General features: G+C 59.9%; 55 protein-coding genes, 1 tRNA gene and 1 pseudogene (1 of these 57 only partly in view). 33 read left to right on the plus strand and 24 right to left on the minus strand.

Features of this window, described 5'->3' with window-relative positions; genetic code table 11:
• Window positions 1–108 precede the first annotated feature (108 nt).
• From B5525_RS22705 to B5525_RS22715, 3 genes are all read right to left on the minus strand, one after another.
• The gene (locus B5525_RS22705; protein ID WP_079568003.1) at window positions 109–1,092 is read right to left on the minus strand and encodes an NAD-dependent epimerase/dehydratase family protein; all 984 of its coding nucleotides are present in this window, start codon (window positions 1,090–1,092) and stop codon (window positions 109–111) included.
• A gap of 39 nt (window positions 1,093–1,131) precedes the next feature.
• Entirely contained in the window at window positions 1,132–1,911 is a 780-nt protein-coding gene (locus B5525_RS22710) for a class II aldolase/adducin family protein (protein WP_079568004.1), read from the minus strand.
• A gap of 113 nt (window positions 1,912–2,024) precedes the next feature.
• Window positions 2,025–3,674, minus strand: a complete 1,650-nt coding sequence (locus tag B5525_RS22715) for a glycosyltransferase family 39 protein (RefSeq protein ID WP_079568005.1) — start codon at window positions 3,672–3,674, stop codon at window positions 2,025–2,027.
• A gap of 313 nt (window positions 3,675–3,987) precedes the next feature.
• On the opposite strand from B5525_RS22715, the gene B5525_RS22720 reads away from it, so the two are divergent.
• Both B5525_RS22720 and B5525_RS22725 read left to right on the plus strand, forming a co-directional pair.
• Window positions 3,988–4,821 (plus strand): hypothetical protein, encoded by an 834-nt coding sequence (locus B5525_RS22720; RefSeq protein WP_079568006.1) that lies wholly within the window; start codon window positions 3,988–3,990, stop codon window positions 4,819–4,821.
• A 185-nt stretch (window positions 4,822–5,006) separates the two neighbouring features.
• Window positions 5,007–5,420, plus strand: coding sequence for a MucR family transcriptional regulator (locus B5525_RS22725; RefSeq protein ID WP_079568007.1), 414 nt, complete (start codon window positions 5,007–5,009; stop codon window positions 5,418–5,420).
• Window positions 5,421–5,430: 10 nt separating this feature from the next.
• On the opposite strand, the gene B5525_RS22730 is transcribed toward B5525_RS22725, so the two are convergent.
• From B5525_RS22730 to B5525_RS22740, 3 genes are all read right to left on the minus strand, one after another.
• Complete coding sequence (locus tag B5525_RS22730) at window positions 5,431–7,836, minus strand: EAL domain-containing protein (RefSeq protein ID WP_079568008.1); 2,406 nt, start codon at window positions 7,834–7,836, stop codon at window positions 5,431–5,433.
• Window positions 7,837–7,989: 153 nt separating this feature from the next.
• Complete coding sequence (locus B5525_RS22735; RefSeq protein WP_079568009.1) at window positions 7,990–8,418, minus strand: SufE family protein; 429 nt, start codon at window positions 8,416–8,418, stop codon at window positions 7,990–7,992.
• A gap of 105 nt (window positions 8,419–8,523) precedes the next feature.
• Complete coding sequence (locus B5525_RS22740) at window positions 8,524–8,895, minus strand: DUF5330 domain-containing protein (RefSeq protein WP_079568010.1); 372 nt, start codon at window positions 8,893–8,895, stop codon at window positions 8,524–8,526.
• 419 nt (window positions 8,896–9,314) lie between these two features.
• Between B5525_RS22740 and B5525_RS22745 the strand changes: the two genes are divergently transcribed.
• The 5 genes from B5525_RS22745 (at window position 9,315) to B5525_RS22765 (ending at window position 14,789) form a co-directional block, all read left to right on the plus strand.
• Window positions 9,315–11,150 carry a PAS domain-containing sensor histidine kinase gene (locus B5525_RS22745; protein ID WP_079568011.1) on the plus strand — a complete coding sequence of 612 codons (1,836 nt, stop codon included), beginning with the start codon at window positions 9,315–9,317 and terminating at the stop codon, window positions 11,148–11,150.
• Complete coding sequence (locus B5525_RS22750; RefSeq protein ID WP_079568012.1) at window positions 11,143–11,877, plus strand: peptidoglycan-binding domain-containing protein; 735 nt, start codon at window positions 11,143–11,145, stop codon at window positions 11,875–11,877. The genes B5525_RS22745 and B5525_RS22750 overlap by 8 nt, the downstream gene beginning before the upstream one ends.
• A 536-nt stretch (window positions 11,878–12,413) precedes the next feature.
• Window positions 12,414–12,812 (plus strand): hypothetical protein, encoded by a 399-nt coding sequence (locus B5525_RS22755; protein WP_079568013.1) that lies wholly within the window; start codon window positions 12,414–12,416, stop codon window positions 12,810–12,812.
• A gap of 210 nt (window positions 12,813–13,022) precedes the next feature.
• Window positions 13,023–14,393, plus strand: a complete 1,371-nt coding sequence (hflX, locus tag B5525_RS22760; RefSeq protein WP_079568014.1) for a GTPase HflX — start codon at window positions 13,023–13,025, stop codon at window positions 14,391–14,393.
• A 51-nt stretch (window positions 14,394–14,444) separates the two neighbouring features.
• A complete protein-coding gene (locus tag B5525_RS22765; protein WP_079568015.1) occupies window positions 14,445–14,789 on the plus strand; it encodes a DUF1491 family protein in 345 nt (114 codons plus the stop codon).
• Here B5525_RS22765 and B5525_RS22770 read toward each other — a convergent pair.
• From B5525_RS22770 to B5525_RS22780, 3 genes are all read right to left on the minus strand, one after another.
• Complete coding sequence (locus B5525_RS22770; RefSeq protein WP_079568016.1) at window positions 14,786–15,757, minus strand: DUF2336 domain-containing protein; 972 nt, start codon at window positions 15,755–15,757, stop codon at window positions 14,786–14,788. The genes B5525_RS22765 and B5525_RS22770 overlap by 4 nt on opposite strands.
• 159 nt (window positions 15,758–15,916) lie before the next feature.
• Window positions 15,917–17,068, minus strand: a complete 1,152-nt coding sequence (locus B5525_RS22775) for a hypothetical protein (protein ID WP_079568017.1) — start codon at window positions 17,066–17,068, stop codon at window positions 15,917–15,919.
• Entirely contained in the window at window positions 17,049–17,408 is a 360-nt protein-coding gene (locus tag B5525_RS22780) for a hypothetical protein (protein WP_079568018.1), read from the minus strand. The genes B5525_RS22775 and B5525_RS22780 overlap by 20 nt, the downstream gene beginning before the upstream one ends.
• A 612-nt stretch (window positions 17,409–18,020) precedes the next feature.
• Here B5525_RS22780 and B5525_RS44215 point away from each other — a divergent pair.
• The 7 genes from B5525_RS44215 to B5525_RS47880 all read left to right on the plus strand — a co-directional run bounded on the left by B5525_RS44215 (window position 18,021) and on the right by B5525_RS47880 (window position 23,660).
• Window positions 18,021–18,090 (plus strand) — tRNA-Glu (locus tag B5525_RS44215).
• Window positions 18,091–18,732: 642 nt separating this feature from the next.
• Window positions 18,733–18,918 carry an NERD domain-containing protein gene (locus B5525_RS22785; protein WP_079568019.1) on the plus strand — a complete coding sequence of 62 codons (186 nt, stop codon included), beginning with the start codon at window positions 18,733–18,735 and terminating at the stop codon, window positions 18,916–18,918.
• A 561-nt stretch (window positions 18,919–19,479) separates the two neighbouring features.
• Window positions 19,480–19,740, plus strand: a complete 261-nt coding sequence (locus tag B5525_RS22790) for a tautomerase family protein (protein WP_079568020.1) — start codon at window positions 19,480–19,482, stop codon at window positions 19,738–19,740.
• Window positions 19,741–19,771: 31 nt separating this feature from the next.
• Complete coding sequence (locus B5525_RS22795) at window positions 19,772–19,981, plus strand: tautomerase family protein (RefSeq protein WP_079568021.1); 210 nt, start codon at window positions 19,772–19,774, stop codon at window positions 19,979–19,981.
• A gap of 355 nt (window positions 19,982–20,336) precedes the next feature.
• Complete coding sequence (locus B5525_RS22800) at window positions 20,337–21,104, plus strand: DUF899 family protein (RefSeq protein WP_244567538.1); 768 nt, start codon at window positions 20,337–20,339, stop codon at window positions 21,102–21,104.
• A 93-nt stretch (window positions 21,105–21,197) separates the two neighbouring features.
• Window positions 21,198–22,397 (plus strand): adenylate/guanylate cyclase domain-containing protein, encoded by a 1,200-nt coding sequence (locus B5525_RS22805; RefSeq protein WP_079568022.1) that lies wholly within the window; start codon window positions 21,198–21,200, stop codon window positions 22,395–22,397.
• A gap of 939 nt (window positions 22,398–23,336) precedes the next feature.
• Window positions 23,337–23,660, plus strand: coding sequence for a DUF3551 domain-containing protein (locus tag B5525_RS47880; protein ID WP_079568024.1), 324 nt, complete (start codon window positions 23,337–23,339; stop codon window positions 23,658–23,660).
• Between the two features lie 606 nt (window positions 23,661–24,266).
• Here the strand turns inward: B5525_RS47880 and B5525_RS22820 are convergent.
• A pseudogene (locus tag B5525_RS22820) lies at window positions 24,267–25,456 on the minus strand (thiolase family protein).
• 365 nt (window positions 25,457–25,821) lie between these two features.
• Between B5525_RS22820 and B5525_RS22825 the strand changes: the two are divergent.
• Window positions 25,822–26,304, plus strand: a complete 483-nt coding sequence (locus B5525_RS22825) for a MarR family winged helix-turn-helix transcriptional regulator (protein ID WP_079568025.1) — start codon at window positions 25,822–25,824, stop codon at window positions 26,302–26,304.
• A gap of 257 nt (window positions 26,305–26,561) precedes the next feature.
• Here the strand turns inward: B5525_RS22825 and B5525_RS22830 are convergent, their stop codons facing one another.
• Together B5525_RS22830 and B5525_RS22835 are read right to left on the minus strand one after the other, a co-directional pair.
• Window positions 26,562–28,046: an MFS transporter gene (locus tag B5525_RS22830; protein ID WP_197687829.1), complete on the minus strand. Its 1,485-nt coding sequence runs from the start codon at window positions 28,044–28,046 to the stop codon at window positions 26,562–26,564.
• Between the two features lie 489 nt (window positions 28,047–28,535).
• On the minus strand, window positions 28,536–28,877 hold the full coding sequence (locus tag B5525_RS22835; RefSeq protein ID WP_244567539.1) for a hypothetical protein: 342 nt from the start codon (window positions 28,875–28,877) through the stop codon (window positions 28,536–28,538).
• A 612-nt stretch (window positions 28,878–29,489) separates the two neighbouring features.
• Here B5525_RS22835 and B5525_RS22840 point away from each other — a divergent pair.
• The 3 genes from B5525_RS22840 to B5525_RS22850 all read left to right on the plus strand — a co-directional run bounded on the left by B5525_RS22840 (window position 29,490) and on the right by B5525_RS22850 (window position 31,180).
• Window positions 29,490–29,891: a tautomerase family protein gene (locus B5525_RS22840; RefSeq protein ID WP_079568028.1), complete on the plus strand. Its 402-nt coding sequence runs from the start codon at window positions 29,490–29,492 to the stop codon at window positions 29,889–29,891.
• A 22-nt stretch (window positions 29,892–29,913) separates the two neighbouring features.
• Window positions 29,914–30,318, plus strand: coding sequence for a tautomerase family protein (locus B5525_RS22845; protein WP_079568029.1), 405 nt, complete (start codon window positions 29,914–29,916; stop codon window positions 30,316–30,318).
• A gap of 88 nt (window positions 30,319–30,406) precedes the next feature.
• Window positions 30,407–31,180: an IclR family transcriptional regulator gene (locus B5525_RS22850; protein WP_154073371.1), complete on the plus strand. Its 774-nt coding sequence runs from the start codon at window positions 30,407–30,409 to the stop codon at window positions 31,178–31,180.
• 18 nt (window positions 31,181–31,198) lie between these two features.
• Here B5525_RS22850 and B5525_RS22855 read toward each other — a convergent pair whose 3' ends face one another.
• The 9 genes from B5525_RS22855 to B5525_RS22895 form a co-directional block, all read right to left on the minus strand.
• On the minus strand, window positions 31,199–32,155 hold the full coding sequence (locus B5525_RS22855; RefSeq protein ID WP_079568031.1) for a C-terminal binding protein: 957 nt from the start codon (window positions 32,153–32,155) through the stop codon (window positions 31,199–31,201).
• The gene (locus B5525_RS22860; RefSeq protein WP_079568032.1) at window positions 32,152–33,006 is read right to left on the minus strand and encodes a fumarylacetoacetate hydrolase family protein; all 855 of its coding nucleotides are present in this window, start codon (window positions 33,004–33,006) and stop codon (window positions 32,152–32,154) included. The genes B5525_RS22855 and B5525_RS22860 overlap by 4 nt, the downstream gene beginning before the upstream one ends.
• 4 nt (window positions 33,007–33,010) lie before the next feature.
• Entirely contained in the window at window positions 33,011–33,889 is an 879-nt protein-coding gene (locus B5525_RS22865; protein ID WP_244567540.1) for an alpha/beta fold hydrolase, read from the minus strand.
• 74 nt (window positions 33,890–33,963) lie between these two features.
• Entirely contained in the window at window positions 33,964–34,752 is a 789-nt protein-coding gene (locus B5525_RS22870) for an N-acyl homoserine lactonase family protein (protein ID WP_079568033.1), read from the minus strand.
• 367 nt (window positions 34,753–35,119) lie between these two features.
• Window positions 35,120–36,067 (minus strand): LysR family transcriptional regulator, encoded by a 948-nt coding sequence (locus B5525_RS22875; RefSeq protein WP_079568034.1) that lies wholly within the window; start codon window positions 36,065–36,067, stop codon window positions 35,120–35,122.
• Between the two features lie 113 nt (window positions 36,068–36,180).
• Window positions 36,181–37,125 (minus strand): efflux RND transporter periplasmic adaptor subunit, encoded by a 945-nt coding sequence (locus B5525_RS22880; RefSeq protein ID WP_079568035.1) that lies wholly within the window; start codon window positions 37,123–37,125, stop codon window positions 36,181–36,183.
• Window positions 37,126–37,131: 6 nt separating this feature from the next.
• Window positions 37,132–37,290: a DUF1656 domain-containing protein gene (locus tag B5525_RS22885; protein WP_425305321.1), complete on the minus strand. Its 159-nt coding sequence runs from the start codon at window positions 37,288–37,290 to the stop codon at window positions 37,132–37,134.
• Between the two features lie 41 nt (window positions 37,291–37,331).
• A complete protein-coding gene (locus B5525_RS22890) occupies window positions 37,332–39,407 on the minus strand; it encodes an FUSC family protein (RefSeq protein ID WP_079568037.1) in 2,076 nt (691 codons plus the stop codon).
• A 432-nt stretch (window positions 39,408–39,839) separates the two neighbouring features.
• Window positions 39,840–40,082, minus strand: a complete 243-nt coding sequence (locus B5525_RS22895) for a hypothetical protein (RefSeq protein WP_154073372.1) — start codon at window positions 40,080–40,082, stop codon at window positions 39,840–39,842.
• Window positions 40,083–40,416: 334 nt separating this feature from the next.
• Here B5525_RS22895 and B5525_RS46460 point away from each other — a divergent pair, with 334 nt between their 5' ends.
• The 14 genes from B5525_RS46460 (at window position 40,417) to B5525_RS45860 (ending at window position 53,830) form a co-directional block, all read left to right on the plus strand.
• Window positions 40,417–41,145, plus strand: coding sequence for a hypothetical protein (locus B5525_RS46460; RefSeq protein WP_244567541.1), 729 nt, complete (start codon window positions 40,417–40,419; stop codon window positions 41,143–41,145).
• A 3-nt stretch (window positions 41,146–41,148) separates the two neighbouring features.
• Window positions 41,149–41,739 carry a sensor histidine kinase gene (locus tag B5525_RS46465; protein ID WP_244567542.1) on the plus strand — a complete coding sequence of 197 codons (591 nt, stop codon included), beginning with the start codon at window positions 41,149–41,151 and terminating at the stop codon, window positions 41,737–41,739.
• Window positions 41,740–41,833: 94 nt separating this feature from the next.
• Entirely contained in the window at window positions 41,834–42,343 is a 510-nt protein-coding gene (locus tag B5525_RS22905; RefSeq protein ID WP_079568039.1) for a cupin domain-containing protein, read from the plus strand.
• A 592-nt stretch (window positions 42,344–42,935) separates the two neighbouring features.
• On the plus strand, window positions 42,936–44,159 hold the full coding sequence (locus B5525_RS22915) for an enoyl-CoA hydratase-related protein (protein WP_244567543.1): 1,224 nt from the start codon (window positions 42,936–42,938) through the stop codon (window positions 44,157–44,159).
• Between the two features lie 32 nt (window positions 44,160–44,191).
• Complete coding sequence (locus tag B5525_RS22920; protein ID WP_079568040.1) at window positions 44,192–44,941, plus strand: hypothetical protein; 750 nt, start codon at window positions 44,192–44,194, stop codon at window positions 44,939–44,941.
• A 166-nt stretch (window positions 44,942–45,107) separates the two neighbouring features.
• The gene (locus tag B5525_RS22925) at window positions 45,108–45,701 is read left to right on the plus strand and encodes a sensor histidine kinase (RefSeq protein WP_079568041.1); all 594 of its coding nucleotides are present in this window, start codon (window positions 45,108–45,110) and stop codon (window positions 45,699–45,701) included.
• 473 nt (window positions 45,702–46,174) lie between these two features.
• Window positions 46,175–47,377, plus strand: a complete 1,203-nt coding sequence (locus tag B5525_RS22935; protein WP_197687830.1) for a patatin-like phospholipase family protein — start codon at window positions 46,175–46,177, stop codon at window positions 47,375–47,377.
• A 545-nt stretch (window positions 47,378–47,922) separates the two neighbouring features.
• A complete protein-coding gene (locus B5525_RS22940) occupies window positions 47,923–48,702 on the plus strand; it encodes an SDR family NAD(P)-dependent oxidoreductase (RefSeq protein WP_079568042.1) in 780 nt (259 codons plus the stop codon).
• Window positions 48,703–48,806: 104 nt separating this feature from the next.
• Entirely contained in the window at window positions 48,807–49,244 is a 438-nt protein-coding gene (locus B5525_RS22945; RefSeq protein WP_079568043.1) for a tautomerase family protein, read from the plus strand.
• A gap of 250 nt (window positions 49,245–49,494) precedes the next feature.
• Window positions 49,495–50,820, plus strand: a complete 1,326-nt coding sequence (gene hisD, locus B5525_RS22950; protein ID WP_079568044.1) for a histidinol dehydrogenase — start codon at window positions 49,495–49,497, stop codon at window positions 50,818–50,820.
• A 31-nt stretch (window positions 50,821–50,851) separates the two neighbouring features.
• A complete protein-coding gene (locus tag B5525_RS22955) occupies window positions 50,852–51,526 on the plus strand; it encodes an SDR family NAD(P)-dependent oxidoreductase (protein WP_079568045.1) in 675 nt (224 codons plus the stop codon).
• A 44-nt stretch (window positions 51,527–51,570) separates the two neighbouring features.
• On the plus strand, window positions 51,571–52,422 hold the full coding sequence (locus tag B5525_RS22960; RefSeq protein WP_244567544.1) for an alpha/beta fold hydrolase: 852 nt from the start codon (window positions 51,571–51,573) through the stop codon (window positions 52,420–52,422).
• A gap of 321 nt (window positions 52,423–52,743) precedes the next feature.
• Window positions 52,744–53,463: an enoyl-CoA hydratase/isomerase family protein gene (locus tag B5525_RS22965; protein WP_244567545.1), complete on the plus strand. Its 720-nt coding sequence runs from the start codon at window positions 52,744–52,746 to the stop codon at window positions 53,461–53,463.
• A gap of 19 nt (window positions 53,464–53,482) precedes the next feature.
• Window positions 53,483–53,830, plus strand: coding sequence for a CoA transferase (locus tag B5525_RS45860; RefSeq protein ID WP_079573686.1), 348 nt, complete (start codon window positions 53,483–53,485; stop codon window positions 53,828–53,830).
• Window positions 53,831–54,104: 274 nt separating this feature from the next.
• On the opposite strand, the gene B5525_RS22975 is transcribed toward B5525_RS45860, so the two are convergent.
• Both B5525_RS22975 and B5525_RS22980 read right to left on the minus strand, forming a co-directional pair.
• On the minus strand, window positions 54,105–54,293 hold the full coding sequence (locus tag B5525_RS22975) for a hypothetical protein (RefSeq protein ID WP_079568048.1): 189 nt from the start codon (window positions 54,291–54,293) through the stop codon (window positions 54,105–54,107).
• Between the two features lie 588 nt (window positions 54,294–54,881).
• Window positions 54,882–55,331 (minus strand): DUF305 domain-containing protein, encoded by a 450-nt coding sequence (locus tag B5525_RS22980; RefSeq protein WP_244567546.1) that lies wholly within the window; start codon window positions 55,329–55,331, stop codon window positions 54,882–54,884.
• Window positions 55,332–55,381: 50 nt separating this feature from the next.
• Between B5525_RS22980 and B5525_RS22985 the strand changes: the two genes are divergently transcribed.
• Window positions 55,382–55,684 carry a hypothetical protein gene (locus B5525_RS22985; protein ID WP_079568049.1) on the plus strand — a complete coding sequence of 101 codons (303 nt, stop codon included), beginning with the start codon at window positions 55,382–55,384 and terminating at the stop codon, window positions 55,682–55,684.
• A gap of 821 nt (window positions 55,685–56,505) precedes the next feature.
• On the opposite strand, the gene B5525_RS22990 is transcribed toward B5525_RS22985, so the two are convergent.
• Window positions 56,506–56,996, minus strand: the 3' portion of a protein-coding gene (locus tag B5525_RS22990) for an SDR family NAD(P)-dependent oxidoreductase (RefSeq protein WP_079573689.1). 259 nt of this gene lie beyond the right edge of the window; only the last 491 of its 750 coding nucleotides appear in the window; the start codon falls outside the window, past its right edge; it ends in the stop codon at window positions 56,506–56,508.

Consider the following 56,996-nt stretch of genomic DNA (forward strand, 5'->3'; position numbering starts at 1 on the left):
ACGCCGCCCGGGATTGGGCGGCGTTTTAATGTGAACGTGTAGAGGGTGTGTAAGAAGCTATTTAGCGCATTTATCCGGATGCGTCCATCGTGGCTTCTCGGGGGAGCCTCACTCCACCGGATAAGGCCCGGTGCCGAAGACGCGATCGTGATAGCCCTTGCTGCCGATCTCGCGCGCGAGTGGGCTGCGGATGTCTTCGTCCGCCCTGAGCCGCGCAACCAGGGTGCGAAAATCGTGGCGCGGTTGCCAGCCGAGGTCGGCGCGCGCCTTGTCGTTGACGTAAACCCGATCGATGCTGGGGGTCATCGTCCAGCCGCGCCGTACGTATTCTGCGCCGTACTCCGGCACATAGCGACGGACCACCTGCGGCGCGTCGCGGCGCAACTCCGCCGTGTCATCGCGCGAGAACGGCGTGGTGGCGCTGATGATGTATTTGGCGAAAGGCGCCGATGGCGCGTGACGGGCCGCCAGCAGATGGGCGCTGACGACGTCCTCGATATCGACGCGGCGATGCAGAAACTCGTTGGCCTTGGCGTTGGCGTCGGCATATGCCGCACGGACCGCGCGGTCGTCGTCCTCTTCAGGAAAGAAGCGCGAGGTGCGCAGCACGACCGCGCGAAGCGAATGGTTGCGTGCGAATAGTTGGCACAGATCCTCTGCAGCCGCCTTGGTGACGCCATAGATGTTTTTCGGCGCCTCCGGGACGTCTTCCGTCACCCAGGCCGCCGGTTCGCCGGGCGGCGGCACCAGTGCGTCGCCGAACACGCTGGTTGTGCTGGTGTAGACAAAGGCTGTGGCACCCGCCGCGGCGGCTTCCTCGAGCAAATTGAGCGTGCCGGTGATGTTGACGTCGATGAAATCCTGGCGGCTGTGGGTAGCCACGTGCGGCTTGTGCAGAGCCGCTGTGTGCAGGACGGTGCCGACGCCCTTCATGCAGCCGCGCACGAATGCGCGGTCGGTGAAGGTACCCACCCGATGCGTAAACGCGCCGGCCAGAATGTCGATGCCCACGGCCTCGCGACGCTGCGCCAGCAAGGTACGAACCAGCGCCTCGCCGAGATGCCCGGAACTGCCGGTCACCAGAACTCTCACGTCGCCGCAGCCTTCGTGCTATTCGCCCGCTCCGGAGCGTCAATTCTTGTAGCTGGGATCGAGGCGATCGAGCTTGCGCAGCAGCGCCGGCCACACCAGCGTGGTCGAACGCAATTCCTGCCGGTCCGGATTGTTGAGCAAAAGGGTATTCTTGTCGACCACGGCAGCGTCGACCGGATAGGCCACGGGCCCAAGCATGCGGGTGCGCACCTGCATGGTGCAGGCCCGCTCCAGGTGGAACATGCGCTCGAAGGCGGAAGCGACGGAGCGACCGACCGTCAAGGTGCCGTGATTACGCAGCAGCATGTGGTTCCTGGCGCCGAGGTCCTTCTGCAGGCGCGGGCGTTCCTCATGATCGAGCGCGATGCCTTCATAGTCGTGATAGGCGAGATCGAAGGTGACGAGCTGTGCGGTCTGGTTCAGCGGCAGCAGTCCTTCGGTGCAGCTCGCCACCGCCGTGCCGTCGGGCGTGTGCAGATGAAGCACGCAGCCGGCGTCCTCGCGGACTTCGTGGATCGCGGAATGGATGGTGAAGCCCGCCGGGTTGATGCTGTATTGGCTCTTGGTGAGCTGGTTGCCGTCGAGGTCGACCTTCACCAGGCTGGAAGCCGTGATCTCGTCGAACATCAGGCCGTAGGGATTGATCAGAAAATGATGCTCCGGTCCCGGCACGCGCGCGGAGATGTGGGTGTCGACCAGGTCATCCCAGCCGTAATGCGCGATCAGGCGATAGCAGGCGGCCAGGTTGATGCGTTGGCTCCATTCGGCCTCGGTCATATCCGACGGCACTTCCTTCAGGCGGGCTTCCGCTGGCGACATGACTGGGTTCTCCCGTTTGGATTGTCGATTTCGACGTCAGCCTAGCGCTGCGAATGGTGTGGAGCAAGACGGGGGACTTGCGCGGCAGTCATGCTTTGCCGGGCCAATGCGGCTTAAGGCGCTGGAATCGCCAGCAGGCTGGAAATGCTGCGCCCGCGGATGTCGTAGACCCGCGCGAACACCACGTCATCGCGCTTGATCTCGACCAGCACCGGCGCGGTCAGGCCCTTGCAGTAGAATTCGCCGAGCGTCATCGCGAAGTCGGCGGCGTGGCTGTCCCAGCCGATCGTGAAATCGGGGCCGAGCGCGACCTGCGCCGGGCGTTGCGGGCCGCACACCGCGACCTTCCATTTGCGCCCCCTGGGCGGGACTTCCTGCCGATCGGCGATCTCCTCGCGCAGGCCATCGGAGGCCTGCTTCAGCGCGAGGCCCCAGTAATCCAGCATGAATCGATCGTCGGCTTCGCGCACGGTGCCCGCGATGTAGTTGAAGTGAGTGTATTGGTAGGGGTGCAACCGGATCATTTCGGCGAGCGGCAGCATCAGGCCGAACGCGAAGAGAGCGACCACGGCGGGTTGCCAACTGCGCCGGTTTTCTCCGAGCCAGTTCATGGCCCATGCGAACGCGGTGCCGGCGAGCACCGCCATCGGCGGGATCACGAAAATGAAATGCCTGATACCGTTGTAGAGAGCCGGGCGTTTCACCATCGCGATCAGGAGCGGCAGCGTTGCCGCCGATGTCAGCATCAACAGGATGGTCTTGCGGCGCGCCGCCACGTCGGGGCGCGGCAGCAGCATCAGCGTGCCGACGACGCCGGCGATCAAGAGACCGAGCAGCACTTCGGGAAGCTGCAGCGCAAACAGCGTCGGCAGATAGGACCAGGGCATGTCGGGCACCGACACCAGCGCGCCGTCGAACATTTCCTTCCACGGCTTCTCGAAAAAGTGGGAGAAATAGGTCAGCGCCTGGAACGGATTGTCCGGTTCCATGATCGACCACGGCCAGATCAGTCCCATCACGAGATAGCCGAGGATCAGGCCCGGCATCAGCACGTAGACGACGCGCAGGAAGCGCCAGGCAGCACCGCGCGCGCCGTGTGTTCTGATCTCGTCCACGAACAACGGCGCAAAGCCGGCCACCGCGTAGACCAAAGCGAGCCCGCCGAGGATTCGCGACCCGATCGAGAGCCCGGCGCCAAGTCCGACGATCAGGATGGTGCGCGGCGAAGGCTCCGGATACTCCTCCGCCAGCCGGACCAGGCCCAGCATCAGGATCACCATCGCCACGGCGAACGGCGCATCCTTCGGATTCATGAACATGTGCCCGTAGAAGGTCGGGCACAGCGCCAGCAGCAGCAGCGCCGCGAGACCCGCCAGCGGACCGCCGACGCGCCGGCCAAGCCGCCACGTCACCGCAAGGCCGATCACGCCGACGACGGCGCCGAGCAGGCGGCGGGTTTCAAACAGTTCTAACGGGATGACCTTGTGCAGCAGGGCCGCGGCCATGTCGAAGCCGCCGCCATACATGTAGAGATTGGCGAACGACAGCGCGCCGGTATCCTTGAAGCCGGAACCGTACATGCGCAGCAAGAGATCGGCATATTCGGCGTGGGTGTAGTCGTCCCAGCCCAGCCCGTAGTCGCGGAACGTCAGGCCCGCGATGACGGCGACCACAGCCAGAACCAGGATGGCGAGGTCGTCGCAGGTCCGCTCCACCGACCGCTGCGCAGGCGTATCGATGGCCGAAGTCGTGATGGATGACATGGCTATTGGTGACCCGGCGTCCTCTTGGCCCAGCTATGGCGCGCTTGGGCCTCGTTCCCCGGCATCCATATAGCGCAGTTCCCTTTCCAAGTAATTGGCAATTGTGGCGCAATTTCCCTGCTGCAGCGCAGCAGCCATGGAAAATCAAGGCCTTCGTGCGTCCCGATGAGGTGCAGGGTAATAGGTTAGGGCCAGGATATTGATCCTGTACGGGAACCGCCCCGGCAATTGTCCGTTGGCGATGGGCACAATATGACGGTATCGTGGCATAGGCGGCTTGCCCATATTTCAGGCGTGGCCCAAGGGTGAATTGATGATGCTAGTGGTGTTGATCGCCGGGATTGGCCTGTTGGTGGCTGGCCTCGTGACGGTCGGTCTCGGAATCGAACTGGACCTCAGTTTCGGTAATACCTTGGTCCTCGCTGGCGCGATTGTGGCTTGCACCGGGGTATTGATGCTCGGGCTTTGGGGCGCCGTCCGGGAGTTGAAGGCGATCGCACGGCAGCTTTCCGGTCTGCCTGCGCCGTCACGGTCCGCCGGCTTGAGCGCTGCTCTGGGCGATCAGGTAGCGGAAGACGTCGGGATGCTGTTCAGCCGCGACCAACAGGCCCTGGAACCTGCGCTCCCCGCCGAACCGGCGACGTCGGCCGCGCCGCCATGGCAGGAGGAGGCGGCCTCGCGTGATCGCGGCCGGGGCGAAGTGCCGGCGCCGGCACCGTCCGCGAAACCGCGGCGCAATCTTTTGTTTTCCTCGTCGTCGCGGAGGGAGCGTGAGCCCGCCGAGGCGCGGGAACCATCGATGGCCAATCTGCATCCGGGAGCGCGTGGCCCCGCATCGCCCGCCATACCACCGCCACAGGAATCAAATCCCCCGCCACCGGCGACCTTCGAGGACACCTGGCCAAGACCGGATCGCGCCCGAACCCCCAACGTGCCGCGGCGCGGCGGCCGGGCGCCATCGACCTTTACCGAACCGGTGGCCGGCGCCGAGGATCAGCCGGAGATCACGGTACTCAAATCCGGCGTTGTCGATGGAATGGCCTATTCGCTGTATTCCGACGGTTCGATCGAGGCGCAGATGCCCGAAGGCATGATGCGGTTCGCGTCGATCGACGAACTGCGCGCCCATCTCGACCAGCGTCCTTGAGCGCGAACCGCCTCTCCACTTCACCCGAAGGCGTTTTGGAAAAATAGAGCGCCGTCGTTCTTGTCATATCCGCAGTAATCCGCTCAAATCAGACAGTAGTGGCAAGTTCCGAGAGCGTATTGCCGCCATCGGATACTGTCCGATCCGGAAATTCCGGGGATTTGGGACCTCGAAGGGGTCAGGCCATGACTGACAACGCCGGCAAGAGTTTCATCGACCTGACTGCGAATATCGTGTCGGCCTATCTCAGCAATAATCCGACGCCGGCTTCCGAGATCCCGAACCTGATCAGCCAGATACACGCCGCTTTGCTGCGGGTTTCGTCAGGCCGGGTCGAGACGCCCGCCGAACCGGCCAAGCCGGCCGTGTCCGTGAAGAAATCGATGACCCCCGATTACCTGGTGTGTCTCGAGGACGGCAAGCGCTTCAAATCGCTGAAGCGTCACCTGCGCACGCAATACAACATGACGCCGGAACAATACCGCGACAAATGGGGCCTGCCCGCCGATTATCCGATGGTGGCGCCGAACTACGCGGTGGCGCGTTCGGACCTCGCCAAGAAAATGGGGCTCGGCCAGCAGCGGCAGCGGCGGAAATAGTCCGGAATGTTCAGGCGCTGCGCAGGTTTGCCGCCGGGGTGTCGCTGCGGCCGACGAGCTTCGAATATTCCGAGATCGGATGGGGCCGCCCCAGCAGGTAACCCTGCACTTCATCGCAGGACTCCGTGGCGAGAAAATCGAGCTGGGCCCTTGTTTCGACGCCCTCCGCCAAGACCGGCAGATCGAGACCGTGGGCGAGCCCGATGACGGCGCGCACGATGGCTGCCGACTGCGGCGTGTTCTTCACCTTCGATATGAACGACTGATCGATCTTGATCTTGTCGAACGGGAACGATTGCAGATAGGACAAGGACGAATATCCGGTGCCGAAGTCGTCCATGGCGATGCGAACGCCCAGCGTCTTGAGGCGGCGCAGGATCGAGACGCCGCGGCCGAAATCCTCGACCAGCACGCCCTCGGTGATTTCAAGTTCCAGCCGTGTCGGCGCCAGGCCGGTTTCCAGCAACGTCGAATGGACCAATCCCGCAAGGTCGCCGTGGCGGAACTGGATCGGCGACAGATTGACCGCGATCTGGAGCGGGTTCGGCCACGACGCGGCTTCGCGGCAGGCCTCGCGGAGCACCCATTCGCCGATCTGCATGATGAGACCGCTTTCCTCGGCAACCGGAATGAAGGTTGCCGGTGAAATCATGCCGCGCTGCGGATGGTGCCAGCGGACCAATGCCTCGAACCCGAATACCTCGCCGTCGATCTTCGCCAGCGGCTGATAGTGCAGACGCAGCTCATTGCGCGCGATCGCGGTGGAAAGCTCGTGCTGGATGGCGCGCCGCTCGCGCAGGCGGTTGTCCATCTCGATTTCGAAGAAGCGCGTCTTGCCACGGCCGTCGGCCTTGGCGCGGGTGAGCGCGGCATCGGCGTTGTTGAGAAGCGTCGTGGCGTCAGAGCCGTCGGCCGGAAAGATCGCAATGCCGATGCTGAGGCCGATGTGTGAATGCTGGCCGTTCAGCTCCAGGTCGATGGCGGCCGCGGCATGAAGACCTTCGGCGAGGACTTCGGCGAGCGCCGGATGATCGCCGTTCGGCGTCACGAGGCTGAATTCGTCGCCGCCAAGCCGGGCCAGATAGGCCTCGCCGGCGAGCATGCGCAGTTGTCGCGACAGCTCGCGCAGCGCATCGTCGCCGGCCGCATGGCCGAACATGTCGTTGACCTCCTTGAAGCCATCGAGGTCGATGCTCAGCACCGCGAACGATTCTTTCTCGGTCCTTGCGGCATCGATCCTGCCGGTGAGATGCTCGACGAAGGCGGCGCGATTGGGCAAATCCGTCAATGCATCGTGATTTGCCAGATGCTGAATGCGGGCCTCGGCCTGCTTGCGCTCGGTAATGTCCTCCGAAAGGCTGAGCAGGTAGCGGCGCTCGCCGGTCTCGTCCGGTATCGAAAGATTCCTGGTTGTCAGGACACGATTGCCGTTGTGATGGGTACGAACGACGTGTTCGTCGATGGCTTGCAGCTCGCCCGTGCGCAAGGCCTCGTCGGCGAGCGGGAACAGGTCGTTCACGGTTTCCTTGCCGGAAGGATCTCGATCGGGTTTGCCGATCAGGTCGCCGCGCGCGATGCCGAAGATGGCTTCGGCGGTCCGGTTGATGAGCACATAGCACCGATCGCGGGCGTCCTTGACGGCAACCGACACCGGCATGTTCTCGATGATGCTGTCGAGGAAGTTTTGCGTGCGGCCGAGCTTGGCGGTCGAGGCATCGAGAGCTTCCAACTGCCGGAAATGCATCAGCGAGATCGTCAGGCCGGCCAGCGCCAGCGCAAGGAAAAGACCGACGCCAATACCGGCGCTTTGCCACATCACGGTGCGCAGAAATGGCGAGATCGGGACGTCGATCACGAACGCGCCGATGACGTCGCCGAGACGCCACTGCGTCTTGCCGGGCTGCAGCGCGTTATGACAGTTAACGCAGCTCTGTTCGTGCGCCACGGTCGGATAAACCGTGCGGAAGATCTGTTCGCCGTTGACGTCGAGCAGTTCCGATACCGGCTTCGGGTTCGGCGTCGACGCGAAGGCCTCGATGGTCTGGGCCATCCGGGCGTCTGTCGGGGGCGTCAGGATCTCCCGTCCGGGGCGGCCGACCGACGCCAGGTGGAAATCGGAATTGTCGCCGTTCTGCTTGTTGAAGGCCTCGATGGCGTGGGCGCGGAACGACGCCGGGACCGGCGCGCTTTGCCCGAATTGCGAGCGGATCGCCGAATAGTTGGTGACGAAGGCGTCCACCAGTTGCAGCGCGATGATCTTTTCGCGGCTCTTGTGTTCCTTGAACCAGTCCAAGCTGAAATAATAGAATCCGCAAGCAACCGTCACGGAGAGGACGGCGCATAGGCACAGATGCAGCATAAAGCCGCGACCGGATCGCGACCGCATGAAGCGCCAGACCGGCGGAAGTTCACTCATCCGTCAACTCTCGGTTTGTCGGACGGACAATGCCACAAATGCCTTAAAAACAGATTGACCTGACAGCGTCAGGTTGCGCCCGGTAACAAATGCTAGGGAAAGGTTGCCGATCACGGCGCCGTGAACGCGGGCTGCTGAGGATCGCGTCCGGCCTCAGGAGGCGGCAGCCAGCGCCTCGCGCGCGTCGGACCGGATGCGCTCGACCATGGCGCGCAGGCCGTTGGAACGCTGCGGCGTCAGATGCTCGCGAAATCCGAATTCGTTAAATACCGCCAGCGCATCGATGCCAAGAATTTCCTGCGGCGTGCGGCCGGAATACAGCGTCAGCAGGATCGCGATCAGCCCGCGCACGATATGCGCATCGCTGTCGCCGAAGTATTTCAGCAGCGGCTCGGAGCCACCGTCGCGCTCGACGTGTTTGGAGAGCCAGACCTGGCTGGCGCAGCCCTGCACCTTGTTGGCGGCCGAATGCTCGGCCTCCGGCATGGGATCGAGCGTGCGGCCGAGTTCGATGACGTACCGGTAGCGGTCGTCCCAATCGTCCAGCAGCGCAAAATTATCCCTGATTTCGTCGATCGTCATCGTGTCCCGCGTTCCATCCCGGAGACCTTTATATAGGACGGCGTGGGATCGAAAGCGATGATCGTCAAGTCAAAAAGGCGAATAGTTCCGCCCGCCGGCCGGACGCTAGGGCGCGCCGCGCCATTCAACCTGCAGATCGTCTTGCGTCAGCGTGTCGCGCGGTGCGGCGTCCGTATTGTCGACGCTGCCGATCGAACCGGTATGATCGGGCGCACGCTTGTCGGTGATGATCTGATAGAGCTTGCGCGCGCCTTCCTGGGCGCGGCGGCCGATCACGGTCGCGGCCTGGCCGCCCACTTCGCACGCGGCCGGCTGGCGCTTGCAGAACTGGGTCATGTCCGACACCGCCGCCGTCGCAGCCGACACCGCTTCGGACGCGCCCACCTGCGGCAGCTTTTCCGATTCTGGTGTCTTCTCTCTCGGCAGCAGCACGAGCACCAGCCCGAGCCAGAATGCCATGCGAAGCAGGAAGAACATCTCGCGATCCCGGTCGTCTTTTTGGTTCCGTTGCGGTTGAGCTCGCAATCATTGTCTGACTAACAGCCCTCGATAAATCGCAAGTGTTTGCATTGAAGTTAAATCGCCGAAAATTCGCGCAAAATCCGAATCATTCGATTCGGTGTAAATTTTCGATTGATCGAGATTTCGTGCAAATAGCGGCAGCGCCGGCCCGCTACCATTTCGAAACCATATCGTCTGCGGCCTGGAAACCCCGCGTTCACCATTTACATTGAATGAACGTCATGCGCGTTGCGAAAACCCCGCGAACCGACGGTCTCTGCCGGCGCGCTTGTTGAGCCTTAGCGTTCGCTTAATGTCGGTCTGACACGGTGAGCCAACGATAAAGGGGGCGTTCCGGCCCGTCTTTTTGACGATCCTGCCGAAGCGCGAGAGCCGTGACCGTTTTGAGTATCATCCGCGATTGCCTCGATGCCTTGCTGCATCCCTCCGCGCGCTACGATGCGCTGACGCGTGCCCGCCATCGCGCCTTCATGGCGCCGCGGCTGATGGGAAGCCTGGTGGCGTTCGCGGCATTCCCGGTCTATCTGGCGATGCGCGGCGCGCCGAGCGCGCTCGAGGTCGCGGCCTTCGCGTGGCTCATCGCGCCGATTCTGCTGTCGTGGTTCTTGTCGCGCACCGGCCGCTACGAGGGCGCCCATGTGCTGTCGTCGCTGGCGCTGTCGGGCCTTGTCATGACGCTGGCGACGACCACCGGCGGCATCGAATCCTTTGCCGCGATCTGGCTGGTCGTGGTTCCGCTCGAGGCGGCACTCTCGGCGTCTCGCCGCGCGGTGGCGTTTGCATCCGCGCTGGCGCTGTCCTGCGCCGCGCTGCTGATCGTATCGGGACATTTCGGCCTGTTGCCCACGCCCGAGACCAACCCGCTGCTGCGCGGCATCTTCATGGCGTTCGGCGTCGCATCGGCGACGCTCTATGCAGCCGGCCTGGCGTTCGCCGCCGAATCGCTGGCGCACACCGGCGTCGCGCTGCTCAACGTCGAGGAAGACCGCTACCGCCTGCTGGCGCGCAATATGAGCGACGTCATCTCGCGCCATCGCCGCAACGGCGCCGTGCAGTTCATTTCGCCGGCCGTGGAGACGATGCTGGGCACCCAGGTCGCGCGGCTGCTCGGCCACGGCCTGTTCGACCGCGTCCATGTCGCCGATCGTCCGGCCTATCTCACCGCACTTTCGGACGCGGCGCGCGGCGGCGAGGCGCGCAGCGTCGAATTCCGTCTGCGGCGCGATGCACCGCGCGGCGGCGAGCGGAGCCATCATCATCAGGTGGATTTCATCTGGGTCGAGATGCGGTGCCGGCCGCTCGAGCAGGCGTCGCACGCTCCCGCGGGCTCCGAATCCGAGGTCGTCGCCGTGATGCGCGACGTCACCGACCGAAAGCTGCAGGAGCAGGCGCTGGATATGGCGCGCACCGCCGCCGAGCAGGCGGACGCGGCCAAGACCCGTTTCCTCGCCACCATGAGCCACGAACTGCGCACGCCGCTCAACGCCATCATCGGCTTCTCCGAAATGATCGTGCAGGAGCAGGCGCTGATGCTGGATGCGGCGCGCCGCAGGGAATACGCGCAGCTGATCAACGATTCCGGCCAGCATCTGTTGTCGGTGGTCAACGGCATCCTCGACATGTCGAAGATGGAGTCCGGCAATTTCGAAATCACGCCGGAGCCGTTCGCGCCGCGCGCGGCACTGATCAATTGCTGCAGCCTGCTGGCGCTGAAGGCGCGCGAGAACGACATCGATCTCGTGACCCGAATCCCCGACGATCTGCCGGTCATGACCGGCGATCCGCGCGCCTTCAAGCAGGTCGCGCTCAACCTCGTCTCCAACGCCATCAAGTTCACCGAGCGCGGCGGCAAGGTGACGGTGTCCGCCGGCGTCGAGGGCGCGCGGCTGATGCTTCGCGTCACCGATACCGGCGTCGGCATCGCCGCCGACGACTTAAAGCGGATCGGCGATCCCTTCTTCCAGGCCGGCACGACCTATCAGCGCCGCCACGAAGGTACCGGTCTCGGGCTGTCGATCGTCAAGAGCCTCGTCGCCTTGCACGCCGGCGAGTTGACGGTACAAAGCAAGATCGACGAAGGTACCACCGTGACGGTCGCGCTGCCGCTGACCTTCACAGCGCAGGAGCCATCGAGTAATATCGCGACGCTCACGCCGGTGACGCGACAAGCCACCCCGGACCAAGCCCACCAGGTGAAGAAGAGTGCCTAGGAAAGTTGCGAAAGATGACGACAAGCCGCGCCGCCGTCGCGGGGCGCGCGCAGTAGCGGTCGACGCCGATTCCGAGCGCGGTCTGGCGATGCGAATACTGCTGCACAGCCCGAAAGACACCGTCGCGGCCTTGCTGGCGTTCGCCGCCGTCAGCGCCATCCTCGCCAACGCGCTGTTCCTGCAGACCGGACACCATCCGGCGCCGATGTTCGGCTCGGTTGTCGCGATGCCGCAGCCGGGATCGGCTGCCGCGAACCTGTTGCCGCGTCCGCGTCCGCTCGAAGCCGACGCGGCCATTTCCGACACGAGGGTTGCGGAGCAAAGGGCTTTCGAACCAAGGGCTTTCGAACCAAAGGCTGCTGAACCGCGGGCCGCCGAACCGAAGGCCGTTGAAAAGCCTTTCGAGCTGAAATCCGCGGATCCGCTGGGCAATCTGGTCAAGGCCACCAACGCGGCACCGGCGGCGCCTTCCGCGGCGTTGCGGCCGCCTGCGTCGATCCCGGCGTCCTCGCACCCGGAACTATCGGGCCCGCGCCGCGTCGCGGCGGTACAGCGCGTGCTCACCGAATACGGCTACGGCCAGTTGAAGCCGACCGGCACCGTCGGCACCGACACCCAGGCCGCGATCGCAAAATTCGAGCGCGAGCGCAAGCTGCCGGTGACCGGGCAGGTGAGCGACCGGCTGGTGCGCGAACTCGCCGCCGTGATCGGTCACCCGATCGATTAGCGGAGCGGCGAAGACATTCCCGTCGTCTTCCGCGATCTCGTCGGAAGATATCGGGACCACACCCCACGCTGAGTTTATATTTTCGAAAGCGTGTCGTTTTCGAAGGCTCGTTGCGAGTCCGGGCGGCTGATCTCGCGCGGTTAAATACAACGATCGCGGCTCAGTTCGCTGCGTGTCCCCGGCCAAGTCCATCGCAATCCCGACGGGCCATATGCGATTAATATACGGCGGCTCTTTGCGCCGTCTCGTTTCTTTATGCCGTTTCGCCTATCTGGCAGATGCTGTCGCAAGTCCGGCCTGGAGATAGTCACTGCAGGCAGTGATCGGCCGCCGGCACTTTTTGAACTCAACATGAGTGGGCAGGCCTCGCGACAGCGACCATGCCACGTTCGACACTCAGGCGAGGCTGGCGCGCGGCGCCTGGCCGGTGGCCAGCCGTCCTATCCCGCGTCGGCTCCAGACCATCATCGGACCCGAAGGGTGACACCATGACTTCCACTCATACTACTGCCGCAGGCGATCGGATCATCGAGCCGATGATCGCGCTTGCAGGTTGCTCGAAGCTGCACCGGATCGTCGTCGCCGGCGCAAAGGGCGTTGAGCTGATGCTGGAACTGCAACGCCGCGGCTATGTCCGCACGGCGGCCACGGCAAATTGCGGCCATCCGGCCGGTCAATACGATGTGGCGCTGGTCGACTGGCGGCGGCGCACGTTCAAGAGCCTCGAGGTCGCGCTCGACTGGCTGGTGGATTTCCTCAGCCCCGCCGGCGTGCTGGTGGTCTGGGTGGACCCCCAGAAGGCCGCGGCCAACGAAGCTCTTCGCGCCTCATTGGAGCGGCGGGGTTTTGTCATCGAGGCGGGCACCGTCCACGATTGCGGGTGTGCCGTTTCGGCGCGGTGGCGGGAAACCCCTCCGCTCCGCAAGGCGGCGTGACGCCTCGAATTCTGCAATGGCGCCGTTTCCGCTGACACAGGCTGTTTGTCCGCTTGTATCCTTGCGAAACGTGGTAGAGCGTTTTCAAGCGAAGTGGCGACCGGTTCGCATCAAGAAAACGCGTCAAATCACTGGAGTCCCATTTCGATTTGATCGAAACGGGACTCCAGCACGGGCCACACATCCAAAGGAGCAGGCGGGAGCCGCATCATGGAAACCAAACCGCCCGTTCCGCGCGCGATCCTCGTCGGCGTCCAGACCCCCGACGTCGACGACGTCGCGCATGCCGCGAGCCTCGAAGAGCTCGGCCGTCTGGTGAAGACGCTCGGTTACGAAGTCGTCGGCATGGTATCGCAGAAGCGCGACGAGATCGGTGGCGGAACGGTGCTCGGCAAGGGGCGGCTGGAGGAGCTCGCCGCGTCCACCGGCGGGACCGGCGTGGTCGGATCGAAGGCGATCCCACGTAAATCGAAGGCCCGCGAGCGCTTCGAAGACGCCGGCGGCAAGAAGCCGGACGCGAGGCAGGCCGAGCCCGATCCGCAAGCCGAGCCCGACGCGCCGGCAAAGCCGGAGTTCGTGATCGTCGATCATGAAATCTCGCCGAGCCAGGCCCGCAATCTCGAGCGCGCCACCGGGGCTCAGGTGCTCGACCGGACCGGGGTGATCGTGGAGATTTTCCATCGCCATGCGCACAGCCGCGAGGCGAAGCTGCAGGTCGAGATCGCGCGCCTGAAATACGTCTCGCCGCGTTTACGCGAGTCCTCGGGCGGCGGACGGCAGCAGGGCGTCGGCGCCGGCGAGTCCGATCTCGAACTCGATCGCCGCAAAATCCGCGATCGCCTCGCGGAGCTGAAGGAACAGCTGGAGGTCATCCAGCGCGACAACGACCAGCGCCGGGCGGCACGCCGCGATCAGCTGCGGGTCGCGCTGGTCGGCTACACCAACGCCGGAAAGTCGTCGCTGATGCGGGCGCTCACGGGCAGCGAGGTGCTGGTCGAGGACAAGCTGTTCGCAACGCTGGACACCACGGTGCGCGCGCTGCGGCCCGAAACCAGGCCGCGCGTGCTGGTCTCCGATACGGTCGGCTTCATCAAGAAGTTGCCGCATGATCTCGTCGCGTCGTTCCGCTCCACACTCGCCGAAGCACTCGAGGCGTCGCTGCTGCTGTTCGTGGTCGATGCCTCCGATGCTACTTACGAATCGCAGCTCGAGGTGAGCCGGACCGTGCTGCGCGAAATCGGCGCGGACACCGTTCCGTCGCGGCTGATCCTCAACAAGATCGACCGGGTGAGCGAGGCGGATCGCGCCGCGCTGCGCGAAAAGCATCCCGACGCGATCCTGCTCTCTGCAAAGTCGCCCGAAGACGTCGCGAAACTGCGCGAGACCATGATCGCGTTTTTCGAGGCAGCGATGGTCGACGACCAGCTGGTGCTGCCTTATGCAAAACAGGGGCTGCTCAGCGACGTCTATGAGAATGCGCGGGTGATCTCCGAGGACTACGACGCCACGGGGCGGGTCATGAACGTCCGCGGCCTGCCCGGAGCGATCGCGCGGCTGCGGAGAACACTCGCGGCTTCCTGATTCAAGCCGACGGACTAGCGCCGGCGGCTTTGCTGTCCTATCGTCCGCCCCATGCGATTGAAATCAAGTATCTGGGTGGCGGCTTACTTGCGCCGCTGCCAGACCGAAGGCGTCTTCGGCGCGGTGCGCAGGCGCGGCGCGGAAGAAGCCGGCGCGGTCTTCATCAAGATAGCACTGCTCGACGGCAATGCCATGCTTTACATTCCGGCGCCGCAGACGGTCTACGACGACAGCCGGCCGATCGACCGGTTCTTCACGCCGACCTCCAAAGAGCCGATCCCGGAAGCCTCGGTGGAAGAACGTCTCACCAAGGAAATCCGCTTCGATCCCGACGCCTGGATCGTCGAGACCGAGGACAGGGCAGGGCGGCACTTCCTCAATCTGGCGCGGGCTTAGCCTTCCGAGCCCGTGCGCTTGATGCCGGAGCCGGGCTGCGCCGCCGGGCGTGGCTGCGCGGAAGCCGCGCGCGCGCGGTTGCGTTCGTCATCGTACAGTCCGGGCCGGAATTTGGCGCGGGTGACCGCCATGGTCGCACCGCGCCAGGCGGCGAGCATGACCAGCGCGGATCGTTCGCTCAAGCGGTCGTAGAGCCGCGACAGCCGGTAGACGGTGTTCACCGAGGATCCGATGTCGGGCTTGAGAAACAGCAGCACCCGCTGAAACACCGGGCCCGGCATATCGAGCGCCCGCGCGGCACATGCCAGCGGCTCGCCGCCGGGATCGTTGACGACCTGGGCGGCAAGCCGCCACGGCAATATCAGGGTCTCGCCGAGTTCGAGGGTGAAGTTCTCGACATCGGCGGCGAAGGCGGCCATCTCCAGCGTCTCGATGGCGCGCCTGGCGCGGGCTGTCGGAATCCGCGCCGCCGCGCGCAGCGGCGTGTCCTGCAGATTGTGCAGGATCAGCGCGCGTTCGCTGGCGCTGGCGCGGGAAAACAGCTCGTTGATTTCGGCGGCGTCCTTTGGCTGCATCGACAGGTTCGATGCCATCCGCAGTTCCGCTTCCGTCGGCGGCTTCACCGGCGGGGACGGGGACGCAAGCGGGACGGTCAAGATCTCGCGGGCGAGCGGCACGCGGGAATCGGAGGCGGCCGGTTTCAGCCCGAATTTTTTCAGGACGACGGCCGGAGTTAACGGATAGATCGCAAGCCGCGCCCGCACCGCCGCGCGCGTGGCGTCGTCGACTGCGTCGACCAGGCGGGATGTCAGCTCGATGAATTGCCGCTCTTCGTCGGCGCTGTGCGCATTGGCCTGAACATAGAGATCGGTCAGCACGCGCAGCAGGGTAGGTCTGATATCGACGCCCTCGCGGCGGGAGAGCGTCATCAACCCGTCGAAGCCGGGAAAAAAAGGCAGTTTGCTCATGTCGGGATACGCAACTGAGTAATTCTCGGCCCAAGCCTACTTCGCTTGCTTTAACAGCTCGTTAAGATTAATAGCCCGTATCGGCTTTTTAACGAATTGAAATCACTAAGAAATTTTTTTCGCGTGGTCCCGTGGTCCCGGCGTGGTCCTGAGAGTTGTTTACGCCCTGTTCTTGGTGCGGAATTTGGTCCTGGTCTTCATGGTCCGGCGGAAGGCTTCCACCTGGTCGCGATCGTAGGTCTCGGTTTGTTTCGGGTTGGCGTGACCGGCCACCTTGCGGCGGTCGTCCTTGCTGACCCCGGCCTGGCCGCCCTCGGTGACGCCTCCGGCCCGGAGGTCACGGCACCACATGCCTTCCGGCAGTCCGGCCTTCTCGAAGTCGGCGTTCCAGCCGAGACGGAAGGTCTGGTAGACGTAGGGCAGGTCGGTGTTCTCGTTGATGACCATCGGCCCCTTACGCTCCGACTTCGGGATCAACCTCAGCTCCTCCATCACCATCGGGCAGACTGACAGATCGAAGCTGATCTCCACCGCGGTGGTGTCCTCGGTCTTAGTCGGCTTGATCTTCATCATCAGATTGTTGTCGATCGCCGACCAGTGCGGACCGATCCACTTCTTGCCGTAGCCAAGGATAGCGCTGGTCTTCTTATCGGAGAGAGGCAGCCACTGGCCAAGGAAGTCCCAGGATCGACCCGTGGTCTCGAAGACGAGCGCATAGAGCAGGGCGCGTCGCGGCTTGCCGGCGGTATGTGCCGCCTTGCGGGCGGCGATGATTTGGGCCGCCGTCGGCGCGAAGGTCCGCGATTCCGGTGTGTCGAACTCCAGCTTTGACATGATCAGCGAAAAGGCCTCGCAGCCGGCAAACCGCTTGATAACGCCATGGGTCACGGCCGCCTTCAGCACCGACAACACCATTCGTGCTCGTGGCAGATGATCGCTCCCGTCTGGATCGGTGCGCCAGATTTTGAACCATCGTTTGACGTCAGTGCCGTCACAGCGCTGAACCCGTAGCTCTCCGATGTGTTTGCGGAGACGCTTGATATAGACATTGTAAGTCTCGCGCGGGCCGGGCTTGAGCTCCCGATAGCTGCTCTCTGGATCGCGCTCATAGATGTCGATCAGCGACTTGAACGAGCCATCAAAACACAACTCTCTTTTGCGTTCGCCCGACATCCATTTCAACATCTCCGACTGCAAGCGTTCGGCCCGATCGACCAGGATCTTTGGCCGATCGACGTACTCATTCAGGTTGGTCGACTTGACCGGGTAGCCGGCCTTGATCGCCTCCGGATCAGCGAACCAATACGGCACGTCCGGGCCGCGTTTTCGTTTCCGCCATTTTAGACCGAGACTTGTCGGTCGCCCGGCCCGGTCGTTCTGATTTTGCATCGTAGAAGTCTCCCTCAATTCCGTTTGGAACGAGTGGGGCTGTGGCCGAAAGGCCATACTCGCTGTCGAAAAACGCTTTGACGGCAGGAACATATCGACCACCCCACACGAGGCTGATCTTCGGCAATCCGTCACGCTCATGCAACTGGGCTAGACCCGTAAATTCCCTGCGGCGGTCCCAGCCGAGCACGGCTTCCCCAATTTCCTCGTCGGTCGAGAAGAGGGGAAGCCTGTCCCAGGTCAGGGGCGCGCGGCGGCTCATGTCTTTGTTACTCCCGGCTCTCCAAACTTAGTTTGGTGAACGCTCTGAACAAATCCATCATCGCAATCACGCCAGCGGTCGGCAGGGCGAGCTTTGAAGCCGTGATCGTTTTTTGTTGTCGGCGAATGAGGAATAACGTGGCTGGTGTAGATTGTGGTAAGTCCGGACTGCTTGAATACCCGACCACAGCATGGCGATGCCGAGGCGGAAAGGCTGCAAAAAGCTCGTAGTACGATTGGACACCGCGGCGAAGAAAAGAAAAGAGTCCACGAGAACGAGCTTCTCACCTATCGGCGCAGCACGGAGCCGCTCTAGCGATATCAGCACTTGTGCGGTACTTACGGCGAAAGTCTATCGCCGGCGCCAACGAGACTCTCACTAGCCATTGTTTCGCCGTTAGTGCGACAGCGCTCGAACCTGCAACCAGACCGTTATGAGCGGCGGGATAACGATCGGCTTCGTTGATTTAGCTGTCTTTTTGTTTCGATCCGATCGCGTTCATTGCGCTTCGGTTGGGTCGTTTCTGGTGCGAAACTGGTGCGGTCACGCCTGCTCGAGCAGACGAGCCGGGATTGACATCCGTAGGTCTCCATCGCCGAACTCTCTTCACGATGATCATCAAGCGGATCGACTTGGCCCTCTCAAGGCTGAAACAGGGGTTCAATTCCCCTAGGGAGCGCCATGAATTCAAATAGTTAGTGGACTGACAGAACTGGGTGTCCAGTTAGTGTCTCGTCTGAAATAGTAATTCTCGCATTCAAAACGCGCGCGTCCGGCAAAACTTGTCGGATGATTTCAGCAGCGCTATACGGCCATCGGTTGATAGGAAGGGGTTCTTGCGGGCGATCAATCAACATCGCCACGGGCGCAACGTCTTGGCCAAGCGCGCGAAGTCAAACACTATCGGGGGTTCGAATCCCTCCCTCTCCGCCACCGTTTTTCAGCAGCGCAGAAGTCCTTCAAAAACAAGCGTTTTTTGATCCGCCGGATTCTGGACGGTGGAGCACCTTGGTGGAGCACCAAGGACGGCACTAACTTGGCATCGCCGAACGTCAATTGCCATCGAAATCCGTTGCTCTTTCGGATCGGTCGCAGAGCTGGATTGCCGGCTACGCGAGTTCGAAGCGTCGGCCATTGTCTGCACGACTACGACGCTGCTCGGTCTGAATTGCAAGGCGCCGGTCCGAACGAACGGGCCGTTTCCTGAGAACGTCGGAAAGCGAGGGATTCGACCAGAGGGTGATTCCCGGGCAATTGGCAATTCGGAGCATTACCGGTCGCGGGCGAATGCTATAGGGCGTTGCGGAAGACCGTGGGGGGCGGCATGGACATCAGAAACCAAGGGCAGGGCGTCCACGCGCGCGAGATCCACGGTCTGGGACAGCTTCGGCATCTGCCGAAGGAGTGGTACGCCTACACGAATCTCGAGGTCGCCGTCGGACCTGGACAATACCGCGAGATCGATGCTGTCATGGTCATCGACGACAGGGTCCTGCTCGTCGATGGCTAAGGGATTCACGCTGTATATGGTCAAGGCTGTCATGAATGGCCGCAGCGACAAGGTGATCGAACTCGCCCGCACGAATCTATGGCGATAAGCGATCCAAATCCTGATTTCGGTCCAACCGCCCGCGCGGTGATGCTCGCGATTAAGCGCTACACCGGCGAGTTTGTTGATCGATCGCCTGTCTCGCTACATGTCAACTTCTAGCTGCTAATGCGCGCCAGCGTGGCTCGGAGCGCGGTTCGCTCTGCGATCAAGGCAAGAACGCAACGATGGAGCGACCGGTATCTTTCAGGCAATAAAATCCCTATCTGCAATAAGTTTAAGGGGGCAAGTGGAGTTGATCGATCGACTTGAAGTCTGAGCCGACCGTGAAGCGGCCATGCGACGCACCCGGCGCCGCTCGAACGACGGCCTCCGTGAGGCGACCCGTGTTGCCATGGCGACAACGGCCTGACTTTGTAGGGTCTCCGGCACATAAGTTTTAACTATGAATAATATAATTACAAACGATTTTGTTTATCGGCAGGGGGAAGTTACGCTGATTCAGAAGAGAGGATCAGCCCAATGCCCATCATTAGCTGTGATATCCGCAATGGAAGAACGAAAGAGCAAAAGCACCAGCTCGCGATGCAGTTGACGCAAGCGGTTGTGGAGGCCACCGGGGTGAATATCGACAATATTTTCGTGGTCATGCGCGAAATGCCGGGATTCAATTTCGTCGATGCCGGCGAGCATGTCCCGGATTATGTGCCAGGCCCGGACGGAGTGGATCTGGCTGGCCACGAGCAGATCAAGAATCGCAAGGAAAGAACACAACACAGCTAACTACTGCAGCTCATAAAGAGGAGAATCGAGAATGCCATTTATCACGTGCGATCTGGAAGAAGGCCTCTCGGAATCCGAAAAGCAGGTGCTGGTGACCAGGATGACAGAAATCACCCACCGCTGCATCGGATCGGCGATGGAGCACATCAACATTGTCCTGCGCGAACATCCGGCCAGCAATATCGGAGAAGCCGGGCAAGCCGGACGCGCCCTGATTTCAAGTCGCGGGAAGGCTGGGTGATCGGCTGTAGCGTAGAGCTGCCGCAATTGGGAATTCGCTGTCAGAACATGTGAGTCTTGCAGCGAATGACCAAGTAGAGCGGCGACAACCTCAACGTCGATACATTGCTGATCACCGGCGTTGGCATCCGTTCTGCTGGGCGGGCGGTAAATCGGCCGGCGGCCAAGCCATTCGGCGAAAAGGTGATGCGGCTCCAGAACCGTCAGCGAACCGTGACCGGCCCTAGCCGGGTAATGATGAAGCCGACTTTACACATCTTACCGCGGCATGTTCGATAATGACGCGTATATGAGGTAGCGGTCGCCGAATGCTAAGCATACACAGGGTTTGCGGAGTTTCGCAGAAGGAGGAAAAAATGGCTCTCAAAGGTCAACCGCGCGACATGAACAAGTGGCGAGAAGTGCTCCTCGACCCCAGCGTTCATTTTCCTGGCGAGTCGAGCGAGTACCGGCGCGCGCGCAACGAACTCTTAGAGGCGGAGGCAGAACTGAAGCGGCTGAACGAGCAGGTCGCCGCCAAACGCCGGGCGCTCCCTGCAGGCGGCCTCATCAGGGAAGACTACGTCTTCGAATCCGCTGCCGATGGCAGCAAGGTGAAGTTCTCGGAGTTGTTCGCACCAGGGAAGGACTCGCTGGTCATCTACAACATGATGTTCCCGCGCTGGTCGGAAGACAAACGAGCGGGCGCCCCGGGGGGCAAGACAGCCGAGCTGCCGATTGTCGAGCAGCCGTGCCCGTCATGCACCTCGGTGGTCGACGGACTCGAGGGGGCCGCCTTTCACGTCGCCGAGCGGACCAACCTTGTCGTGATCGCGAAGACAAGCCCCGACCGACTCGCCACCTACGCACAAGAGCGCGGTTGGCGCAACCTGCGGCTCCTGTCATCGCGCAACAACACCTTCAACCGCGACTATCATGCGGAAACGCCGGACGGCGTGCAACTCGCGGTCTTGCATGTGTTCTCACGCGATCAGAGCGGGATCCGCCACCACTGGGCAAGCGAGGGGATATTCAAGCGCGGCGACACCAGTCCCCTCGACCCGGTTTGGGCAATCTACGGCATTCTCGATTTGACGCGCGAGGGGCGTGGAGATAGCGCCGCCTATCCCAACCTGCAGTACTAGAAGTCCTCGAATTCTCGCCTGTTTTCGTTTCGGGCGAACCCCGCACCGGGGTTACTCGCACTCGGAACCCAGCTTGGCGATCCGCATCTGAATATGAACGCGCCGGCAAACATCCACCCTGTCATCGCCTATTCCGACAGCGACGTTGTGCACTGGCTGACAAGCTGCACCCACGACGAGCCCTTCATAGACAATATTTTCGGTGAGCTGGGTGTCCGGCTCCAGCGAATAGGCATTCCCGTGAAGCGGGCGTCGCTTCATGTCTTGATCCAGCATCCGCAGTGGCTTGGTACCCGGATTACGTGGGCCGATGGGATGCGCGAGGCCGTAATCGAGCGAGTCGATCATGACGTCAGGGGCCGACCCGAATACATCAATAGTCCCGCCAACGAAATCTATGACGGTGCCGTCGAGGTGCGCGAGAATCTCGAACGGGATCCCTCGTTGGGCCGCAAGCACGCCGTCTATGACGAGATGCGGGCGAAAGGCCTGACCGACTACGTGGCGTGGCCGCTATACCATACGCTCGGCAAGCGGCATCTCGTGACCTTTGCAACCGACCGGCCCGGAGGGTTCGACGACGCGCATATCGCTGCCCTGTTGAAACTGTTGCCAGCCCTAGCGCTGGTTAGCGAGATCCGTGTCAAGAACCGGCTGGCGCGAACGCTGCTCGAAACCTATGTGGGGTCGCATGCCGGCGAACTCATTCTAGCCGGCGCCACCAGGCGCGGCAGCGGGACGACGGTTCGTGCCGCCATCATGATCTGCGATCTACGTGACTTCACCGGGATCTCCGATAACTGGCCGCGCGACGATGTCATCGACCTTCTGAACGACTATTTCGACGCGATATCTGAACCGATTGCGCGACATGGCGGGGAAGTACTGAAATTCATGGGCGACGGTCTGCTCGCCATTTTTCCGCTGAGCCAACCCTCGGCCTGCGCAAATCTGCTTTATGCCGTAACCGAAGCCCGTCAGGCGATGGCCGCTCTGAACGAAAGAAACGGCGAAACCGGTCGCGCGCCGCTGAATTACGGCATAGGCGTCCACGTCGGAGACGTCATGTACGGCAATATCGGGTCGCGCACCCGGCTCGACTTCACCGTCATTGGTCCTGCGGTCAACATGGCTTCGCGTCTCGAAGCCCTCACCAAACAATTGGGGAGGCCGGTGCTGTTGTCCCGTGCGTTCGCCGACTTCGTCGAAAGCGAGTTCGCTCTCGAACGCGTCGGCGAATATCCGGTGCGCGGCTTCAACGACCCAGTTGAGTTGTTTGCCTATCACGGCTGAATGCCGCTCGACCTCCAAGTGCTGGGTCGCACGTGTAGGCCGCCGCCGGCTGCGTCACCATCAAGATCAGGATCAAATAACCCGCGTCTACTGCAGGTCAGTTAGCGCGGCCGCCTTCGGTCGACGTGCCGAGCTGTCTGCATCCGTCCGGGCCGCTGGCGGCGATGTGCCCGCCGAGTTCGAATATCCCGTGACCGGGAGCGGGCGAAGACTTGCATCTGATAAACCTAATTTATCCAAACGATAAAAACATACGATTTGGGTATGCTGACGTAGTGATTAGCTTCAGGCAAGACGGCCAACGCAAGCATGTTGACTACCAAAATAGTTGCATATGCTTATAAGTGCTCGGCAGGCGCTGTGCTCAATCAAGGAAATGAACGATGAAGATCACGTACCTTCTCGCGGCCCTACTGCTTATGCCATCTTTCGCGACCCACGCCATGGCTCATGTGGGAACCGGCAAAGCCAGCAATCGAGCGCATGCCGACACTCGGCTGGCATTTGGCAGTCGGCTGCAGGGATACAGGATCGTAGGCCGCCAGATCGTAACTCCGGCCTGGAGTTTTGCCTGCATGAACGACCAAGGCCCGCAACAGTGCGAGGAGCCCATGTGGGTTTACGGGAGCCCCGACTATCTCGCGCAATTTAGAAATTCATTTTGACATGGAGCCGCGCGTGAGGTGCGAACAAACAGGCCTGCACGATCGAGGCGACAATCGATGGTTTCGCGAGCTCTGTCGAGTTGCTGAGTTGCTTGAAATGGCGAGCGGAAAGCGCGGACAACACTACTTGCGGGTCCTACATCGATCCGGGCTTGCGGCCGAGGCGACCAGCGCTGCACAGAGTGACGGCTGGCGTTTGAGATGGTCCCAGCTTTTCGAGAAGCGGCCGCTTGACGGCCCTGGTCCGTTGTAGGGTGCGCTGTTCAAGCGCAGTATGAAAACATCCGATCGCAGATGCAGGAGAAGGAGAGCGAAGTTGAAAGGGTCTTTGACGCTGGGCGTCGCAGCAATTTCCTGCGCAGCCTCCTTCCTTTCTGAAGCGCCGGCTGCGGCGAGGGACCATGAGTACTGCCGCCGAGACATTACCTCATACATGCTACAGTGCGGCTTCGACACGTTGGCGCAGTGCCAGGAGATGTCCTTCGGACGCGGCGCCGATTGCTTCCGGAATCCGTCGCTCGGCAGTGCGGCCGACACATATGCCTACGCGCCGGGTGTCAGCAAGACGTATGCCTATGCCCCGCATCGCCCGAAATAACATCACAGTCATGTCAAGACGAAGCTTATTGGAAGTCCAAGCAACGCTGCCAGCGAAAGATGTTCAGCGCTTTACTATGATTTGTGGAAGTTTGTCGCAAGCTCGCCGTCGCAACAAAAAAGCCGTTAGATTGCGCGCTAGTTTACGCTGGCACTTTTTCAGCCGGTTGCGCGCAATCGGCGGTCTTGGGACTGCGCCTTATCTTGCCGCATCACCGCGCGGGCTGGCTGGTCTTCCGAATGAAAATCTGGCCTGCTGCGCCGCTGACGTAGCGAGAGGGCAAATTTGACCGCCGACAGGAGGCTATAAACATGAGAACGAGCGGCTGGTCTGCGCAACAATACGACGTTCCGGCGATAGTGTGTTAGAGGGACACAAGCCTTACAAAATGAATTGCGGCCTTGCGCACTACGGCTGCAGCGATCGTGGATGCACCTTCGCGGATGAACATCGTCATCACTTCAGGTTGGAATTTTGGCGCGGGCGCCTCTTCAAGGACGGGGCGGCGGCTATAGCGCCGGACCCCGCCTGAATTTCTCTGCCGGAAACGCGCCAAGCGCGGAGCTGAGGCCAAAGCAATCCGCGACCGATCTCCCGAACGGAACATTAATTCATCGTCTCGAAAGCAAGCGCGATGCCCTGGCCACCGCCGATGCACATGGTGACGATCCCGCGCCTGAGGCCGTCACGACGCATCGAATGTATGAGGCGGGTTGTCAGCACCGCGCCGGTGGCGCCGATCGGATGCCCGTGGGCAATCGCGCCACCCTCAATGTTGACGACGTCTGGCGAAAGCCCGAGCTCGTGCGTGACGGCAATGACGATCGCGGCGAAGGCCTCGTTAATCTCAATGCGCTCGATATCGCCGAGCCTCCAGCCGGCCCGGTCCAGCGCTTGACGGACGGCCGGGATCGGCCCGAGCCCGAACATGCCGGGCTCGACAGCGGCAATGCCATAGGCGACTAGCCGCGCTACAGGTGCAAGGCCGCGTGTTTCGGCCCAATTTCGGTCCGCCAGGACAACGGCGGCCGCGCCGCTGTTCACACCGGGGGCATTGCCGGCAGTGATCGTCCCTGCCTCGCGGAATGCTGGCCTCAGCCCGGCGAGTGTCTCAAGCGTCGTCTGCGGTCGATTGTGCTCATCCTTCTCGAATACCGTCGCGCCTTTGCGACCGGGGATCTCGACCGGAACGATTTCGTCCTTAAATTTTCGCGCTTCCTGCGCTGCGGAGAAACGTTGCTGCGAGCGAAGCGCCCATTCGTCCTGCGCGGGGCGTCCGATCTGGAATTTCGCAGCGAGATCCTCGGTGTGCCAGCCCGAGTGCTCGTTCGAAAACGCATCGTTGAGGCCGTCGCGCAACATACTGTCGTAGAGCTGGCCGTCGCCCATCCGATGGCCCCACCGTCCACGCGCTATGAGGTAGGGGGCGAGATCCATGTTCTCCATGCCGCCGGCGACCGCAACGTCAACCGCGCCCAAGATGATCTCTTGCGCGGCGGAGATGATGGCCTGTGCGCCCGAGCCGCAGACACGGTCACCGTCATCGCCGGCACCGACACCGGCAGACCGCCATGGATCGCCGCCTGCCGTGCCGGGTTCATCTTAGTGCCGGCCTGGATGACATTGCCCATAGCTACGGTCTCGACCTCGTCGGGCTTGAGCCCGGCGCGCTCGATGGCCGCTTTGATCGCTGCGGCGCCGAGATCGGTGGCCGCGATCTCTTTGAGGCTTCCGCCGAAGGTCCCGATTGCCGTTCGGACCGGGTTTGCGAAGATAACTGAGCGTGGTGACGTCATGTTGAGAACTCCATTGCCGAGGTGCCAAAGCAGGCGGGCAGTTATTAGCATATGCAACTATTCATGAGGTGATGGCATATGCACGTATTGTCAATCTGAAAACTGGAGTGGGATGCGGATGGCAGCCATGATCGCGATGCAAATGCATCAGCCCGTGGACCTACTCACTCGGAATACGTCGGAATGACCTTTGCGCAAAGTAGGGAACAGCTCCTTCAAGGCGGCGACGGGGAGGTAATCCCAACCAGCATTGAGGATCCATCGACGCCGCTCAAACCGTCAATCCTGCATTGGCCAATCTTGAAAACTTGAGAAATATGCATATGCTTGCATTGCAATCATGTTTGCAAACCTGAGGCCAAGAGATGAGGCATCGTTATCAACAAAAGGAGAAGGCGGGCAAAGTGGATGCCAGCCAGTGCAGTTGCACGTCCTTGCGCAAAGCGTCTCGGCGTGTATCGCAGCTCTACGATGCCATTCTTGCACCATGTGGACTGCGCACGACCCAGCGTGCCATTCTGAACCACATCTCGCGTGCGGGCACCCCCTCGGTCGGTGAACTGGCTGTGGATCTGGTCATGGATCGCGGCGCGCTGGCCCACAATTTAAAACCGCTGGAACGCGACGGATATGTGCGGCAGGAGGTGGATCCGCGTGACCGTCGGAATCGCGTCGTTAGCCTGACCGCGGAAGGCCGCGCCAAGTTGCGAGAGTCGGAGCTGCTATGGGCTCGTGCACAAAAGAAATTCGATAAGGCGTATGGGTCCGCTGCAGCCGCGACCCTACGCGAGGCGCTTTCTCTTATTGCTTCCGATAAGTTTATCGCCAGCTTCGAGGGAGCAGTCTGATCGGCAAGTCGGACGTGAGCAGCACTAGAATGCGGTATCGCTTCGGTGACCACCACACCTGGGTAAGCCGTCTTGCAATCGCCTATTCGCTTTGTTGCGGTGACGTTGTCCGCGAGAGAGGCGGCGGCTCTTGAGCGATGGTAATCCTTGCTGAAGCTTCGCCGGCTCGAAGCATCGACAAAGCCGTAGTGTCGTGTCGTCTGCCAGGGCCTGCAGATTTGTTACCAGCATGCTTCCAAGCGAGACCTTCTGGTGTACTATCGGGGTTTGGACCTAGGGCGCGTTGATGAAGTAGAGGTCGGTGGCGTCTCCGCGGCGTCGACCAATCGCCAGACCAGAACTGCCGAAACCAACATGAACAGTGCGCCGGCCAGAAAGAGGGCACGATAGCCGCTCGCAAAGCTCGACAGCGCAAGTGACTTGAGCGTCGAGGCGTCATAACCGACGAGAGTCGCACCGGAAAGCTTTCCCGCTGTTATATCGCGAACCAAAGCCGCTCGATCGGCAGTGGAAATCATGGGCAGAGCATCCGCCACGACCGCGGCAACACGAGTGTAAAGTATCGCTCCCAACGCGGCTATGCCAACCACGAGACCGGTGAAGCGCACCGTGCCCGAAACGCCGGAGGCCATCCCCGAACGCTCTCGTGGAATAACCGTCATCCCGACCTTGGTAGTTTCACCGTTAAGCAGGCCCGCGCCGATCCCAGCAATGGTCATTCCACCGATCATTGGACCGTACCCAAGGTGCTGTACCGCCAGCGCAAGCGCGAATAGGCCCAGGCAGACCAGCAACAAGCCAGCCGTGAGGAGATCTCGACCCGAAAAGCGGTGCGCGAGATAATGAGTGACGATCCGTGGCACGACAAACATTGGAATAACCGTTGGGAGCATCATTAGTCCTGCGCTCGCAGAAGCGTGACCAAGGCCGCTTTGAAGAAAGATCGGAATGAAGGTCAGCATCGTCAGCATGCCGGCCGAGAAGGAGAACTGCGCAAGGTTGGCGCCGATATAGGTCGGTTTGCGGAAGTAGGAAAGGTCAAGCATCGGCCGGGCTTCTTTGCCCTCGACGAGGATAAAGAGGGCGAAGAGAATCACCGCGCCGACGCCTTCACCAAGAATCCACGGATCGGTCCAGCCACGATGGTTGCCCTCGATAAGCGCGAGCGTCGTCAAGAAAAGCCCGCCACTGAAGCAGGCTACGCCCGGCAGATCGATCTGCATGGCGTCGGGGTCTCTAGAGGACACGACGACACGGATGATTAGCGCGATCAAAATCGCGCCGATGGGAAGGTTGATATAGAAGGCCCACTCCCATCCGAAACTCTGCGTGATCAGTCCTCCCACGACAGGACCCAAAGCGGCCCCGATTCCGACTACCGATCCCCAAAAGGAAAAAGCTCGGGCTCGGGCTTCGCCCTGGAACTCGTGGGAGAGAGTCGCCAGTGCGGCGCTGAGTTGCATGGCTGCGCCCGCGCCCTGCAGTGCGCGCGCGATGATGAGGACTGTGAGCGTTGGTGCAGATCCGCAGAGAAATGAAGCAAACGTAAATACTGACAGGCCAAGGATCAGCAGCCTTTTGCGACCGAAGCGATCAGCTAATGCGCCCGCCGGCAATAAAAGCGACGCGAAGCTTAGCACATAGGCTGTGATCACCCATTCGATTCCAGCAAAACTAGCGCCCAGAGAACGGGCGATTGCCGGCAGCGACACCGAGACGATGTTCGCGTCGAGCTGTATCATGAAAGAAGGCGCTGAAGTGCAGATCAACACGTACAACGCATGGCGATCGGCTACGTGCACGCTTCGGGGTGGCGATGCGATTTGATCCATCGGATGTCTTTGCCTTTAGATTGCAGGGGCTTGGCTCGAGGAATAATATATGCATATGCTAATAATCATATGCACATGCTAATAATTGGTCAAGGCGTGCGGCGCGAGAGCGATGAGGAGCAGGGTTGATCTGCGCGCAACGCCTCCCGTTCGGACCGTCCCTTTCGTTTTGGCAGCGACAAAGGAGCCCGGACGGTAATCTCTGCGGCGATACCTGGAGGCGCCCCAGGTATCTGTTCGTCCTTGGCGAACCCACGCGACTATATTGCCGTTTGAAATGACTCAAGCATTAGATCAACGGAGGCTCCACGCACGCATGCATTAGAGCCGTAGGCGCGCCGTTTTGTAGAACGTGGAGCCCGGACCATGAGCGGACTCCTCCGCGCCGGTGAGGGGCCGTCACAGTTTGAAATTTTCTTTGGTTGTGCCGAGCTTCTGAAGGTAGTCTTGAAGAGGTCTAGGCAGATTATCGTACCACGTCGCTTCCTCGCCTGGCCTTGGTAGCACATGGCCGTACTCAACCATATCAGTCGGTGCAAGGTTGCAGAGGTAAACCCAAATGTTCTGTCTCTCGACTCCCGTGATACGCCCGACCTCTTCCATCATTCGCAACATCATTGCCCTCCGCTGCGCGTCCGTTCGTCCTGCGCGAATATCGCCTCTTATCCAAATCTGCCCCGATACGCGCGCGCACCCAAGGAAGCGTTGGGTCGGCGTTTTTTCTTCGATGACGACCTGCACGAAGTAGGTCGGTGCCCCAGTCTCTTCGCTGTGAATCCGCGACAGAGCTTCCGCTATTGCTGCCTTTTGACCAGCCTTCGGCTAACGAACAAACGTAGGTTGGCATTGTGATTTCTCCTTGGCTGAGCGCGATGCGAGCGCCGACTGATCAAGCCGCATCGCCGTTCTTACAAAATGTGCATATGCAGGTAATAATCAAGGAGGGCTTGGTGATCAGAGTACGGATTTAAGTTCCTGGCGGTTCAGGTCCTCGAGCGCTTCTCAGTGCTCGTGCCAAATCAACGATCGGTTGGGGTGGGGGTGACTTCCTTCGATCATCGGTGGAACAGCCTCGCCTCGGCTTCCTCTTTCAATTTGTTTAGCGTGGCGGAGAGCGCCGAACTCCCATACGGCGGACCAAATTGCAGCCTCCTTGAAGCCGCCGGTCTCGCCACCCGGCGCAACGGTGGAGAGATAGAAAGCGGGGTCTATAAAAGCAGTTTATCTGGCCCATCAAAACATAATATTTGAATTATAAGTGGCGGGTGGGTAACTGAGCAAAGAAAGCGGCTAATAGCTGACCCGTCACGTAAGTGGCAGGTTTTGGTTTGATCCCACAGCTTGGAGAACGTCATGCCGTATCTGCACCTCAATTTACCTGGCCGCTTCCCGGCTGCCCAAAAGCGCGAATTGGCGGTTCGTCTTTGTCGCCTCTACGCCGATGTCATGCAGACACAAACATGGCGCCCCAATATCGGCATCGCCGAACTTGGCGAAGATAACCTGTTTCACCTCCGTCCCCACGGCCTGGAACCCATCGTGATGGTGCTCGTCGAATTCCGCGCAGGACGTCCCAACGAGTACAGGCTAATGCTCGCGGATGGCATCGTAGATGCATGCGTGGAAATTCTGGGAGTACCTCGACGATGGGTACTGATCGAGTTCACGCCACATAAAGGCGAAGAAATCTACCGAGATGGAAAGTGGGTAGCTGATTGGACGCCGGACGAGCGCGCGCCGCTTTCAGCGACCTAAACTCGAAGCAGAAAGGCGTGGCATGCCGTTTTATCAGTGTATAGCGCCAATTGGCGTGATCACCACCGACATGAAGCAGGAAATCGTCGACGAAATTACGCGGATTCACTGCGCGGCGACCGGCGGCCTTCCGCGCTTCGTGCAGATACAATTCGACGAAGTGAACCCTGAGAACGTCTTCCAGGACAGGAAGTTGTCCTCTGCAATCCGGCTTCATGTGCGGATGCGAGCTGGTCGGCCGGCTGAAGTACGACATCAGATGTTGACAGACTACACGAACCTTCTGAGCAGGGTCACGGGCGTTCCGATCGTCGACATCATGATCGGCATTGTCGAAACGTCTTACGAGAACGTCATGGAGTCGGGCCTGCGTTTGCCCGCGCCGGGCGACGAAGAGTCATGGAAGGCGAAATTCGCTAACATGTAAACGACCCACTCGGTCATCGACGACTCGAGCCTCGAGCCATTCCGAATTTAGTCTGTGCTTCTTAGGCGGTTGGTTGGTGGAGATCACAATGAGACGACGGCTTCTCGGTTCAGTGCTGCATGCCGGGCAGGCATTGGATCTATTCGCGACGGAACAGCATGAATGGGGCACGACGGAAATTGCCGAGGCCTTGGCGCTTCCTAAGTCCTCCGCGTACGCGCTCTTGGCTTCTCTCGCCGAGATCGGCTTGCTGGAACGGACGCCAGATCGCCGTTTCCGTCTTGGACACAAGCTCCTTGGGTTCGGCGAGGCCGTGCTGGCAGGGAGCGAAGTCTTCAGCGCCACGCGGGACATGCTGAACGAACTGATGCAACGGCTCGGCCGTTCAGTCTATCTGGCGGTTCGCGACGGTCATCATGTGGTCTACATCAATCGCATGCAGGGTCCGAGTTCCGTGCCGGCGTCTCTTGGGAGTGCCGGGCCGACGTTGCCGATGCATGCCAGTGCCGCCGGAAAGATCCTGCTTGCACACGTTCCAGAGGTTCAGGTGAGGCGGATTCTTGATGCCCGCAGACTGGATCGCTTGACCCGAACGACTATTACCAACGAGGCGGCTCTAGTCGCCGAGCTGAAGGCGGTGCGGCAGCAGGGATACGCGTTGAGCAACGGCGAATATGTCCCCGAGCTCTACTGTATGGCTGCGCCGATTCATAACTGCGATGCCGATGTTGTCGCGGCAATTGGCATCGGCGCAACGGCGGCCGACTTCGAGATGAATAGGGAGAAAATGGTACGCGAAGTCATGCGCGCCGCTCAACTTGCCTCGCGTGAGCAGGGCTGGCGGCCTCGTCAGACCGCCTGAACCTCGCCGGCAGCTGAGCTAGATTGTGTTGACAGGATAATCCGGGGTACGGCCTTCCAAGACCGCGCGGACTTGTTCGGCGGCCTTGCGCTGGAGTTCGACGAGCGCTTGTTCCGAGTAGAACCCCAGATGAGGCGTCACAACAAGGTTTGGTACATTGCTTATAGCTGTGGAATTCGCCCCAGGTGGTTCAGTTTCGAGCACGTCGAGGCCCGCACCACCGAGAGTGCCGTCGCGGAGTGCTGCGACGACCGCCTCATAATCGACAAGCCCGCCGCGCGAGGTGTTCACCAACACAGCGCCGGGCCGCATGGTTGCTAGGCGTTCGGCATTGACCATGTGCCGGGTCTTCGGAGTAAGCGGGGCATGAAGCGAAACCACGTCCGATTCTTTGAATAAAGTATCGAGGTCGACAGCGCGGGCGCCTCCGTGACGAACGGTTTCGTCTGATACAAACGGATCGGAAACGATAATTTCGTAACCAAGCGCCCTTGCACGATGGGCAAGCGCTCGGGCGATACGGCCGAAACCAACCAAGCCCAGTATCTGCCCACGCTGGCGATGAAGCGGTCGAAGCGACTTCACGTTCCAGCCACCGCCGCGCGTCTGATCCAGACCGCGAATGATGCCACGCGTGAATGCCAGGATCAGGGCCAGGCCGTGATCTGCAACCTCTTCGATACAGTAATCCGGGACGTTCGTGATCTGGATGCCGCGCGAGGTCGCGACTTCCAAGGGGATCGTGTCAACCCCAATGCCATACCGTGCTATGATCCGGCAGTTTTTCATGGCTTCGACGATGCCGACGGAGAGGGGACGGTAGCAATTCAGTACTGCGTCGGCATCGCGAGCCAGCTTCAACAGCTCGGCATCATTGATTGAACCAGCCTCTCGCAGCGTACCGATATCCTTGAGAACCGCATTTTCGGGATCGAGATTTGGAAAAACATGGTCAGTAACCAGAACCGTCTTCATGAACGAGCTTCCTCTGTGGTGAGCGTGTTGGTCAGGACGCCAAGCCCGGTAATGTCGACCGCGACCTCGTCGCCAGGCTTCAGCCAAACCGGTGTCTTTTGGCCCATCTGAACGCCTTCCGGTGTGCCGGTGCTGATGACATCGCCCGGCTTCAGCGTGGCGTACCGACTGAGGAAAGCGACGATCTCGGCGACACTGAAAATCATGTCACTCGTCCACGAGAGCTGGCGGACCTCGCCATTGACCTGGCACAGCACTCTGAGAGCCTGCGGGTCAGGAATGTCGTCGGTCGTGACGAGATATGGGCCTAGCGGCAGAAATCCGTCGAGCATCTTGCCGATCATCCATTGGCTGGTGGCAAGTTGGGCGCTGCGGGCCGAAAGATCATTCGCGCAGCAATACCCCGCGACGAAGTCCAATGCCCGATCGACCGATACGTCGCGCGCCTCGCGCCCGATTACCAACCCAAGTTCGGCTTCATAGTCGTATTCGACGTCAACGGTGGGGAGCGCGATGCGTTCGCCGGAGGCGCTCAAGCTATTCGCAAACTTTCCGAAGATCACCGGCGTCGTGGGGATCGGCATGTTGGCCTCGATCGCATGACGGCGATAGTTGAGCCCGACGCAGATGATCTTCTCGGGCGTCACGACAACTGGAGCAAGGCGCAAGCTCTTGATCGGGACGAGCCGACTGGCTGGCGCTCGCAATTTCCCCGCCAGCGCCGAGATATCGCTCAGGGCGACAGGGGCCGGCCCCTGCCAAAGGTTCGAAGCTGATAGGTCTTCAATACCGCCATCACGAACGAGACCAGCTTGGACGCCTTCCGAACCATAAAAATTGACGAGCTTCATGGTTTCACCCACCCCATCCACGCAGGAATTCTCGCAGCTCCTGATTCACGCGTTCCGGCTGTTCTTCTTGGGGGAGGTGTCCGCACTCGGGGATCGCGACTCCACGTACGTTGCGCGCCAATCCCTTCCAAACCTCCAGCACGTCAAATTCCTTGCCGACAAGTTCGAAGTCGGAGCCCCAGACTGCGAGCACCGGACAGTCGATTAGATTGTCCTCATCCTCGATGTCCTGTTTCAGATCGATCGGCCCCGCGCGATAGTCGTTGAACGCTCCCCGTAAGGCACCAGGCTGGGAATAAGCACGGACGTATTCGGCGACGGCGGCCTCTTCGATTGCGCTGGGGTTGTAGCACCAGGTGCTATAGAAATGACGGAGGAAGATCTCCTCCCGTCCCCGGATCAGCGCTTCAGGCAGATGCGGGACCTGTTGGAAGTAGAAGAACCAATAGAGCTTCGCGAGCTTCGCATCCGTCGCGTTGAAGACGACGCGGGTCGGGATGTTGTCCAGCACTGCAAGACGATCGACCATGTCCCGGTGATCTTTTGCGAAGCGTGTCGCGACCCGAGCGCCGCGATCGTGGCCGACGAGTGCAATACGCTCGTAACCGAAATGAGCGGCAACCTGCCGAACGTCTTCCGCCATCGTTCGCTTGTCGTAGCCGATATCGGGTTTGTCGGTGTCGCCGTACCCGCGCAAATCGGGCATGATTACGTGATAGTGGTGGGCTAGTTCAGGCCATTGCTTGCGCCACGCGTACCAGGTCTCAGGATAGCCATGAAGCAGGACGACCGGTGCGCCCCCTCCCGCTTCTGCGACATGCATTCGGATCCCATTAACGGCAATGGTATGGTGCTTTGGATTCGGTGTCATCTCAATACTCATCTTTATATTAGGAGGCGGAACGGAGCGCCTCGTTCTCAGGGGGCGTTGCTCGGTTTCTGCTCCGAACGGGGCTCTCAGTCCCAGAACTCGCCGTTCTGCGGCAGCTTCGCGAAATCGCCAGCGTCGTGGCAGAGAAATATCGGCACGCCGCTCCGCTCAAACTGTTTCATACGCATCCGCGTCATAGACATAGCGCTCGTGCTCCAATCCCAAGGCATGGGAACCATGTTGTCGAAGCCGCTGCGCTGGTGACCAGTATCCGCAGCCATACAGATCCGTCCACGGTGCGACAGATTGATGAGCAAAACCTGATGTCCGGGAGCGTGACCGGAGGTCTTCAGCAGCCGCAGCGTGCCGTCCCCAAACAGGTCGAAGTCACCATCAATTTCGAGAATGTTTAGCTTCCGGATGTCACGAAAGTCGTTCTGGCAATAGACCGGGCTCGTCCAGGCGTCCGGCCACATGGCGTACCGGATCTCATCGCGTTGAACGACGTGGACGGCACCAGGAAAATACGACATGCCACCGGCATGATCGAGATGCAGATGGGAATACAGAACGTAACGCACGTCGTTTGGCTTGATTCCCAACTTCTCCAATTGAGCGTCAATAGCGTGCTCACGTTTGAATGCATGCGGACCAAACGCGATGGCTACATTTGCTCCCCAATAAGCGTCTCGTTGGTCCGGATCCGCAACCATACCGTTGATGCCAGTATCCCATAGCACAACGCCATGGTTCGGATGGACGATCACAGCCGCGGTTGTTGGAACATCAAGGCGGCCTGGTGCAAATGCGACAAGAAGGTTGGCATCAACGCTAAGCGGTCCAACGTTCATTGCGCTCATTCGAAGATCAGTCATACACTCTCCGAGTCATTTTCCGTTGGCGAAGCGCGAAGCATCTGCCGTTTGGAGCTGGGGACGCGCCGGGCATAGCCTTTCGCGCAGAGGCGATCGGGTAGGCTCGACAACCTTTCTACGATCTACCAACGGGGTCGGTCTCACCGACGTTCGGCATTGCCGAACATCAGCGAAATAAAATCCGCTCTTCAGGGTTGCGAAGCGTGACGTCGGAGGAATGAGCGGCAATCAATCGTCGTTACGGACCCGTCTGGCGGAAGCAAGTGCAAAAACGGCAAAACTTCCTGCGCAGTCGAGCGAACGCTGCGGCTAACGAAGGTCAGCCATGTTTGGCGGGTTCGCTGGGACCGACACTTCCCGCGGCCGCTTACCGCGTGACGGATATGCGTTTTGGGCCCAAGCGAGATCTGGTAGGCCGGACAATCGACGAGGGGGTTCGAACTTCCCGATCGGATGATGCCCAGTTGTGCGTGGTGGCAAAGGCAACGACCCGATCGAGTCGATCGTCCGCAACGTCCTCGTTCCAATGCAAGGAGATTACGCGAAATGCTTCGAAATCACGAACTGGGACTTTCTTCACGTTGGGCGCATCGAAAATCGATGGCATCAGCGCGACGCCCATGCCGGCTCCCACCAATGCGAGGGCGCGATCGTCCTGATCTGTCTTATAGACTACCCGCGAACGTATTCCGCGCTCCGCCAAGAGCTTCGTTGTACCTTGAAAGGTTTCACAATGAGATCGAACGATGAACGGCTCGCCACTCAGATCGGATAATTGGACACTTTCGTAAGAAGCAAAGCGATGGTTGAGGCTAACGACCAGTCCATAATCTTCCCTTAGTAGCTCGACAGAGCGCTGCCCGGGTTCGCTCGCCACTTTTGTGGAGATGCATGTCAACAACTTGCGGCCCGCGAGTTGAGCATGCAATTGTTCTTGCGTTCCATCGACAAGCTCAATCCGCGTTTCTGATAGCTCGCGTTGCAAGGTTTCTATGAGACGCGCGAGTTGCGTGGACGGCAACGTGCGCAGCACTCCGATCCGGAGAGGCCGGTCGGCGACACTTGCGCGAAGCTCAGCCTTCACTTTGTTGCAAGCACTTAGAACCTCCTGAGCTGTTACATGAAATCGACGACCAGCTGGGGTCAGAGTGACTGCTTTCGGCGATCGGTGGAACAGCTTCGACCGAACTTCTTCTTCGAGCTTCGCTATCGAAGCGGAGAGCGCAGGCTGCGATACGGCCGCCCTAATTGCTGCCTTTGTGAAGCTACCGGTCTCTGCGACCGCGGCGAAGTGTCGGATCTGATAGAGTTCCATGGCAATAGACCAAATTTATGAGACTCGCGAAAAGCTAGGAATTCATTTATGTCAAGTCAAGGATCAGCCTTGGGAAGATGGCCAAGCCAAACGCGGTCTGCTCGCCATCTCGGTCACCATCTAGAAGGCTGACTACGTGGCTCAACCTGCACCGTCGCGGTCAAGCCGGCGACCAGGCGCACGCCGTTGGGTACGTTCGTAAGCTCGATTCGCACAGGCACCCGCTGGGCCAAGCGCACCCACGTGAAGATCGGGTTGACCTCGGCAAGACCCTGCTGGTTGGGTTGCGCGTTCGCGACGTTGATGCCGCGGGCGATGCCAACGACCTCGCCGGTGACAATTTTGCTACTCCCCATCAACTTGATCTTCGCAAGATCGCCGTCACGGATGGACGCAAGTTGCGTTTCCTCGAAATAGGCATCGACCCAATAGGAATCTGCATCAATAACGGAAATTACGTTCTGTCCAACGTTGGCATAATCTCCCTTTTGTGCCAGGAGATTGGTTACCCATCCATTCACCGGCGAACGAATCTCTGTGCGCTCGAGATTAACTTTCGCCCGATCCAATTGGGCAATAGCCTGCCGATGTTGCGCGTGGGTCGCCAATGCGATTGCTTCATGGCTCTGCCTATCTTCGATCGTCTCGGCTAGATCGCTCAGCTTGCGCCGGCGTTCCGCCTCGGTTTGTGCGTTTTCAGCGGTAGCCTTGGCCTGCAGTACGCTCGCTTCTGCAAGGTCAATAGCTATCCTGTAGTCGGTCGGATCGATGACCATCAACATATCGCCCTTGCGCACGAACTGGTTGTCGCGCAGCGGCATCTCCACAATGCGCCCCGATACCTCTGGCGCCATCGTGACGACATAGGCGCGGACCACGCTGTCACGCGTCCAGGGCGCGATCATATATGCGTCCCACATCGCGCGGCCCAGTAAGATAGCAATGCCAACTGTGGTGAGCGTAATGAACACCCGAACGATCTTGACGCGGCGCCGTCGCGCTTTGCCGCGAACAATGACGTTATTGGTGGCTCCCGTTTTTTCTGCAACCTGTAACATCCGACCTCAGCGTGCTATGACAAGTACCATCGAGGAAAGGGCGATTACGTAGATGGCAAGGGCGAACAGCGCCGGGTGCCATACATGACGCAGCAACCCGAATCGCCCGGACACCCTCAACAAAGCAAGCGTCGCGAGCCAAGCTATCAGCATCAGCATCGACATCGGCGCAACGTAGACGCCGAGTAGGTTAATTTCGGAAAACCTCAAGCAGACGCCCCTGTGTCGAAGTATGCATGGTGGTCGACGAGGGCGTCGCAGATCGCAAGGATGCGGCCGCGAGTACGTGCGGCGAGCCGAGTGTCGACTTGTTCCGTTGAGGCCAGGCGATGATCCAGCTGCCTGAGTTGAGCAATTGCGGCGGCGGTATTTCCCTCCGCAAATGTTTGCAGTGCGGCGTCAAACTGCAACTGCAACTCGAACGCAGCGGCATCATGACCAAGATGGATGATCTCAGCCCCCAGAAACGCGGCTGCCAAAAACTGCGCGCGCGCCAAAGGCTGGGCGCGTTCCGGTAATGCCGCGAGTCGACTGAATATGTGGCCCCGCCAATCTTCAGCACTTACTGAAAGACGATCCATTGCAAGGTGCCGCAGGTCGCGCAAGGTTAGGTTAAGAAGCCGCTTGGTTCGGAAGGATGAAGATAGAGGTGGCACGAGTAAAAACGACAGAGGCGCCACCGCGACGCCCACAAAGAGTCCCAGTGCAGAATTATAGAATTGCGCGGTGTCGTAGCTCATCTCGTTCGTGGGTTGGAGCACGCGCACAAAGATAGCGGTGCATATGACCAAAGCGGGATGCTGCCGAGTTGCGGCCATCGCAACGCCGAGCGGTATCAGAAAAGCAGCTAAGGCTATGCAAAAGGCGGGGAATGACTCAAGCCCTGGCAGCAGGGCGAACTTAATCGCCGCTGCGATGGGAATAACCGCCGTCGTACCTAGCGTGAATGCGGTGGCGTCGGCGTAGGCCAGTTCGGCTCGGGACGAAAGCAACAGAACTACAATTGCGACAAAGACGATCGCAGCGCCGCCGTCTGGCCAGGTGGTGAAGACCCAGAATAGCTCGGCCGCTCCGATCGCTAGGAATGCGCGGCCGGCACTGACGAGAGAAGGCAGCCAATCAGGAACGTAGATTTTGAAGCCGCGACGGCGAGGACACCGACGTGCTGGATCGGCCACAAGCAAGGCCATCGCCTCGAGCACCGCTGCGAACCCCACGAGAACACTTGCGGTCTGATCGGCAAGCAACCGCAGGGAGGCTGTGCTGGTCGGCAGGGCAATGAGCGTTCGGACTGCCGCCTCGCAACGGCTTCGCAGGGCGATGGGATCGGCTATCCAGAACGTCGCATCGCCAGCCGGCAGCCCGGAACACATTTCTTCTGGAATGCAGCGCAGAATGGCATTCGCTTCCTCGTTAGCGACCTCAGGTGGAGTTTTAATGAGGCGCACTGCAATGCTGCGCCAGGCGGCGAGTGAGGCAAACAGCCCGTCAATGGCGCCCTGCAAAACGGGCAAGTAATTGCGAATTGTTGAGGATTCGCCGATCGTCTCGTCGATCATCTTGTCAAGCACGGTGACCCGTCGAATGAGCTCTCGTCGGGCCGGTTGCTGCGCATCCCCGTCATGCGATCCGGCAAGTCTCAAACTGGTCCCAAATCGAGCAGCAATATCGCTTGATACCGCCGCAAACATCTCCGCAAGCCTTTCTGCGGCGTCGCGGAAATCAGTTACGGCGAGGACGGCACCCGCACACAAAATGCCGATCCAGACTTCGCTGGTGCGTGTGATGGCCAACATGAACACCTCGCTGCTTGCGCCGCCTGTTGCACCGAGTGTGTCGGTCCCTATTATTGCCGCAGTGTAGCCGGCGAGCGCCGCCGCGTAGGAGGCGAAGTTGCGGAACAGTGTGGCCGCGAATGCGCAAACCCCACCCCATAGCGCGAGGCCGATGAGAAAGCCGATGCGATTCTGGGGAAAGCAGGCCGTCAGCGCGACGATCATCGTAGCTCCGACGAGAGTTCCGATGAGACGGTAGCGAGACTTGCGCAGCGAGGTCCCGAGATATGGCTGACACACGATGGCCGCGGAGGCGCCCGCCCAGTAGGGATTGTCGAGCTCCAACCAGAACGCAACGAAGAGAGCAAGGCAAACGGAGGCCCACAGCCTGAAACCGAACAGCAGCGGTGGGGCCGCCGCCCGCGCGGCGTTCGCGAACGTCCTCTGCGATCTGCCACCTGCACTGCGTTCTGCCGTCACCACACTCCAATTAATTCCGTTTTCCATTGTTCGCGCTTCGTCGTCTTGCGCTCAAAATACTTATTGACTGCCCATAAAGGAAATACGTTGTTTCGATAAATGAGATAGACAGGAGTTATAGTTTGAATCTCGACTAGATCCGCCACGGTTTGAACGAAGGCCGCAATTGGGTCGCGATAGCACGCGCTCTGCGCTTTGATAGTAGCCATGACGGAAGAGGAGGTTCGATGAAGGGTGTTCCTCCCGAGGCGTCCCTCTCCCTCCGGCGGATCCTCGATTTTCATTTGACCGCGCAGAAGGTCCTAGCTGCTTGCAATAAAGCGGAGGCTGAGCTCCGGGCACGGTTGATAAATCGTATCTATTCCACCAATAGAAACATACGATTTCATTTATGACGACCTAGGACTTAGCTTTGTCGAGGAGCTGGGGCGAAGCAGCGTTGGCTTTCGTCAAGCCTTGTCAGCCGTCGTCATGATTGTCGTCGCACCATCTATCGTCGATGTCGGGCTTGCCGCGCTTTGTGTCGGCGGCGATTAGCAGCCTTCCCGGCTCGCGAGCCACCGCATCGAGGATGTTAGTTGAAATGGATAAATACCACGCCACCACGTTGTCGAGGGCCGTTACGACGAGGCAGGATCGCCAAAAGTCCAGCGCCATGCCTAGTTTACGGCGGGCGACAGTGAGGAGGGCGGGCACCGACAATGTTCTTCAACTCTCCGCATCTAACCGCCGTTTGAGCTGCCTCGGCGCCTGTTTCCGCTTCAGATCGCGCAGCGAGTTGGCCAAACCGTTCGCCGGCTCGGAAACATGTCCAAGGGATCTTGAAGCCACAACTGAGCAGAGGCAGGAAGGTCACTTGAGACGGACCGGTCCACAAACAAATGGATTGCTGCGCAGCAGGGTCCGATGGTCCCGGGCCGCTGACGATCGACCTGCGCGGCCAGGAGGCCGTTCCCTGCGCTGTGCCGCTTTTATGCGGAGGACGATTCTCAAACGGACCTTTCAAATATTTGGTGTGGTTGCCCTTACGATCCTCTTGAGCTTCGGATTCGTCTATCACCAGGCGACCAACTACATGGTCGCGCAACTGGATTCGTTGGTCACGGAGGAAGCCAATTTCATTGTCGGCGAGGCGCGGCAAGGCCGCATGGCCGCCTTCTATGAGCGGTTGCGACAGGACCCGCGCCGCGTCAAGCCAACAGGGTTGTTCGACGCCGCGGGAAATCGGCTCGCGGGTAATATCGGGAGCTTTCCACGCGGATTGCACGTCGATAGCGCTCCCCAGGATGCATCGGTTGTTCGCAACAGCTTCTCCGGGCGCGAGGAAGAATCCGTCCGCGCCATCGCACGCCGCCTGCCGAACGGCGAGACGCTCGTTGTAGCGTGGAGCACCAATTACAACGAGCAAACCGCCGAGGTCGTGAAGCGAGGCCTGGTCTTCGGCCTGCTTCCTGGATTCGGACTCGCACTCTTTGCAGCGGTAGTCCTTGGGACCCGCGAGCAGCAGCGCGTTTCGGAAATGAGTACGCGCGTCCAGCGCATCGTGTCAGGCGAGCTACAGCAACGGCTACCGGCAAACGGCACGGACGAGCCCCTGGACAGGCTCGCTGCTTTGGTCAACGGGATGCTGGACGAAATCGAGATGATGGTCCGTGGCTTGGCCAGCGTCGGCGACGACATCGCGCACGACCTGCGATCGCCGCTCACGGCCATCCGGATCGGCCTCGACCGAGCGCGCGCCGGTGCCAAGTCGGTCGCGGACTGACGGATGGCCGTTGACAAAGCCATCGCGCGCATCGATCACGCGATCTCGATCGTTACCGCGCTTTTGCGCATTCGCGACATCGAGCGGACTCGACGCACGGATGGGTTCAGCGACATTGGGCTGGCCGACCTGGTGGACGAGATCGGGGAACTTTACGAGCCGTTCGCCGAGGAGAAGCAGCTCACATTCAGGGTGAGAAAGGAATCGGAGCTGATTGTGCGCGGTGATCGCGACCTTCTTTTCGAGGCGATTGCCAATCTCGTCGACAATGCCATCAAGTACACACCGGAAAGCGGGCGTGTTGACCTTTGTCTCACAAGCCGCGGCAGAGACGGCTTCGTGCGAGTGGCCGACACCGGTCCGGGCGTGCGTGAAGACGAGCGCGATCTGGTCGTGCAGCGATTCTACCGATCAGATCGAAGTCGCCATATCAAGGGCTTGGGGCTGGGTCTGAGCCTGGTCGCGGCGATCGTCAAACTGCACGGTTTTCGCTTCAATATCCTTCCCGGGCCAGGTTTTGTGGCAGAGATAGTAATCGGGGCAACTTCAATCAGCGGCGCTGCCGGTGCTACCAGAGGGACCTCTATCGGTTGACCTTCAAGTTGCCGAAGAACCGGTTGCGCGCTGTAAATGACTTCATCGATCAAATCGACGAAGGCTGAATGTCCTACAAATAACGGAGTCAATCATGCAAAATCAGTCAAGGAAAACTCTCACCCATGTATCCGTCTACGTAGCGGCGCTCGCCGCACTGCTTACATCATCAGCGCTCGCGCAACCTGTCGCTGATAAGACGCAAACAACGGGCGGATCCGAATCCATCGCGAGCCTGCCAGATCTCAACACCACTTCGGCTGGCGAGCCACTACATTATCTCAGTACGCCCGAGCCTGTGGTTTCGTCGGATGTCCTGACGGTTCCTCCAGGAGGCGTTTCGCGTTGGATGATTCATCCAGTTCCTGCCTATCTCTATGTTCTTCAAGGCGACCTTACGCTTGAGTTCGTCGATGGCAAGCGGCAGACGTTCCATACGGGCCAAGCGTTCCTGCAGTCGCAAACGAAATGGCACCGCGGACGAAACGAGGGGCAAATACCGCTTCGCTTTCTTGCGGTATTTTTGGGCTCAAAGGGGACACCGGTCATCCTTCATCCGCCGGCTGGCGCCTTGGTTGCAGAACAACCGGTTTCTTCGCGCTGAACGGTTCACAAGCACTTCCATACACATCCGTTGTATGTGCAAGCGGATCTGGCAAGAGCTGGAAGCCGTAATGACGGTTGCTTTGGATAGGCCAGGTGTTTTGGCAAGCCCGTTTTGACCGTCTTGCGTGCCGCAGGCCCGGTCCCTTAGGGCCGGGTTAGGGCGCGCCGGCCGCGGATCGACGGACGTCAAAGGAAGGTTTTTCCACGTCTTCGTGCTAAGCCGCTTTCCTCATTCCGCTTTCGGTGCGCCGTCGCGGCTGCCCGCCTTACGAATAAGCGCACCAGCATGCGTGGTGGGTCGCACCTCGAACTCGCCCGGCCTGCCGACGGCTCCAAGATTAATCCGTTCATAAGCCCCCCACCTCTACGAGAGACCCGCTCGGCTGACGACGTTGTCGAGGGACGAACACCGCCTTTTTGCGACGCCACGCCAACATCGTTCGATCTGCTGATCAAGGGAACGACGGCGGCGAGTCTCGGAGGCGATCGATCGGGTTTATTCGACGCATAAAAACATACGATTTCATGTATGGCGACCTAAGGATTAGCTTTAGGCGATGGTGATGGTCAATGAGAGAACGGAGACCGCAGTGCCAGTCGTCAGAATCGACATCAACAAGGACGCGCCCGCCGAGCGCGTTCGAGTCGTCAGCCAAGCCGTCTACGCCGCCATGATCGAAATTGCGAATGTACCGATCAGCGACAAGTTTCAGGTAGTGACCCGTCACAGCGCGGACGAGATTATCTATCCGGACGAAGGCTATCTTGGCATCCAATACTCGCCGGACCTCATTATCATCCAGGTGACCTGGGTCGGCGGCCGCACGACCGACGTCAAGAAGCAGTTCTACCAGCGCATTGCCGACGAAATTCACGCGAAGGCCGGTATCCGCAAAGAGGATGTCTGGATCAACTTGGTGGACGATGGGCGCGAGGATTGGTCGTTCGGCAAGGGCGAGATGCAGTACGCACCGAAGACGGCCGTTCCAAGTCTCAACGACAAAGGCCGCATGGCCGACATTCCGCTCTCCCCCCAAGCTAAGATCACCGTCGAGCGGCGCGGCGAGATCGTCCTGATCGGAGTCAATCGACCACAGATCTACAACAGGTTTGACCCGGACGCCTTTTTCAGACTGGCAAAGGCGTACTACGACTTCGACAACGACCCTAGTCTACGGGCGGCGGTGTTCTTCGGACACGGCGAGAACTTCTCCCGCGGCATCGACGTTGACGCCTTCGTGCCCTTGGCCAAAACCGGCAAGCCGTTCGCGATGAAGGAGGGCATGCTCGATCCCTTCGCGAGGAGCCAGCAGCTCAGCAAACCCCTGATCGCGGTTGTCCACGGGGATACTTGGAATATGGCCCACGAACTGCACTTGGTGGCCGACATCCGGGTGGCCAGCGCTGATGTGCGGTTTGGCCAAGACGAAAACACGCACGGACGGTTTCCTGGTGGCGGCGCGACGATCCGATTTCTCCGGGAAACCGGATGGGGAAACGCCATGCGCTACATGCTGACCGGCGACCACTGGGGTGCCGAAGAGGCCTATCGGATGGGCGTTATCCAGGAGATCGCTCCCAACCCGGCCAAGGCGCTGGAAGCAGGGATCGGACTGGCCCGAAAAATCGCCGCCTCCGGGCCGCTCGGCATTAAGACTACGTTGGAGTCCGCGCACCTCTCGATCGATGAGTCTGAAGCGGCGGCGTTTGGCAAGCTCAATGAGCAATTTGGCGGGCTCTTCCGCACCGAGGACTTCATTGAGGGCCGCAAGGCTGAGGCGGAGGGACGCCAGCCCGTCTACCGAGGCAAGTAGGCCTCCTTCCATCAAGGACGAGCGAGCGTGTCATGGCCAACCCGTTGCTAGAACCAATGGTGGAGATCAAGGTGCTGCAGAAGACTTATCGAAGAACGCAGCCCTGCGAACCGAGCGTTGTGACGCGACGTACTGTTCTAGGCGCAGTGGCGGCGATGTTGGCGTCGCCGACGTTTGCCGCACCACTTGAGCCTTCGGTGCCCCAGCTTAGCATCCGGGTTGACGTCTCTCAGGGGGCACGAGCACGGGTCCACACCTTTTCGTTCGATGAGGCTGAAGCTCGAGACTCCTTTCACGTCATCGAACTTCTGGATCAGTTGATTGTCGTCGGCGGCAACGAGGGAGCGATCGCCTGGCGCTACCTAGAGAAATGGTGTCGGACCTTCGCCAAGCCCATTTTTCGTCGATATGCAACCTCTTCGAGCGGTAGTCGCCTTGATAGCGAACAGTCAAACTTCGACGCCTTTCCGACGCCGAACCGTGCTCGAGCGGGCATCGAAATCATCAGTGGCGAGCCGATCGAAGTTCGTCGCTTAGCAAGGGGGCGCGGCGAATGGATTATCGTCGGCCTGCCGCGAGACCGTATCCTGATCACAGGAGATATTGTCGTGAATGTTTCTCCTGGCAGGCGATACCGGCATCAGCCGATGCCGCAGCGCGCGGCGTTGATGATGTGTCAGAGTTTACCTTACACCCGCATTCTCCCCGCGAGGGGACGACCCGGGGGGCGCGAACTCTACGAGTCGATGCTGTCTCACATCGATGGTTCGCGTTCCGTATAGGACTTGGGCGACGTCTCGGTCAGCGGGGGGCGCCACGACATGGCAGATCGATACGTTGCGCGGTTGAGTAAAAATGTGAGGGAGGCGGCAAGTTTGAAACCTGGACAAAGAGGAGGCCAGCTTGGAGCCAACTAGCCAAAACGCGTTTCCCGAGGGAGCGCTTCTGATGCAGGAATTGTCGCATCGGATTAACAATGAATTGGCATCTGCGATCAACGCCATTTCGCTTGCAGCGGCCCGCTCCGGCAGCAGCGACGTCAAAGCCGTTCTCGCTAACGTTAGCGAACGTCTGCATAGCTACGCCGATGTCCTTCGAACCCTTCAGGTGCCTGAACATCAAACGTATATCGATGCAGCCCAATATCTCAGACAATTGTGCCTTTCCATTAGCCGATCAAAGTTGGAATCGAACAATATACGGCTCGTTCTCGCCGTCCGTCCGCTGTCGATGTCATCCGAGCGGTGCTGGCGGCTTGGATTGATCGTATACGAACTCGTCACCAATTCCGCCCGGCACGCATTCAATGGAACAGAAGGCGAGGTGTGGGTAGAGTTGTGGCCCGCAGGCCATTTTGTCGAGTGCCGGGTGTCGGACAATGGAACGACTCGGCAAAGGATCCAGCATGGACGTGGCCTGACCATTGTTCAGCAACTGGTGAGATGTCTCAATGGAAGACTTGAGCAGAGCTTTGGACCACAGGGGTCAAGCTCCATCCTTGTGTTCCCATTCCAAGCACTGAGATTTCGAAGGTCGTTTTAAGCGACAACGTGATCACCGCCATTCAAGCCCATGTCGAAGCGTACCAAGAAATCATGGACGGTCTTCGTCAGCATAGAAAATGCGGAGCATGACAGATGCGTGGACATTTTTTTAAGGGCAGATGGCAGCTACGGATTTGAGGAATTAAGGCGGGATTTCGAAGATGGCGGGCGATGGACGCCCTTACATCACTATTCGCACATTATCTACGCCTCGCTAACTGACGCCTTGGACACTGCCGAACGGCGTGTACCTTGGTTGGTTCACTCCCTCGCCCGGAAGCCGGAAATAAGGATGCGCATCAGTTTGGGTTGGTCGCCGGAATCTCAAGAAGTGACGATTCCGGTTTCGTTAAGCCGAACGTCTTCGGCGGCTTTGAGGTTCATGACTAACTGAATTCGGGGTTTCGGCCGGATGTCTACTTGGGCGTGGACCTCGGAGGAGTACTGTCGATCAAAAGCAGAGAACGGACAATGAAGCTTGCCTCACGGACAGAATCGTACACGAAGAGGGTTGCACTCGTCCTACAAGGCGGAGGTGCCCTTGGAAGCTACCAAGCCGGCGTTTACGAAACGCTCGCTTCGTCGGACTACAAACCCGACTGGGTTGCCGGCATCTCGATCGGTGCGATCAATGCTGCCCTGATCGCAGGAAATTCACCGCAAATGCGGGTTGAAAAACTGCGTGAATTCTGGCGCACGATAACAACGCCCACGACATGGCCCGTATGGATATCTGACCTCGTTAACGGCGCGAGTTTGCCTTTCGACCTCGGCAAGCAAATCAGTGCACTGAATGCGTTGATTTTCGGCCAGTCTCACTTCTTCGCACCGCGAAAGCCTTCCGACTGGTGGTTCGGTCACACGCCGACCAGCTACTACGACACAAGCTCGCTGAAATCCACCTTGGAGCGGCTCGTCGATTTCGACCGGATTAATTCCCAAGAAATGCGCTTTAGCATAGGAGCCGTAAACGTCCGGACAGGCAATTTCGCGTACTTCGATAATGCGGAGACCGAGATAAGGCCGGAGCACGTTCTCGCGAGCGGCGCGTTGCCGCCAGGCTTTCCCTCAGTGGAAATAGACGGAGAGCACTATTGGGACGGTGGCCTAGTGTCCAATACGCCGCTGCAATATGTCATCGAGTATCACCCGCGCCGTAGCCATCTCGTTTTCCAGGTGGATCTTTTCCCAGCTCGCGGTCCCCTGCCAGGAAACTTGAACGAGGTGGCCGAACGGGACAAGGATATCCGCTATTCCAGCCGAACGCGGGCAGGTACGGACATATTGCGGCAGCTCCACGATCTGCGCCACAGCATTAACATGCTCTGGGAGAGACTTCCAAACGATTTGAGAACCGGCCCGGAAGTTGCCTTGATCAACGAATTCCGTTGCGTGACTACCATGGACATCGTTCAACTGATTTACCGTCCAGAGCGCGCGCTGGGACAATCAAAGGACTATGAATTCGACCGCCCGACAATGGAAGCGCGTTGGGCGCAAGGTCTCGCGGATGCGCAAGAAACGATAATGGCTGCGCCGTGGCTGGAGCTGATGCCACCGGAGCTTGGAGCGCGCACATTCGACGTTCGCGCGAAGAGTCCGACAGGGGATACCTCGAAGGCTTCGTCGAACATAATATCCCAGCGTGTAGTTGCTCTTCGCGGCAAAACGTAATCTTTGTTCGGCGATCCCGCCAATTTGACCGATCATGAAGCTACTGAACTTGGCGTCGCGATGGTTCGAACACACATGATTGACAGCGGGCAATCTCCTCCGAGTAGAGCCGGCCCGCTGAGACGGTCCCAGCTCGCCCCGCCCGCGCGACGCTGGGACCGTCCGCGTCACTGGAACGCCACCGCGACATTAATTTTCAGGATCTCGACACGTCGCTTGCGCCGATCTCGGTCATCATCACGACCTTGACTTCCCGCAGCTACGAGTTCTGCATCCGCGACCAGATCTACGATAGCGAGCTCGATCTGCGGTGCGTCGTCGTCCGCAATGTGCTGCCCTGGTCGCGCCCTTCCTCGTTGCCGACCTTGTGAAGTCCTTTGGTTGATCGATTGCTTGAATTATCAGCATATGCATCTAATTATCAGCACGTGCGTAGATTTGAAGGATATGCTGCCATACGCTGCGCCACCAATATTTGTGTTGAAGCGGAGAAGTTGCAGCAAGCCCAGCAATGAGCGGCTCAATGCCCCTCGGAGTGAAACAAGATGACGGACATTTCTTTGACTGCCCCGACAACACCGAGCTTTAGGCTTGATGGGAAGAAGGCGCTAGTGACCGGAGCTAGTCGGGGCATCGGATTCGCTGCAGCGGCCGCATTGGCGCAGGCGGGGGCACAGGTCACTCTCGCTGCACGGTCCGACAGTGACTTGAAAGCGGCGTGCAGCGCGATCTCGAACCGAGGGGGGTCTTGCGCCTATGTCGTTCTCGATGTTGCTGACTCGAGTGCGGTGACCAAGGAGGTAGGTCGTTTAGGCCCCCTCGATGTGCTCATCAATAGCGCGGGGATGAACCGACCGAAGAACCTGCTAGACGTTCCGGACCAAGATATCGATGAGGTATTTGCGCTTAATATTAAGGCCCCGTTCTACCTCGCCCGCGAAGTGGCAAAAGGCATGGTTGAGGCAAACATCCGTGGCTCAATCATCAACGTCTCGTCCGCCATGGGGCTCGTCGGGAGCCCGCGACGCACCGTGTACTCTGCAAGTAAGCATGCCCTGGAGGGCATGACGAAGGCTTTCGCCTGGGACGTCGGAAAGTGGGGCATTCGCGTCAACACAATCGTACCCTGCTTTGTGGAGACCGCCTTCACAGCGGGCTTCTTCAAGGAGCCGGGATTTAAGGATTGGGTCACCTCTCGGATAGCGTTCGGACGCGTCGCCGTTCCAGAGGATTACATGGGAGCCGCCGTTTTCCTGGCGAGCGACGCCTCGACAATGATGACGGGAGCCGCACTCGTGGTGGATGGCGGGTGGACTGCTGTTTAGGCTCCAGGACCTAGCATGATCGTAACCTCGGGGCGATCGCCGGAGCGATTCCGAACAGTTCTTTCAATTGCTTGGCCTCGCATTAAACGGAAAGGAGAATCGGGATGCCGATCTACGTTTGCACTGCCGCTTTAGGACGGCTGACGCCAATCCAAAAAACAGAAATCGCCCAAAGTATCACCGCCATATATCATGAGGTGACCGGGTCGCCCCGCTATATGGTCCAGGTGATCTTCCACGACGTTGCGCCGGGCAATCAGTACGTCGCCGGCCGACCGGCGCCTGCGGATCAGATATTGATTCGATGCGATACCCGGAGCGGAAAAACCAGCAAGCAGAGGACCCAGATGGTCCGACGGATAATGCAGGACGTCGGCAGGGCCTGCGGCGCCACCGAGGAAGCGGTTACGGTCCTCCTGTGCGAAATTCCCGTAGCGAATATCGCGGAACACGGCCGCGTCGCCCCCTCCCCCGAGGAGGACGACGCATGGTTCTCGTCGCTACCCGACGCCACGCGGGAACGGCTCAGGCGCTTGGCTTGACCAACTCCAAACGAACCGGGGCCTCGCGACTCGCCCGTGCCATCTCCACGCGCACGTGATGAAGACGTGGTTATGGCGCCCGAACCGGGACGCCGGCACTCGCACTACTCGACTGACGAAAGGACGAATTGATGATCGAGCTTCACTACTGGACCACGCCTAGTGGCCACAAGAACACAATTTTCCTTGAGGAAAGGGGGCTTCCCCATCGCATCGTGCCAGTCAATATCAGCGTGTCTAGGAGGAAGTCGTGATTAACCATCTTAAGTCAGCCCGCACCGCGGCCGAGCGTCATGATGACGAGCTCAAGGTCCGAGAGACGGTCGCCACTATATTGGTCGATATCGAAAGGCGCGGCGATGTGGCCGTACGTGAGCTTTCCCAGAAGTTCGACAACTATTCCCCGTCGAGCTTTCTCTTGAGCGCGTCGGAGATCGAGGCGCTGGTGAACAAGGTCTCGAGCAAGGACATGCGGGACATCCGGTTCGCCCACGAACAGGTCCGCAACTTCGCGCAGATCCAGCGCGACTCGATGAAAGATGTCGAGGTGGAGACGCTGCCCGGGGTGATCCTCGGCCACCGGCACATCCCGGTACAATCGGTCGGCTGTTACATTCCGGGCGGTAAGTTCCCGATGGTGGCCTCGGCCCATATGTCCGTGGCAACCGCCAGCGTAGCGAAGGTGCCACGCATCATTGCGGCAACGCCACCTTTCAAGGGTGAGCCGAATCCGGCGGTGATTGCGGCCATGAAGCTGGGCGGAGCGCACGAGATTTACGTCATAGGGGGTATCCAGGCCATTGGCGCGATGGCCATCGGAACCAAAACGATCAAGCCAGTGGACATGCTGGTTGGGCCGGGTAACGCCTTCGTTGCCGAGGCCAAGCGGCAACTATATGGCCGGGTCGGGATCGACCTCTTCGCCGGGCCTACCGAGACCATGGTGATCGCCGATGAAACTGTCGATGCCGAGATCTGCGCAACCGACCTGCTGGGCCAGGCGGAGCATGGCTACAATTCCCCGGCCGTTCTCGTCACCAACTCCGGGAAGCTTGCTCGTGACACGCTGTCGGAAATCGAGCGCCTGTTGACGATCCTACCTACGGCTGAAACTGCTTCGAAAAGCTGGGAGGATTTTGGCGAGGTTATCGTTTGCGACAGCTACGACGAAATGCTCGCCGTCGCCAATAACATCGTCTCCGAGCATGTGCAGGTGATGACGGACCGCGATAATTGGTTCCTAGAAAACATGCGCTCATATGGCGCGTTGTTCTTAGGGCCCAGGACGAACGTCGCTAATGGTGACAAGGTGATCGGAACAAACCATACCTTGCCGACGAAGAAGGCCGGACGCTACACCGGCGGACTCTGGGTCGGAAAGTTTCTGAAAACCCATAGCTATCAGAAGGTTTTGACCGACGAGGCGGCGGCGCTAATCGGCCAATACGGCTCCCGCCTCTGCATGTTGGAAGGTTTTGTTGGCCATGCTGAGCAGTGCAATGTTCGCGTGCGACGCTACGGGGGCCTCAACGTGCCCTATGGCGCTGGCGCACCCTACCGCGAAGCGGCTGAATAGCATCTCGGTTTAGGCACTGGGAGGGACCGACATGAACCGAGTGAACGGAAGGCGGGTGGTTATCACTCAGACCAGCGCTTTCATGGGAAAGGACCTGATCGAGCTGTTTGCCGCGGAGGGGGCGGATCTGCTCGCCGACGATCGCGACCTGACAGTGCCTAGTGCCGCCGAGGCGCTTATCACGGAGGCGGGGGAAGTGGACGTGCTGGTCGTTAACCTCGCTGCCGAACAGCCGCGTACCTCGGTGCTCGATACAGATGACGCCATTTTCCGTGCGATGTACGAGGCGATGGTCTATCCGCTGCATCGACTCGTGCGAGCCGTATTACCGCAGATGATCGCGCGCCGCCGCGGCAAGATCGTGGTCATGGGCAGCGCTTCGGGGCTGAAGGGAATGCCGAATTATTCGGCCTATGGCTCGGCGCGGGGTGCACAGCTTGCATATGTGCAGGACGTCGGCACTGAGGTCGCACCACACAACGTACAGGTGAACGCGATCGCACAGACGTTCGTCGAGAACCCTACTTATTTCCCGCCAAGCTACCAGGCGACCGCCGAATTCAAAGAGCGGATCAAGGGTGCGCCGCTGGGGCGACTTGCCCATGGCTGGGAATCTGCGGCACTGGCCCTATTCCTCGCCGGTGACGAGAGCGATTTCTTCGTCGGTCAGGTCTTTCCCTTTTCGGGGGGCTGGGTCACGCGATGACGAGGACTCGCGATCGGTCCCGCCCCGACGGCGACTGGAACCACTTGTTTGCTGAGGTTGACACCCTCAAGATGCACTATGTACGCGAGGGACACGGGCAACCCCTGATCCTACTCCACGGTTGGCCGGAATTCTGGTGGGGGTGGCATCGAAATATCCCTGCGCTGGCGATGCGGTTTGATGTGATCACGCCAGACCTTCGCGGCTTCGGCGACACACGCGACACAAGTGCGCGGCCGGCCGGACCGGCGACCCACGCTCGAGACATTATGGCCTTTGCCGATGCGCTGGGTCTCGATCGGTTCGGCCTCGTCGCCCATGACGTCGGAGCATACGTGGCCCAGCACATTGCGCGGCTTGCGCCCGAGCGGCTGACGGGCCTCTTTTTCTTCAACGCCCCGTATCCCGGCATCGGCCGGCGCTGGGTGGACCCAGACCATGTCAAGGAGATCTGGTACCAATCCTTCAACCAGCAACTCTGGGCTCCGGAGCTTGTCGGCCACAGCCGCGAGGTTTGTCGTCTTTATTTCGATAGCCTGCTCAAGCACTGGTCGCATGCGCCGGGCGCCTTCGACGGTCAAATCGAGTACTTCGTCGACAATTTCATGAAGCCCGGCAATCTTGATGGCGGCTTCGCCTGGTATCGGGCGACTCATGCCGACCGCATGGCACTGGTGCGTCATGGTGCACCAGTGTTGCCGAAAATCGAGGTGCCGAGTCGCTTCTATTGGGGACGCTACGACCCGGTGATCCTCTGCGCTTGGATGGACCGGCTTCCCGAATACTTTGCGGAACCGGAGGTCGAGATTGCTGAGGGGGCAGGCCATTTCGTCCATTTTGAAACGCCAGAACCCGCGAACAAACGCGTGATCGAGTTTTTCACCGGACTCGGCTGACCGGCACGCTGACGCTCGCGGCGCCCGCAATATGGGACGCGCGGAGCACAGAACCCGCGCGGTCTGCACTCGTACCACTCGACTAACGAAAGGACGAATCGATGATCGAACTTCACTTCTGGACCACGCCCAATGAAAGATCACGGCCCTCTGAGGAGAGCGGGCTCTCCTATCAAACAGGGCGGCTAAGGTAGAAAGAAACCATCTCGTATCGGAAACCGTACAATGGGCTCTGACAGCACAACTGCGAACACCTCAAATGCGGCTACTTCCAACAGCCCTGTCTTGCTCGAGCGAGACGGAGACGTTGGGGTTCTAACAATGAGCCTTGCTCCGCACAATCTTGTTGGTCGAGAGCTCTCGACAGCCTTGATCTCTGGTCTTGCGCACGCTGTCGAAACTGGCTGTCGCGCGATCATCCTTCGCAGCAACCTTCGGCATTTTTCTGCTGGTGCCGATCTTTCGCTGTTTGATAACGAGGGCGTATCCGTCGAAGAGAGCCTCAAGCCGCTTGGAGTTCTCAAAGCCTTTGACGAGTGCCCGGTACCGGTCGTCGCGAGTGTCCACGGCGTAGCCGTGGGCGGAGGATTTGAGCTGGCGTTGGCTTGCGACATGATAATTGCAGCTTCTTCGGCCAAGTTCGGTCTGGTTGAAGCTACGCTCGGATTGCACCCGCTAATGGGTGGAGTACAGCGCGTCGTGGAACGTGTCGGAGCGGCGCGCGGTAAGGAAATCGTCATGATGGGCCGACGCCATGACGCTGCTACGCTGGAAAGGTGGAATATCATAAATCGCGTCGTTCCAGATGCGCAACTATACGAGCTGACGCTTGCCTTCGCGCGAGAGCTGGCTCTTGGACCCACCATTGCGCACGGCAGCACCAAGCGCCTCGTTAACATTTACCTTCGTGAGGGAATGGTGGCCGCCGACAACGCGATGTCAGATGTGCAAAAGCCGATCTGGAAAAGCCGCGATCTTGAACGCGGACTGCGATCCTACCGGGAAAAAGGCGCCGGTCTCGCCAAATTCGCGGGCAATTGAGGTTTAGGCAATGGCAGCTATGGGACCACTTGCAGGCATCCGCGTCATAGATTTCTCCCGCGTTCTTGCGGGCCCGCATTGCGCCAAGACTTTGCACGACCTGGGCGCAGAAGTCATCAAAATCGAACCACCGCGCCCCGATATCTCCCGGGCTGCGATTCCTCGTAATGAGGGGATGTCCTACTATTACATCCAGCAGAATACGGGAAAGCGCAATATTAGTCTGGATCTAAATCATGCCGAGGCCCGCGCAATTCCGCCCACGAACAATGTATTGACTTCCAGCGCGTGTGATGGGAAAGCCACATCGAATCGCAATAGCTATCTTTCGACTACGACCGCAAAGAACGGACGAGCTGGGGGCTGACCCTGACACAGCCATCGACTTAGAGCCGCATCGGCGGCTCTTTTTTCTTTTTAAGCCCCGCCGCGCGGCAACAAGCCGATAGACCAAGCTGGTCGATCGATAAATCCCGAGACCCAGCGCCGCGTTGATGACCAAGGCGTGCAAACCAAAGCGTAAGCCTCGTCGCGACGCCGAGCGCACGCGCGATCGCCGAGGAGATCGCATCCCCTCAGGCGGGCGAAGGCTGCCTTTCTTCGCCTGGCCACGTCGCTGCGATCCGCAACGTTGGTGTTGATCACGACGGGAGAGCCCCGTCGCTGCGATAGGCATTGGCGCCGCTGACCGTATGACGCGGTGACTTGTCCCCATGCTCGATGACGGGATCAACCGGCGGGAAGATGCCGTCATATATCGCGCGGGCTTCTCGAATTAGGCGGGCTCGCTCGCCCTCGGACTTTGGCATGAATGGAATAACCTCGCCCATGCTCGCTCCATACGCTTATCAGAATGACTCTAAGATGATATGACGAAGATCATTTAATGTATGACTTGGGACCTCCGCACCGATTTTGAAACCCTGCAGGCAGTTACGAAGGAATAAAAAACACGTGACTGGGCCGGGCGCCGGACAAACGCGGTTGTGGTGGTGTTCCTGGCGTCAGACGAAGCGCACATGGTGAGCGGCGCGAAGTGTCCTGAAGCCGCGCGGTCGACTGTCAGCGTATGGGTGCAGGAGCGGCGTACAAGCCAGTAGCTTCTTCCTTCCGTAAGCGTTATGCGATTTTGCGTCGCGACGGCGCGGTGTTCGGCGTGGCCGGCATTTGGAAAAGACTATGGATTAGTAGTGAGCCTCAAACATCGCTTTGTCTTGTATGAAGGCATTCAATTAGCCGAGTGCGCACGCCATCTCCACGAAATCGACAGGGGTAAGCCGTGGGCCGCTGAGTAGCAGCCGCACCGCCGCCGCCGAGATCAAGGCGATGATACGCCGGACGGCGGGAACATCCCATTGGGCTGCGCGTGATTGAGCAGCGCGACGCTCTGGTCTCCGCTGCCCAGCATCTTGCGCGGGCTAGGGACGCCCTTCGGATTCCGGTGGCGTCTTATCATTTGTCTTCGAGGGCGGCGTTTCTCCAACCGCGCCACGCATTGCGGACATCTCGTGCTCCCTTTCCACGATGATGCTCTGAGCCAAACGGCGAAGCTCCTCATTATGGCCGTATTTGAGCTCGGCTCGGGCCATGTCGATGGCGCCTTGATGGTGGGGTATCATGAGGGCGACGAAATCGCGGTCGACGTCGCCGGTCGGATCGGCCATCTCGCTCATGTCCAAGCTCATCTTGCTGATGGCCAGTTCATTGTCGACTATGAATTGGAGCTCGGTTCTATTGCTGGCCGCAGCGGGGACGTGGCGCGTCCTGGTTTGATCATGCGCAAAGACAATTGGAGTGGTCGTTAAGATCGATACTGTCATCGCCAGCGGGACGAGTCGCTTGCGAACGGACGAGTGCCACGAAGCCATGATGTCCTCCATCACAATACGTCGAAGGGAGGGCGCCCTCCCTTCGCTTGATGGTGATCGTCGACAGAAGCGACGGGACGCGCAAATCGATCGCTTTGCTCACGTTCATCGCGGGCGGCCGACCGAGCCAATGCTTTAGCCCCATCGGCGTGCGCGGCCTTTTCAGCTCCCCGCTCTTAGTCCTCCGCAAGCGCCTTGAGCTGACCCGCAATCCTTCGGTCAGTCATGTTTTTGGCAGCGCGGAGCAAGGTCCGCGCGGTTTCGAGGTACTCCTTGCTAACCATGTCGCCTCCACAATCACCCAGCTCGAAAAGGATGTGGGCACATTCGGGCGGCTGCGAGCTCACTATTAGCGTTGCAGAATTGCTGGCTGGCGGCTATGGGCGCCACACGCGCTTCGCGCACGTGATGATACTTGGCTGTGGCCGCTTGAACCGTCGATCCGGCAATCAGCAACGCGCCGAGAATAGCAAAAGCTGCTCTTCTCAACTCAATCTCCGTTAGTGGACGCTCTGTCGAGATAACCGCACCTCGCGTTGTGCGTCATTGCCTGACGCTAATCCATGACTCTGCATAAATGAAATCGTATGTTTTTATAAATTGGATAAACACAGTCTATAGAACGGAACTCTACCAGATCCGACACTTCGCCTCGGTCGCGGAGACCGGCAGTTTCACGAAGCGGCAATTAGGGCCGCCGTATCGCAGCATGCACTCTCCGCTTCGATAGCCAAGCTGGAAGAGGAGTGGGGTGAAGCTGTTCCACTGATCACCGAAGGCGGTCACTCTCACCCCGGCGGGTCATTGCCAACGGCCGATCCGCAAAGCAGAGGCAGTTTGCCTGCCGTGGCAAGGTAAAGCATTTCCGGCATTCCGGTCGATGTCAGTCCACCGATCACGAAGGGAAATCAACCGCAAGTGCGCAGGCGTCCGGGGCTCCCACGATTCAGACGAGAGAGCCATGCAGACGATCACGACGATCGGTTTAGACATCGCCAAGTCGGTTTTAATGCTGCGAGCGCTTGCTTTCACGGCTGTGAGTGTCAGTGAGGGCGGGGGCTTAGGTTGCCTACGGCGAACTTACATCGTACCGCCTCGCGACGAGCGCCACGTGGTTCGTGTAGTTCGTCGTCATTTCAAGCTTTCACGCGATGCGACCGGGTCGAATGAGCTCTCAAAGCGCGCTAAGGCCGCCATCGACGACAAGATCGACGCCGGCGACGTAGCTGCTCTCATCCGACGCCAGAAAGAGCGCTGCGGCTGCAATCTCTTCTGGTTGACCAAGGCGGTTTAGCGGCGTGGCAGCCCTAAAGCTCACCTGTATCGCATCCGCGTCTTCCGTCGTGCTCGCCAGCGCATCGATGATGGGCGTATCGATCGCGCCGGGGCTGATGGCATTGACGCGGATACTGCGGTCCTTGAGTTCTGCCGTCCATGTGCGGACGAAGGAGCGAACGCTGGCCTTGGTTGCGCTATAAGCGGTGTCGTTTGGGATACCCTTGAAAGCGGCGATGGATGAGAGGAGGATAATAGAGCCGCCATCGCGAATGAGCGGCAGTGCTTTTTGAACCGTGAAGAGAAGGCCACGCACGTTGACGCCGAAGGTCTTGTCGAAATTGTCTTCCGTCGTGTCAACGAGCGTTCGCGGATCGATGAAGCCCGCGT

Origin of the sequence: Bradyrhizobium erythrophlei, from assembly GCF_900129505.1 — a bacterium.
Lineage (GTDB): Bacteria > Pseudomonadota > Alphaproteobacteria > Rhizobiales > Xanthobacteraceae > Bradyrhizobium > Bradyrhizobium erythrophlei_D.

Bases quoted from the DNA above. Each gene is read 5' to 3' on its own strand.
- B5525_RS22870 (WP_079568033.1), bottom strand. From the start codon at position 34,752: ATGACTGATCTTCGAATGAGCGCAATGAACGTTGGACCGCTTAGCGTT.
- B5525_RS22890 (WP_079568037.1), bottom strand. From the start codon at position 39,407: ATGGAAAACGGAATTAATTGGAGTGTGGTGACGGCAGAACGCAGTGCA.
- B5525_RS22840 (WP_079568028.1), top strand. From the start codon at position 29,490: ATGCCGTATCTGCACCTCAATTTACCTGGCCGCTTCCCGGCTGCCCAA.
- B5525_RS22805 (WP_079568022.1), top strand. From the start codon at position 21,198: ATGAACGCGCCGGCAAACATCCACCCTGTCATCGCCTATTCCGACAGC.
- B5525_RS22765 (WP_079568015.1), top strand. From the start codon at position 14,445: ATGCGATTGAAATCAAGTATCTGGGTGGCGGCTTACTTGCGCCGCTGC.
- B5525_RS22795 (WP_079568021.1), top strand. From the start codon at position 19,772: ATGCCATTTATCACGTGCGATCTGGAAGAAGGCCTCTCGGAATCCGAA.
- B5525_RS22825 (WP_079568025.1), top strand. From the start codon at position 25,822: ATGAGGCATCGTTATCAACAAAAGGAGAAGGCGGGCAAAGTGGATGCC.
- B5525_RS22875 (WP_079568034.1), bottom strand. From the start codon at position 36,067: ATGGAACTCTATCAGATCCGACACTTCGCCGCGGTCGCAGAGACCGGT.
- B5525_RS45860 (WP_079573686.1), top strand. From the start codon at position 53,483: ATGGGACCACTTGCAGGCATCCGCGTCATAGATTTCTCCCGCGTTCTT.
- B5525_RS47880 (WP_079568024.1), top strand. From the start codon at position 23,337: ATGAAAACATCCGATCGCAGATGCAGGAGAAGGAGAGCGAAGTTGAAA.
- B5525_RS22725 (WP_079568007.1), top strand. From the start codon at position 5,007: ATGACTGACAACGCCGGCAAGAGTTTCATCGACCTGACTGCGAATATC.
- B5525_RS22865 (WP_244567540.1), bottom strand. From the start codon at position 33,889: ATGAGTATTGAGATGACACCGAATCCAAAGCACCATACCATTGCCGTT.
- B5525_RS22710 (WP_079568004.1), bottom strand. From the start codon at position 1,911: ATGTCGCCAGCGGAAGCCCGCCTGAAGGAAGTGCCGTCGGATATGACC.
- B5525_RS22730 (WP_079568008.1), bottom strand. From the start codon at position 7,836: ATGAGTGAACTTCCGCCGGTCTGGCGCTTCATGCGGTCGCGATCCGGT.
- B5525_RS22755 (WP_079568013.1), top strand. From the start codon at position 12,414: ATGATCGCGCTTGCAGGTTGCTCGAAGCTGCACCGGATCGTCGTCGCC.
- B5525_RS22920 (WP_079568040.1), top strand. From the start codon at position 44,192: ATGGCCAACCCGTTGCTAGAACCAATGGTGGAGATCAAGGTGCTGCAG.
- B5525_RS22905 (WP_079568039.1), top strand. From the start codon at position 41,834: ATGCAAAATCAGTCAAGGAAAACTCTCACCCATGTATCCGTCTACGTA.
- B5525_RS22975 (WP_079568048.1), bottom strand. From the start codon at position 54,293: ATGGGCGAGGTTATTCCATTCATGCCAAAGTCCGAGGGCGAGCGAGCC.
- B5525_RS22715 (WP_079568005.1), bottom strand. From the start codon at position 3,674: ATGTCATCCATCACGACTTCGGCCATCGATACGCCTGCGCAGCGGTCG.
- B5525_RS22830 (WP_197687829.1), bottom strand. From the start codon at position 28,046: ATGATACAGCTCGACGCGAACATCGTCTCGGTGTCGCTGCCGGCAATC.
- B5525_RS22860 (WP_079568032.1), bottom strand. From the start codon at position 33,006: ATGAAGCTCGTCAATTTTTATGGTTCGGAAGGCGTCCAAGCTGGTCTC.
- B5525_RS22925 (WP_079568041.1), top strand. From the start codon at position 45,108: ATGCAGGAATTGTCGCATCGGATTAACAATGAATTGGCATCTGCGATC.
- B5525_RS22790 (WP_079568020.1), top strand. From the start codon at position 19,480: ATGCCCATCATTAGCTGTGATATCCGCAATGGAAGAACGAAAGAGCAA.
- B5525_RS22880 (WP_079568035.1), bottom strand. From the start codon at position 37,125: ATGTTACAGGTTGCAGAAAAAACGGGAGCCACCAATAACGTCATTGTT.
- B5525_RS22985 (WP_079568049.1), top strand. From the start codon at position 55,382: ATGGTGATCGTCGACAGAAGCGACGGGACGCGCAAATCGATCGCTTTG.
- B5525_RS22855 (WP_079568031.1), bottom strand. From the start codon at position 32,155: ATGAAGACGGTTCTGGTTACTGACCATGTTTTTCCAAATCTCGATCCC.
- B5525_RS22735 (WP_079568009.1), bottom strand. From the start codon at position 8,418: ATGACGATCGACGAAATCAGGGATAATTTTGCGCTGCTGGACGATTGG.
- B5525_RS22845 (WP_079568029.1), top strand. From the start codon at position 29,914: ATGCCGTTTTATCAGTGTATAGCGCCAATTGGCGTGATCACCACCGAC.
- B5525_RS22800 (WP_244567538.1), top strand. From the start codon at position 20,337: ATGGCTCTCAAAGGTCAACCGCGCGACATGAACAAGTGGCGAGAAGTG.
- B5525_RS46465 (WP_244567542.1), top strand. From the start codon at position 41,149: ATGGCCGTTGACAAAGCCATCGCGCGCATCGATCACGCGATCTCGATC.
- B5525_RS22885 (WP_425305321.1), bottom strand. From the start codon at position 37,290: ATGTCGATGCTGATGCTGATAGCTTGGCTCGCGACGCTTGCTTTGTTG.
- B5525_RS22945 (WP_079568043.1), top strand. From the start codon at position 48,807: ATGCCGATCTACGTTTGCACTGCCGCTTTAGGACGGCTGACGCCAATC.
- B5525_RS22780 (WP_079568018.1), bottom strand. From the start codon at position 17,408: ATGAGCCGCCGCGCGCCCCTGACCTGGGACAGGCTTCCCCTCTTCTCG.
- B5525_RS22980 (WP_244567546.1), bottom strand. From the start codon at position 55,331: ATGGCTTCGTGGCACTCGTCCGTTCGCAAGCGACTCGTCCCGCTGGCG.
- B5525_RS22850 (WP_154073371.1), top strand. From the start codon at position 30,407: ATGAGACGACGGCTTCTCGGTTCAGTGCTGCATGCCGGGCAGGCATTG.
- B5525_RS22955 (WP_079568045.1), top strand. From the start codon at position 50,852: ATGAACCGAGTGAACGGAAGGCGGGTGGTTATCACTCAGACCAGCGCT.
- B5525_RS22940 (WP_079568042.1), top strand. From the start codon at position 47,923: ATGACGGACATTTCTTTGACTGCCCCGACAACACCGAGCTTTAGGCTT.
- B5525_RS22935 (WP_197687830.1), top strand. From the start codon at position 46,175: ATGAAGCTTGCCTCACGGACAGAATCGTACACGAAGAGGGTTGCACTC.
- B5525_RS22740 (WP_079568010.1), bottom strand. From the start codon at position 8,895: ATGTTCTTCCTGCTTCGCATGGCATTCTGGCTCGGGCTGGTGCTCGTG.
- B5525_RS22965 (WP_244567545.1), top strand. From the start codon at position 52,744: ATGAGCCTTGCTCCGCACAATCTTGTTGGTCGAGAGCTCTCGACAGCC.
- B5525_RS22770 (WP_079568016.1), bottom strand. From the start codon at position 15,757: ATGAGCAAACTGCCTTTTTTTCCCGGCTTCGACGGGTTGATGACGCTC.
- B5525_RS22785 (WP_079568019.1), top strand. From the start codon at position 18,733: ATGGACATCAGAAACCAAGGGCAGGGCGTCCACGCGCGCGAGATCCAC.
- B5525_RS22720 (WP_079568006.1), top strand. From the start codon at position 3,988: ATGATGCTAGTGGTGTTGATCGCCGGGATTGGCCTGTTGGTGGCTGGC.
- hflX (WP_079568014.1), top strand. From the start codon at position 13,023: ATGGAAACCAAACCGCCCGTTCCGCGCGCGATCCTCGTCGGCGTCCAG.